The 55812-nt window shown below is 69.4% G+C and carries 62 protein-coding genes and 1 tRNA gene (2 of these 63 cut by a window edge); 41 read left to right on the top strand and 22 right to left on the bottom strand.

The genetic code is table 11. The features are described from left to right. On the bottom strand, positions 1 to 1020 hold the 5' portion of the coding sequence (locus tag BI335_RS15170; RefSeq protein WP_094431874.1) for an FUSC family protein. The gene continues 111 nt to the left of window position 1, outside the view; only the first 1020 of its 1131 coding nucleotides appear in the window; its start codon is at positions 1018 to 1020; the stop codon falls past the left edge of the window. 97 nt (positions 1021 to 1117) lie between these two features. Here BI335_RS15170 and BI335_RS15165 point away from each other — a divergent pair, with 97 nt between their 5' ends. Genes BI335_RS15165 through BI335_RS15145 form a run of 5 tightly spaced genes read left to right on the top strand, consistent with a single transcriptional unit; the run spans position 1118 to position 6050 of the window. Next, the gene (locus BI335_RS15165) at positions 1118 to 2650 is read left to right on the top strand and encodes an ABC transporter substrate-binding protein (RefSeq protein ID WP_094400867.1); all 1533 of its coding nucleotides are present in this window, start codon (positions 1118 to 1120) and stop codon (positions 2648 to 2650) included. 4 nt (positions 2651 to 2654) lie between these two features. Further along, complete coding sequence (locus tag BI335_RS15160; protein ID WP_094355428.1) at positions 2655 to 3611, top strand: ABC transporter permease; 957 nt, start codon at positions 2655 to 2657, stop codon at positions 3609 to 3611. Further along, on the top strand, positions 3608 to 4420 hold the full coding sequence (locus BI335_RS15155; protein WP_094400869.1) for an ABC transporter permease: 813 nt from the start codon (positions 3608 to 3610) through the stop codon (positions 4418 to 4420). Before BI335_RS15160 ends, BI335_RS15155 begins: the two co-directional genes overlap by 4 nt. Further along, positions 4420 to 5271: an ABC transporter ATP-binding protein gene (locus BI335_RS15150; RefSeq protein ID WP_094405236.1), complete on the top strand. Its 852-nt coding sequence runs from the start codon at positions 4420 to 4422 to the stop codon at positions 5269 to 5271. Before BI335_RS15155 ends, BI335_RS15150 begins: the two co-directional genes overlap by 1 nt. Next, positions 5268 to 6050 carry an ABC transporter ATP-binding protein gene (locus tag BI335_RS15145; RefSeq protein ID WP_094431872.1) on the top strand — a complete coding sequence of 261 codons (783 nt, stop codon included), beginning with the start codon at positions 5268 to 5270 and terminating at the stop codon, positions 6048 to 6050. The genes BI335_RS15150 and BI335_RS15145 overlap by 4 nt, the downstream gene beginning before the upstream one ends. A gap of 3 nt (positions 6051 to 6053) precedes the next feature. On the opposite strand, the gene BI335_RS15140 is transcribed toward BI335_RS15145, so the two are convergent. After that, positions 6054 to 6239, bottom strand: coding sequence for a hypothetical protein (locus BI335_RS15140; protein WP_094431871.1), 186 nt, complete (start codon positions 6237 to 6239; stop codon positions 6054 to 6056). A gap of 81 nt (positions 6240 to 6320) precedes the next feature. Here BI335_RS15140 and serA point away from each other — a divergent pair, with 81 nt between their 5' ends. Both serA and BI335_RS15130 read left to right on the top strand, forming a co-directional pair. Next, positions 6321 to 7523: a phosphoglycerate dehydrogenase gene (gene serA / locus BI335_RS15135; protein ID WP_094400877.1), complete on the top strand. Its 1203-nt coding sequence runs from the start codon at positions 6321 to 6323 to the stop codon at positions 7521 to 7523. Then, entirely contained in the window at positions 7520 to 8536 is a 1017-nt protein-coding gene (locus BI335_RS15130; RefSeq protein ID WP_094431869.1) for an aldo/keto reductase, read from the top strand. The genes serA and BI335_RS15130 overlap by 4 nt, the downstream gene beginning before the upstream one ends. Here the strand turns inward: BI335_RS15130 and BI335_RS15125 are convergent, their stop codons facing one another. The 4 genes from BI335_RS15125 to BI335_RS15110 are packed head-to-tail and all read right to left on the bottom strand — an operon-like array spanning position 8537 to position 12438. After that, the gene (locus tag BI335_RS15125) at positions 8537 to 9376 is read right to left on the bottom strand and encodes an inositol monophosphatase family protein (RefSeq protein ID WP_094355421.1); all 840 of its coding nucleotides are present in this window, start codon (positions 9374 to 9376) and stop codon (positions 8537 to 8539) included. Positions 9377 to 9392: 16 nt separating this feature from the next. Then, entirely contained in the window at positions 9393 to 10430 is a 1038-nt protein-coding gene (gene rsgA, locus BI335_RS15120; protein WP_407644066.1) for a ribosome small subunit-dependent GTPase A, read from the bottom strand. Then, complete coding sequence (gene aroA, locus BI335_RS15115) at positions 10427 to 11827, bottom strand: 3-phosphoshikimate 1-carboxyvinyltransferase (protein ID WP_094431867.1); 1401 nt, start codon at positions 11825 to 11827, stop codon at positions 10427 to 10429. The genes rsgA and aroA overlap by 4 nt, the downstream gene beginning before the upstream one ends. A gap of 17 nt (positions 11828 to 11844) precedes the next feature. Next, positions 11845 to 12438 carry a DoxX family protein gene (locus BI335_RS15110; protein WP_094355419.1) on the bottom strand — a complete coding sequence of 198 codons (594 nt, stop codon included), beginning with the start codon at positions 12436 to 12438 and terminating at the stop codon, positions 11845 to 11847. Positions 12439 to 12536: 98 nt separating this feature from the next. Between BI335_RS15110 and BI335_RS15105 the strand changes: the two genes are divergently transcribed. The 6 genes from BI335_RS15105 (at position 12537) to BI335_RS15085 (ending at position 16684) form a co-directional block, all read left to right on the top strand. After that, positions 12537 to 13268: an SOS response-associated peptidase gene (locus BI335_RS15105; RefSeq protein WP_094431865.1), complete on the top strand. Its 732-nt coding sequence runs from the start codon at positions 12537 to 12539 to the stop codon at positions 13266 to 13268. After that, positions 13265 to 13945 (top strand): alpha/beta hydrolase family protein, encoded by a 681-nt coding sequence (locus tag BI335_RS15100; RefSeq protein ID WP_208109126.1) that lies wholly within the window; start codon positions 13265 to 13267, stop codon positions 13943 to 13945. Before BI335_RS15105 ends, BI335_RS15100 begins: the two co-directional genes overlap by 4 nt. A 71-nt stretch (positions 13946 to 14016) precedes the next feature. Continuing rightward, positions 14017 to 14643: a sigma-70 family RNA polymerase sigma factor gene (locus tag BI335_RS15095; RefSeq protein ID WP_094355417.1), complete on the top strand. Its 627-nt coding sequence runs from the start codon at positions 14017 to 14019 to the stop codon at positions 14641 to 14643. After that, positions 14640 to 14966, top strand: coding sequence for a mycothiol system anti-sigma-R factor (gene rsrA, locus BI335_RS15090; protein WP_229117778.1), 327 nt, complete (start codon positions 14640 to 14642; stop codon positions 14964 to 14966). Before BI335_RS15095 ends, rsrA begins: the two co-directional genes overlap by 4 nt. A gap of 99 nt (positions 14967 to 15065) precedes the next feature. After that, complete coding sequence (locus BI335_RS22500; RefSeq protein WP_369797015.1) at positions 15066 to 15140, top strand: 50S ribosomal protein bL37; 75 nt, start codon at positions 15066 to 15068, stop codon at positions 15138 to 15140. A gap of 77 nt (positions 15141 to 15217) precedes the next feature. Further along, the gene (locus BI335_RS15085; protein ID WP_094355416.1) at positions 15218 to 16684 is read left to right on the top strand and encodes a sensor histidine kinase; all 1467 of its coding nucleotides are present in this window, start codon (positions 15218 to 15220) and stop codon (positions 16682 to 16684) included. Positions 16685 to 16805: 121 nt separating this feature from the next. Here the strand turns inward: BI335_RS15085 and BI335_RS15080 are convergent, their stop codons facing one another. Next, positions 16806 to 17057: a WhiB family transcriptional regulator gene (locus BI335_RS15080; RefSeq protein ID WP_094355415.1), complete on the bottom strand. Its 252-nt coding sequence runs from the start codon at positions 17055 to 17057 to the stop codon at positions 16806 to 16808. A gap of 221 nt (positions 17058 to 17278) precedes the next feature. On the opposite strand from BI335_RS15080, the gene BI335_RS15075 reads away from it, so the two are divergent. Continuing rightward, positions 17279 to 17689, top strand: a complete 411-nt coding sequence (locus tag BI335_RS15075) for a hypothetical protein (protein ID WP_094355414.1) — start codon at positions 17279 to 17281, stop codon at positions 17687 to 17689. Positions 17690 to 17712: 23 nt separating this feature from the next. On the opposite strand, the gene BI335_RS15070 is transcribed toward BI335_RS15075, so the two are convergent. The 4 genes from BI335_RS15070 to galK all read right to left on the bottom strand — a co-directional run bounded on the left by BI335_RS15070 (position 17713) and on the right by galK (position 21626). Further along, a complete protein-coding gene (locus BI335_RS15070) occupies positions 17713 to 18489 on the bottom strand; it encodes an amino acid ABC transporter ATP-binding protein (RefSeq protein WP_141212462.1) in 777 nt (258 codons plus the stop codon). 26 nt (positions 18490 to 18515) lie between these two features. Next, positions 18516 to 19487, bottom strand: coding sequence for an amino acid ABC transporter permease (locus BI335_RS15065; RefSeq protein WP_094355412.1), 972 nt, complete (start codon positions 19485 to 19487; stop codon positions 18516 to 18518). Positions 19488 to 19498: 11 nt separating this feature from the next. After that, complete coding sequence (locus tag BI335_RS15060) at positions 19499 to 20416, bottom strand: ABC transporter substrate-binding protein (protein WP_094355411.1); 918 nt, start codon at positions 20414 to 20416, stop codon at positions 19499 to 19501. A gap of 61 nt (positions 20417 to 20477) precedes the next feature. Then, positions 20478 to 21626, bottom strand: a complete 1149-nt coding sequence (gene galK, locus BI335_RS15055) for a galactokinase (RefSeq protein WP_229119617.1) — start codon at positions 21624 to 21626, stop codon at positions 20478 to 20480. A 31-nt stretch (positions 21627 to 21657) separates the two neighbouring features. Between galK and BI335_RS15050 the strand changes: the two genes are divergently transcribed. Beyond that, on the top strand, positions 21658 to 22200 hold the full coding sequence (locus BI335_RS15050) for a TetR family transcriptional regulator (RefSeq protein WP_094431861.1): 543 nt from the start codon (positions 21658 to 21660) through the stop codon (positions 22198 to 22200). Between the two features lie 93 nt (positions 22201 to 22293). Here BI335_RS15050 and BI335_RS15045 read toward each other — a convergent pair whose 3' ends face one another. The 5 genes from BI335_RS15045 to BI335_RS15025 form a co-directional block, all read right to left on the bottom strand. Continuing rightward, positions 22294 to 23922, bottom strand: a complete 1629-nt coding sequence (locus tag BI335_RS15045) for a hypothetical protein (protein WP_094431859.1) — start codon at positions 23920 to 23922, stop codon at positions 22294 to 22296. A gap of 334 nt (positions 23923 to 24256) precedes the next feature. Continuing rightward, positions 24257 to 24442, bottom strand: coding sequence for a DUF6104 family protein (locus BI335_RS15040; RefSeq protein ID WP_094355407.1), 186 nt, complete (start codon positions 24440 to 24442; stop codon positions 24257 to 24259). A 1-nt stretch (position 24443) separates the two neighbouring features. Continuing rightward, positions 24444 to 28364, bottom strand: a complete 3921-nt coding sequence (locus BI335_RS15035; protein ID WP_229119616.1) for a multifunctional oxoglutarate decarboxylase/oxoglutarate dehydrogenase thiamine pyrophosphate-binding subunit/dihydrolipoyllysine-residue succinyltransferase subunit — start codon at positions 28362 to 28364, stop codon at positions 24444 to 24446. A 115-nt stretch (positions 28365 to 28479) separates the two neighbouring features. Beyond that, complete coding sequence (locus tag BI335_RS15030; RefSeq protein ID WP_166646691.1) at positions 28480 to 29799, bottom strand: DUF2029 domain-containing protein; 1320 nt, start codon at positions 29797 to 29799, stop codon at positions 28480 to 28482. 90 nt (positions 29800 to 29889) lie between these two features. Next, positions 29890 to 29964 (bottom strand) — tRNA-Arg (locus BI335_RS15025). Positions 29965 to 30028: 64 nt separating this feature from the next. On the opposite strand from BI335_RS15025, the gene lysA reads away from it, so the two are divergent. From lysA to rho, 4 genes are all read left to right on the top strand, one after another. After that, on the top strand, positions 30029 to 31453 hold the full coding sequence (gene lysA / locus BI335_RS15020) for a diaminopimelate decarboxylase (protein WP_094431854.1): 1425 nt from the start codon (positions 30029 to 30031) through the stop codon (positions 31451 to 31453). Positions 31454 to 31517: 64 nt separating this feature from the next. Continuing rightward, positions 31518 to 32840: a homoserine dehydrogenase gene (locus tag BI335_RS15015; RefSeq protein WP_094355403.1), complete on the top strand. Its 1323-nt coding sequence runs from the start codon at positions 31518 to 31520 to the stop codon at positions 32838 to 32840. Next, complete coding sequence (gene thrB, locus BI335_RS15010) at positions 32840 to 33760, top strand: homoserine kinase (RefSeq protein WP_094431852.1); 921 nt, start codon at positions 32840 to 32842, stop codon at positions 33758 to 33760. The genes BI335_RS15015 and thrB overlap by 1 nt, the downstream gene beginning before the upstream one ends. 286 nt (positions 33761 to 34046) lie before the next feature. Then, positions 34047 to 36005: a transcription termination factor Rho gene (gene rho, locus BI335_RS15005; RefSeq protein ID WP_094431850.1), complete on the top strand. Its 1959-nt coding sequence runs from the start codon at positions 34047 to 34049 to the stop codon at positions 36003 to 36005. Positions 36006 to 36157: 152 nt separating this feature from the next. Here rho and BI335_RS15000 read toward each other — a convergent pair whose 3' ends face one another. After that, on the bottom strand, positions 36158 to 36604 hold the full coding sequence (locus BI335_RS15000; protein ID WP_094431848.1) for a DUF3806 domain-containing protein: 447 nt from the start codon (positions 36602 to 36604) through the stop codon (positions 36158 to 36160). A gap of 4 nt (positions 36605 to 36608) precedes the next feature. Then, positions 36609 to 37109, bottom strand: coding sequence for a hypothetical protein (locus tag BI335_RS14995; RefSeq protein WP_094431846.1), 501 nt, complete (start codon positions 37107 to 37109; stop codon positions 36609 to 36611). 61 nt (positions 37110 to 37170) lie between these two features. Between BI335_RS14995 and BI335_RS14990 the strand changes: the two genes are divergently transcribed. Next, the gene (locus BI335_RS14990; RefSeq protein ID WP_094428549.1) at positions 37171 to 37728 is read left to right on the top strand and encodes a TetR/AcrR family transcriptional regulator; all 558 of its coding nucleotides are present in this window, start codon (positions 37171 to 37173) and stop codon (positions 37726 to 37728) included. Here BI335_RS14990 and BI335_RS14985 read toward each other — a convergent pair. Next, positions 37676 to 38605 carry a DMT family transporter gene (locus BI335_RS14985; RefSeq protein WP_172421919.1) on the bottom strand — a complete coding sequence of 310 codons (930 nt, stop codon included), beginning with the start codon at positions 38603 to 38605 and terminating at the stop codon, positions 37676 to 37678. The two genes, BI335_RS14990 and BI335_RS14985, sit on opposite strands and share 53 nt — an antisense overlap. A gap of 64 nt (positions 38606 to 38669) precedes the next feature. Between BI335_RS14985 and BI335_RS14980 the strand changes: the two genes are divergently transcribed. Then, the gene (locus tag BI335_RS14980; protein ID WP_229119615.1) at positions 38670 to 39599 is read left to right on the top strand and encodes a LysR family transcriptional regulator; all 930 of its coding nucleotides are present in this window, start codon (positions 38670 to 38672) and stop codon (positions 39597 to 39599) included. On the opposite strand, the gene aqpZ is transcribed toward BI335_RS14980, so the two are convergent. Further along, a complete protein-coding gene (aqpZ, locus tag BI335_RS14975; protein WP_094431842.1) occupies positions 39587 to 40357 on the bottom strand; it encodes an aquaporin Z in 771 nt (256 codons plus the stop codon). The two genes, BI335_RS14980 and aqpZ, sit on opposite strands and share 13 nt — an antisense overlap. 197 nt (positions 40358 to 40554) lie before the next feature. Between aqpZ and rpmE the strand changes: the two genes are divergently transcribed. The 20 genes from rpmE (at position 40555) to BI335_RS14875 (ending at position 55125) form a co-directional block, all read left to right on the top strand. Next, positions 40555 to 40779, top strand: coding sequence for a 50S ribosomal protein L31 (gene rpmE, locus BI335_RS14970; RefSeq protein WP_094355393.1), 225 nt, complete (start codon positions 40555 to 40557; stop codon positions 40777 to 40779). Positions 40780 to 40868: 89 nt separating this feature from the next. Next, the gene (prfA, locus tag BI335_RS14965) at positions 40869 to 41948 is read left to right on the top strand and encodes a peptide chain release factor 1 (RefSeq protein ID WP_094428539.1); all 1080 of its coding nucleotides are present in this window, start codon (positions 40869 to 40871) and stop codon (positions 41946 to 41948) included. Between the two features lie 18 nt (positions 41949 to 41966). Then, positions 41967 to 42374: a hypothetical protein gene (locus BI335_RS14960; protein ID WP_094355391.1), complete on the top strand. Its 408-nt coding sequence runs from the start codon at positions 41967 to 41969 to the stop codon at positions 42372 to 42374. Next, positions 42367 to 42708, top strand: a complete 342-nt coding sequence (locus BI335_RS14955; protein ID WP_094400919.1) for a hypothetical protein — start codon at positions 42367 to 42369, stop codon at positions 42706 to 42708. Before BI335_RS14960 ends, BI335_RS14955 begins: the two co-directional genes overlap by 8 nt. After that, the gene (locus BI335_RS14950) at positions 42708 to 43202 is read left to right on the top strand and encodes a WXG100-like domain-containing protein (protein WP_094355389.1); all 495 of its coding nucleotides are present in this window, start codon (positions 42708 to 42710) and stop codon (positions 43200 to 43202) included. The genes BI335_RS14955 and BI335_RS14950 overlap by 1 nt, the downstream gene beginning before the upstream one ends. A gap of 1 nt (position 43203) precedes the next feature. Further along, entirely contained in the window at positions 43204 to 43614 is a 411-nt protein-coding gene (locus BI335_RS14945; RefSeq protein ID WP_094431840.1) for a DUF7674 family protein, read from the top strand. Beyond that, positions 43611 to 44453 (top strand): peptide chain release factor N(5)-glutamine methyltransferase, encoded by an 843-nt coding sequence (prmC, locus tag BI335_RS14940; RefSeq protein WP_208109124.1) that lies wholly within the window; start codon positions 43611 to 43613, stop codon positions 44451 to 44453. Before BI335_RS14945 ends, prmC begins: the two co-directional genes overlap by 4 nt. 34 nt (positions 44454 to 44487) lie before the next feature. Further along, on the top strand, positions 44488 to 45288 hold the full coding sequence (locus tag BI335_RS14935) for an L-threonylcarbamoyladenylate synthase (protein ID WP_229119614.1): 801 nt from the start codon (positions 44488 to 44490) through the stop codon (positions 45286 to 45288). Positions 45289 to 45291: 3 nt separating this feature from the next. Further along, on the top strand, positions 45292 to 46455 hold the full coding sequence (locus BI335_RS14930; protein ID WP_094355386.1) for a glycosyltransferase family 4 protein: 1164 nt from the start codon (positions 45292 to 45294) through the stop codon (positions 46453 to 46455). A gap of 208 nt (positions 46456 to 46663) precedes the next feature. Next, on the top strand, positions 46664 to 47146 hold the full coding sequence (locus BI335_RS14925) for a hypothetical protein (RefSeq protein WP_094355385.1): 483 nt from the start codon (positions 46664 to 46666) through the stop codon (positions 47144 to 47146). Positions 47147 to 47199: 53 nt separating this feature from the next. Further along, a complete protein-coding gene (locus BI335_RS14920) occupies positions 47200 to 47505 on the top strand; it encodes an AtpZ/AtpI family protein (RefSeq protein ID WP_229117773.1) in 306 nt (101 codons plus the stop codon). Then, on the top strand, positions 47502 to 48311 hold the full coding sequence (gene atpB / locus BI335_RS14915; protein ID WP_094405217.1) for a F0F1 ATP synthase subunit A: 810 nt from the start codon (positions 47502 to 47504) through the stop codon (positions 48309 to 48311). The genes BI335_RS14920 and atpB overlap by 4 nt, the downstream gene beginning before the upstream one ends. 60 nt (positions 48312 to 48371) lie before the next feature. Next, positions 48372 to 48593 (top strand): ATP synthase F0 subunit C, encoded by a 222-nt coding sequence (locus BI335_RS14910; RefSeq protein WP_094355383.1) that lies wholly within the window; start codon positions 48372 to 48374, stop codon positions 48591 to 48593. Between the two features lie 31 nt (positions 48594 to 48624). Next, positions 48625 to 49182 carry a F0F1 ATP synthase subunit B gene (locus BI335_RS14905; RefSeq protein ID WP_094428638.1) on the top strand — a complete coding sequence of 186 codons (558 nt, stop codon included), beginning with the start codon at positions 48625 to 48627 and terminating at the stop codon, positions 49180 to 49182. An 8-nt stretch (positions 49183 to 49190) separates the two neighbouring features. Next, positions 49191 to 49985, top strand: coding sequence for a F0F1 ATP synthase subunit delta (locus tag BI335_RS14900; RefSeq protein ID WP_166646689.1), 795 nt, complete (start codon positions 49191 to 49193; stop codon positions 49983 to 49985). Between the two features lie 65 nt (positions 49986 to 50050). Then, complete coding sequence (gene atpA, locus BI335_RS14895) at positions 50051 to 51691, top strand: F0F1 ATP synthase subunit alpha (protein WP_094355381.1); 1641 nt, start codon at positions 50051 to 50053, stop codon at positions 51689 to 51691. A 6-nt stretch (positions 51692 to 51697) separates the two neighbouring features. After that, entirely contained in the window at positions 51698 to 52609 is a 912-nt protein-coding gene (locus BI335_RS14890; RefSeq protein WP_094355380.1) for a F0F1 ATP synthase subunit gamma, read from the top strand. Positions 52610 to 52612: 3 nt separating this feature from the next. Further along, positions 52613 to 54070: a F0F1 ATP synthase subunit beta gene (atpD, locus tag BI335_RS14885; protein WP_094355379.1), complete on the top strand. Its 1458-nt coding sequence runs from the start codon at positions 52613 to 52615 to the stop codon at positions 54068 to 54070. Positions 54071 to 54075: 5 nt separating this feature from the next. Further along, positions 54076 to 54495: a F0F1 ATP synthase subunit epsilon gene (locus BI335_RS14880; RefSeq protein ID WP_094355378.1), complete on the top strand. Its 420-nt coding sequence runs from the start codon at positions 54076 to 54078 to the stop codon at positions 54493 to 54495. A gap of 177 nt (positions 54496 to 54672) precedes the next feature. Continuing rightward, positions 54673 to 55125, top strand: coding sequence for a DUF2550 domain-containing protein (locus BI335_RS14875; protein ID WP_094428531.1), 453 nt, complete (start codon positions 54673 to 54675; stop codon positions 55123 to 55125). 13 nt (positions 55126 to 55138) lie between these two features. Here BI335_RS14875 and BI335_RS21575 read toward each other — a convergent pair whose 3' ends face one another. Together BI335_RS21575 and BI335_RS14870 are read right to left on the bottom strand one after the other, a co-directional pair. Continuing rightward, on the bottom strand, positions 55139 to 55315 hold the full coding sequence (locus BI335_RS21575; protein ID WP_166646688.1) for a hypothetical protein: 177 nt from the start codon (positions 55313 to 55315) through the stop codon (positions 55139 to 55141). Beyond that, positions 55312 to 55812 carry the 3' portion of a cob(I)yrinic acid a,c-diamide adenosyltransferase gene (locus BI335_RS14870; protein ID WP_094428529.1) on the bottom strand. The gene runs 105 nt beyond the window's last position, so only the last 501 of its 606 coding nucleotides appear in the window; its start codon lies beyond the right edge, outside the window; the stop codon is at positions 55312 to 55314. Before BI335_RS14870 ends, BI335_RS21575 begins: the two co-directional genes overlap by 4 nt.

Genomic DNA, 55812 nt, shown 5'->3' with positions numbered 1-55812 from the left:
CGACTCCGACAGCATCAGGTGGGAGCTGCGTTCGCCGAGGGTCTCCATCCGCTGCCGGATGCCGGTCGGCAGCCGCCGGGCGTACAGCTCACCGGAGCACCACTTGATGTCCTCGGCCAGGGAACCCATCAACGACAGGTACGCCTGCGGGATGGTCTCGCTGCGATAGAGCGCCACCGCACTGCGCCGGGCCAGCACCCGCAGGTTGCGGGCCATCCGGTCCAGCGGGTCGACGATCTGGGACAGGTCCTGCATGTGCGGCAGATTGCGCCGCCGGAACGGCGAATAGCGCACCACCGCCATCCCTTCCTCGACCGCATCGTTCAACCGCTCCAGGGCGCCCTCGCTGCGCCGGGCCCGGTCCAGCACCCGGTCACCGGCCTCCGGGTCGCCGTCGGTCAGCGCCTCGCGGATCGCATTCAGGGTGTCGGCGGCCTCGCTGAGCACGCCCGCCGCCAGGATCCGCGGCCGGGTCAGCGGGCCCGCCGGGGCCACCGTGGTCACCAGCAGCGCGAGCGCACAGCCGATCAGCGCGGTCAGCCACCGCCCGAACCCGGCACCCGGGTTCGGCAGCAGGGTCATCACGATGATCGCCTGCACCCCGGCCTGGGTGATCATCAGATTCCGCGCACCCAGCCAGGTCGCCACCGACATGGCCAGGATCGTCACCACGATGATCTGCCACACCCCGGTGCCGAACAGATAGACGAACACGTCGCCGAAGAACACCCCGACCGCCACCCCGACGGCGATCTCCACCCCGCGGCTCAACCGCTGCCCGTAGCTGGAGCCCAGGGTGACCACCGCGGCCACCGGCGCGAACACCGGCAGCGGGTCGCCGAGCAGTTTCATCGACGCCCACCAGGCCACCCCGGCGGTGATCGCGCACTGGCAGATCAGGAAGAGCCGGTTCCGCCACCGTTCGACGCGGCGGCGCTGCGAATCGCGACCCCGGCGTACCGAACGCTCGCTGAGGTCGAAAGCTCGCAGCGCCATCCGTTGCCAGGAGAACCGAACCATAACGACATCATCCCGGGTTCGCGTCGACGGGGGCGAGCACCCCGGGGGTGTGGCTACAGTGACCCCATCCGTGGGCTGGTCGGAGAAGGAGCCGTCGATGTCGCAGCGTTCCCGCAGGACGGTTCGAGTCCGTCCGCGTACCGGCGTGCTCGCCCTGCTGCTGTCCCTGCTGATGCTGCTGGCGGCCGGTTGCTCACCGAGCGAGGGTGGCGGTGGGAACGCCGAGACCAAGACCCTGCTGGTCGGCGCCACCGCCCAGCCGCCGACGATGGATCCGACCGCCAACGATGCGGCCGCGATCTCCCAGGTGATGCTCTACAACGTCTACGAGACGCTGGTGAAGGTGGACAGCCAGGGCAAGCTGCAGCCGCTGCTCGCCCAGCGCTGGGACGTCTCGCCGGACAATCTCACCTACACCTTCATCATGGATCCGTCGGCGAAGTTCGCCTCCGGGCGCCCGGTGACGGCGAAGGACGTGGTCTGGTCGATGGATCGGATCCGCTCCGGCAACGCGACCGCGACCCTGAAGCGGCAGCTCTCGCTCGTCGAACAGGCCACCGCGACCGACACCAACACCCTCACGGTCAAGCTGACCCGGCCCTCCAACATGTGGCTGTGGGACATGTCGTCGACCGCCGGGATGGTGTTCGACTCCGAGGCCGGCACCGATCTGGCCGCGCAGACCGCCGGTTCGGGGCCGTTCCAGCTCACCGAGTGGCTGCCGGGAGTGTCGGTGACACTGGGCAAGAACACCAACTACTGGGCCACCCCGGCGCGCTTCGACGAGGTCACCTTCCGCTACTTCAGCGATCCGAACGCGATGAACGCCGCGATGCTGTCGGGGGAGCTGGACATCATCTCCAACCTGCAGGCGCCGGCGGCGCTGCCGCAGTTCGAGGACCCGTCCCGGTTCACGGTCGTGGAGGGCACCACCAACGGTGAGGTGGTGCTGTCGATGAACAACCGCTCGCCGGGTCTCAGCGATCCGCGGGTCCGGCAGGCGATCCGGTACGCGATCGACAAGAAGGGACTGCGGGACACCGTCTGGGCGGGCAAGGGTCTCCTGATCGGTGCGATGGTGCCGCCCACCGATCCCTGGTACGAGGACCGCACCGGCGACTTCCCCTACGACCCGGAGAAGGCGAAGCAGCTGCTCGCCGAGGCGGGTGTGCAGAACCTGCGGCTGCGGTTGCGCTTGCCGACCCTGCCGTACGCCACCTCCGCCGGCCAGTTCGTCGCCTCCCAGCTCAAGCAGGTCGGCATCGAGGCCACCATCGACCAGCTCGAGTTCCCGGCCCGCTGGGTGGACACCGTGCTGACCAGGGGCGACTACGACATGTCGATCGTCTCCCATGTCGAGGCCCGCGACATCGTCCGCTTCGCCAACCCCGACTACTACTTCCACTACGACAATCCCGAGTTCCAGCGGCTGGTCGCCGAGGCCGACCGCGGCCCGGCCGCCGAGCAGGCGCCCAAGCTCAAGGAGGCCGCGAAGCTGATGTCCAGCGATGCCGCCGCCGACTGGCTGTTCCTGCTGCCCAATCTGGTGATCACCCGCCCGGAGATCACCGGCGTACCGCAGAACGCCACCACGCTCAGCTTCGACCTGACCACGATCGCGTCCCGCTGACCAGATGCCACCGGTCCTGAGACGAGTCCTGCTGCGGTTGGCGATCTTCGCCGTCTCGTTGGTGATCGCCTCGATCCTGATCTTCGTGCTCTGCTGGATCCTGCCCGGGGACCTGGCCCAGGTGATCCTCGGTGCGAACGCCGACCCGATGGCGGTGGAGGCGATGCGGCGGCGGCTCGGGCTGGACCAGCCGCTGTCCGAGCGCTACTGGGAATGGGTGACCGGCATGCTGCGCGGCGACTTCGGCACCTCGCTGCTCAGCCGCCGCTCGGTGTCCAGCCAGATCATCAGCAAGCTCGGGGTGACGGCCTGGCTGGTCGGGCTGGGCATGCTGGTCGCGATCCTGATCGCGGTGCCGGTGGGGATGCTCGCCGCGCTCCGCCGGCGCCACCTGGACGGGGTGATCCTGTCCGCGCTTTCCCAGCTGGGGTTGGCGATCCCGGCGTTCTGGGCCGGCATCATGGCGGTCTACCTGTTCGCGGTGAAGCTGCGCTGGCTGCCGGCGAACGGCTACGTCCCGCTCACCCAGGATCCGGCCGGCTGGGCCGCCCGGCTGGTGCTGCCGGTGCTCTCGCTGGCACTGGTCCAGGCCGCGGTCCTGGCCCGCTACGTCCGCTCGGCGACCCTGGAGGTGCTCAGCGAGGACTACTACCGCACCGCGCGGGCGATCGGCTGGCGGCAGCTGCCGGCGCTGCTGCGGCACGGGTTGCGCAACGCATCGCTGTCGGTGGTCACCGTGCTCGGGCTGCAGCTGTCGACCCTGCTGGTGGGGGCGATCGTGATCGAGAACGTGTTCTCGATCCCCGGCCTGGGTTCGCAGCTGCTGACCGCCGCCTCCCAGCGCGACCTGGTGCTGGTGCAGGGCACGGTGATGCTGCTGGCCTTCGCGGTGCTGCTCATCAACACCCTGGTCGACCTGTCCTACCTGCTGCTCGATCCCCGGCTGAGGTCGAACCGATGAAGCGCGCCGGACTCTGGATCGGGACCGTACTGGTCGGGATGGTCGTGCTGACCGCGCTGGTCTCGCTGGTCTGGACCCCCTTCGACCCGACACTGGTCGACCCGTCGCTGTCGATGGCCGAACCGGGCTGGCCGCATCTGCTCGGCGCCAACTTCGTCGGCCTGGACAACCTGTCGATGCTGATGGTCGGTGCGCAGACCTGCCTGCTGGTCGGCATCATCGCGGTGGCGGTGGCCGCGCTGATCGGCGTACCGCTGGGCATCATCGCCGGGATGCTGCGCGGCTGGGGCGGTGAGGTGCTGCTGCGCGGGGTGGACATCCTGTACGCCTTCCCGGCCCTGCTGCTGGCGATCCTGCTGGCCGCCACCCTTGGTGGCTCGACCTGGACCGCGATGCTGGCGATCGGCATCGCCACCATCCCCGCCTTCACCCGGGTCACCCGGGCCGCGACGCTGTCGGTGATGAGCAGCGACTACGTGCTCGCCGCCCGGGCCGCCGGCACCACCCGGTTGGGCATCGCGCTGCGGCATGTGCTGCCCAATGTGGCCCCGGTGATCGGGGTGCAGGCCTCGGTGTCCTTCGGGATAGCGATCCTCGCCGAGGCGGCGCTCTCCTATCTGGGGTTGGGTACGCCGCCGCCCACGCCGACCTGGGGCCGGATGCTGCGGGAGGCGGTGACCTACCTGTTCACCGACCCGCTGCAGGCGCTCTGGCCGGGGCTGGCGATCGCCGGCGCGGTGCTCGGGTTCAACCTGCTCGGCGACGGCCTGCGGGATCTGCTCGACCCGCGGCTGAAGGAGGTCCGCTGATGGCGCCACTGGTGCAGGTGGCGGACCTGCGGGTCGCCTTCGCGGACAGCAGCGGCCCGGCCGGCCGGGAGGTGCTGCACGGCATCGACCTGACGATCGAGCGCGGCGCCCGGGTCGGACTGATCGGCGAATCCGGATCCGGCAAGTCGCTGACGGCGCTCGCGCTGATGGGACTGCTCCCGGAAACCGCACGGACACAGGGATCGGTGCGTTTCGACGGTCGGGAACTGCTCGGCCGCCCGGATCGGGAGGTGGCACCGCTGCGCGGGGACCGGATGTCGATGGTCTTCCAGGAACCGATGACCGCACTCGACCCGACGATGCGGATCGGTCGGCAGGTCGCCGAGGTCTGGCAGCTGCATCGCGCCGGGCGGGGGAGCAGTGGTCGGGATCAGGTGCTGCAGATCCTCCAGGAGGTCGGGCTCGATGACCCGGCCCGAATCGCGAAGTCCTTCCCGCACCAGCTCTCCGGCGGCCAGCGGCAACGGGTGGTGCTGGCGATGGCGCTGATCAACCGGCCCGAGCTGGTGATCTGCGACGAACCGACCACCGCCCTCGATGTCACCGTGCAGGCCCGGGTGCTGCGGTTGCTGGACCGATCGCTGACCGAGGTGCAGGCCGCCTGCCTGTTCATCAGCCACGACCTGGCGGTCGTCGCCCAGGTCTGCGACGAGCTGGTGGTGATGCTCGACGGGTCGATCGTCGAACGGGGGCCGACCGCCGAGCTGCTCCGCGACCCGCAGCACGGTTACACCCGCGGCCTGCTGGCGACCGCGCAGCTGGACCGGGTCGAACCCGGCGCCCGGTTGCCGGTGGTCGCGGACTTCTATGCCGGGGAGGCGATCGAATGAGCGACCCGGTCTTCGAGGTCGAGAACGTGAGCCGGGTGTTCACCGGCTCCGGCCGTCGCGTGACCGCGGTCGACGACGTCAGCCTGACCCTGGCCCGCGGTGAGCGGCTCGGCATCGTGGGGGAGTCCGGGTCGGGCAAATCGACGCTGATCCGGATGATGGCGGCCCTCGACCGGCCCACCTCCGGCAGCATCCGGCTGAACGGCACCGATATCGCGCTTCCCGAATCCCGGTTGGGATTCCTGCGATCGGCGGTGCAGCTGGTGTTCCAGGATCCACGCTCCTCGCTGAACCCGCGGATGCGGGTGAGCGACATCATCTCCGAACCGCTGCGCTCCCCGTTGCTGCGCGGCCGCGAGGATGTACCGACCGACCGGCCGGCCCGGGTCCGGGAGGTGCTCGATGCGGTCGGCCTGCCCGCCGATTCGGGGCGCCGTTATCCGCACGAGTTCTCCGGCGGGCAGCGGCAGCGGATCGCGATCGCCCGGGCACTGGCGCCCAACCCGCAGGTGCTGATCGCCGACGAGGCGGTCTCCGCCCTCGATGTCTCGGTACGGGCGCAGGTGCTGAACCTGCTCAACGACCTGGTGACCGGTTTCGGGCTGACCCTGGTCTTCGTCAGCCACGACCTGATGGTGGTCCGGCACACCTGCGATTCGGTCCTGGTGCTGCGCTCGGGTCGGGTCGTCGAACGCGGCCCGACCATGCAGGTGTACGCCGACCCGCAGGCCGAGTACACCCGCGAGCTGCTCGCCGCGGTACCCCGATTGCCCGAGTGAGCGTCAGATGCCGCCGAGGGAGGCGAAGGCGCCGATCCAGATGATCCCGAGCCCGAGCACCGCGATCAGCACACCGCGGCGCCGGCCCGCGGATTCGGGTGGGTTGACGTAGGCCAGGCGTACCCCGACGATCGCCGGGGCGAGTCCGAGGACCAGCGCGACGATCCCGATCAGCATCCCGGAGTTCACCCGGTCAGCGTAGCGGGGTGACACCGTTCGCCGGCTGGACCCGGGCCGCGAATTCGAGGATTGCGCCTAGACTCACCGCTCGTGAAAGCACTCCTGCTCGAGAACATCCACAGCGACGCCGTCGAGATCCTGCAGTCCCGCGGATTCGATGTCGAGGTGCGTTCCGGCGCCCTCGATGAGGACGAGCTGATCCGCTCGCTGCCCGGGGTGAACGTGCTCGGCATCCGCTCCAAGACCCAGGTCACCGAGCGGGTGCTCAAGGAGGCCGATCAGCTGGAGACCATCGGCGCGTTCTGCATCGGCACCAACCAGATCGATTTGAGCAGCGCCGCCGAGCGCGGTGTCGCGGTCTTCAACGCGCCGTTCTCCAACACCCGCAGCGTGGTCGAGCTGGCGATCGCCGAGATCATCGCGATGGCCCGGCACCTGACAGACAAGAACGCGGCCCTGCACAACGGTGTCTGGGACAAGTCCGCCAAGGGCGCCCACGAGGTCCGCGGCCGGACCCTGGGCATCGTCGGCTACGGCAACATCGGCTCCCAGCTCTCGGTGGTCGCCGAATCGCTGGGCCTGCAGGTCTATTTCTATGACATCGTGGACCGGCTCGCCCTCGGCAACGCCCGCCGCTGCGGCAGCCTGGAGGAACTGCTCAGCAAGGTCGAGACCGTGTCGCTGCACGTCGACGGCCGGGCCGGCAACGGCGGCTTCTTCGGTGCCGAACAGTTCGCGATGATGCGGCCGCGTTCGCTGTTCCTCAATCTGAGCCGCGGGTTCGTGGTGGACCACGAGTCGCTGCGCGACAACCTGCTGTCCGGGCACATCGCCGGTGCCGCGGTCGATGTGTTCCCCGCGGAGCCGAAGGCGGCCGGTGACGCGTTCACCTCGGTGCTGCAGGGCATCCCGAACGTCATCCTCACCCCGCATGTCGGCGGCTCCACCGAGGAGGCCCAGCAGGACATCGGCCACTTCGTCGCCGGCAAGCTCTCCGACTTCGCCGACCTGGGCGCGACCACGATGTCGGTCAACCTGCCCCAGGTCCAGCTCGACGAGACCGCTGGCGGCGTACGCCTGCTGCACCTGCACCACAACGTGCCCGGCGTGCTCGCCAAGCTGAACCAGGTGATCGCCGACCACGAGGTGAACATCGACCGGCAGACGCTGTCGACCCGCGGACCGCTGGGCTATGTGCTGACCGACGTCAGCGGTGCCCGGGTGGCCGAACTCGCCGACGCGCTGCGCAACCAGCCCGAAACCGTGCGACTGAAGGTGGTGGAACGCCGATGACCCGACTCGGTGAGCTGGAGGTCTCCGCGATCGGCTTCGGCGCCATGGCGGTCTCCAACATCTACGGCGACATCAGCGACGAGCAGGCGCGGGCCACCGTGAACGCCTGCATCGACGCCGGGATCACCTTCCTCGACACCGCCGACGTCTACGGCAGCCCGCGCGACGGCGCCGAGGGCCCGGCCGGTACGAACGAGGAGATGCTCGCACCGCTGCTGGCCGAACGCCGCGACGAGGTGCAACTCGCCACCAAGTTCGGGATCACCGCGATCCGCACCGGGGAGGCCGGCAAGGCCAAGCGCACCGACGGCCGGCCGGAATACGTCCGCAGCGCCTGCGAGGCCTCGCTGCGTCGGCTCGGGGTGGAGACCATCGACCTCTACTATCTGCATCGCCCCGACCACGACGTGCCGATCGCCGAGACCGTCGGCGCGATGGCCGACCTGGTCTCCCAGGGCAAGGTGCGCCAGCTCGGGCTCTCCGAGGTGACCGCCGAGGAGCTGCGCAGCGCCCACGCCACCCACCCGATCGCCGCGGTGCAGTCGGAGTGGAGCGTCTGGTCCCGCGACGTCGAGGCCCGGGTGCTGCCCACCTGCGCCGAACTCGGCATCGGCTTCGTGCCCTACAGCCCGCTGGGCCGCGGCTTCCTCACCGGTACGCTGACCCGCGACGACGTGGCCGGCGATTTTCGCGGCCAGACCGAGCGGATGGGTGAGGGCTGGGACGACAACCAGCGGGCGCTCGCGATCGTCACCGAGGTCGCCGAACAGGTCGATGCGACCAACGCCCAGGTGGTGCTCGCCTGGCTGCTCGCCAAGAGTGACCAGTTCGGCGTGGCGACGGTGCCGATCCCCGGATCCCGCCGCCCGGAGCGGATGATCGAGAACCTGGGCTGTGTCGATGTCCGGCTGTCGGCCGAGCAGCTCGACCGGCTCGATCAGATCGCCGGCGCCGTCCGCGGAGACCGCAACATCACCGGCGACCCGAAGTGGATCAGCTCCGGGCGGGAGTGATCAGTTCTCGGGGCGGTCGCGTTCGGCGTTCGGGTCGACCGCATCGCCGGCGAGCAGCTGGCGTACCACCACATCGTGCAGCAGGCCGTTGGTGGCGACCGCGCCGGGACCGTGCGGGCCGGGATCCCCACCCACGCTGGTGAACCGGCCACCGGCCTCGGTGACCACGATGTCGCAGGCGGCCATGTCGTGCAGCGCCAGCTCCGGTTCGCAGGCGACGTCGACGGCACCCTCGGCGACCAGCATGTAGGACCAGAAGTCGCCGTACGCCCGGGACCGCCAGACGGTCCGCATCAGGTCGACGAAGTGTTGCCCCCAGCCGGCGGAAACCCAACCGTGCAAGGAGGAATAGGACAGCGACGCGTCGGCGATCGCGGCCACCTGGGAGACCTGGAGCGGTTTCGCCTGGGCCAGTGACTTGCCGGCATAGGCACCGTTGCCCTTCGAGGCCCACCAGCGCCGGCCGAGTGCGGGGGCGGAGACCACCCCGGCGACCACCTCGTCACCGACCATCAGCCCGATCAGGGTGGCCCAGACCGGTACCCCGCGGACGAAGTTCGAGGTGCCGTCGATCGGGTCGATGACCCAGCGCCGCGGCCCGTGGCCGGTGTCGTCCAGCTCCTCACCGTGCACCGCATCCCTGGGCCGGGCCCGGGACAGCGTCTTGCGCAGGACCTCTTCCACCGCCACGTCGGCGTCGGTGACGTGCGACAGGTCCGGTTTGGCGGAGACCTTGAGATCCTGCGCCTTGAACCGGTCCATGGTGATCGAGTCGGCGTTGTCGGCCATCAGGTGGGCCAGGCGGACATCGTCGGTGTAGTCGGCGGTGTTGGCAGGCATGGGGGCGAATCTATCCTCACTCGTAGGGCAGGGCGCGCGCGGCGACCATCCGCCGGAACGAGTCGACCCGGGCCCGCGGGAGCTCACCGGCCTGCACGGCGGCATCCAGCCCGCAGTCGACGGCGTCGAAGCCATGCTCGCAACCCCGCGGACAGTCGGCGGTGAACTCGAGCAGATCCGGGAAAGCCTTGATCACATCGGCGGGGGTGACATGGCTGAGCCCGAAGGACCGCACCCCGGGCGTGTCGATCACCCAGCCGCCGGGCTCCCCGTCGGCGAGTTCGGGCAACCGCAGCGCGATCGCCGAGGTGGAGGTGTGCCGGCCCCGGCCGGTGACCTCGTTGACGACGCCGACGGCCCGATCCAGGCCGGGGATCAGTGCGTTCACCAGGGTCGACTTGCCGACCCCGGAGTGCCCGATGAAGACCGAGATCCGCCCGCTCAGCAGTTGCCTGAGTTCGGCCAGGTCGGCACCGGGTTCGCTGACCACGATCGGCACACCGAGGGGGGTGTACGCCGCCACCAGGTCGTCGGGGGAGGCCAGATCGGCCTTGGTCAGGCAGAGCAGCGGCTCCAGCCCGGCGTCGTAACCCGCGACCAGGATCCGGTCGATCATCCCGGTCCGCGGCGGTGGGTCGGCCAGCGCGGTGACGATCACCAGCTGGTCGGCATTGGCCACGATCGGGCGCTCATAGGGATCGTCGTCATCGGCGGTACGCCGCAGCACGGTGTCGCGTTCGGTGACCTCGACGATCCGGGCCAGGCTGCCGTCCGCCCCGGACAGATCGCCGACCAGGCGTACCCGGTCGCCGACGATCACCGAGCGACGGCCGAGGTTGCGGGCCTTCATCGCCGTCACCGGGACCGCATCGGGACCCGGTTGGTCCGCCTCGTCGAGCAGCAGGCAGCGGTAACGGCCGCGATCGATGGTCATCACCATGCCCAACGCGGCGGCGGAATAGTCGGGACGGTCCTTGGTCCGTGGCCGGCTCCGGCGGCGGGGGCGATCGAAACCGGCGTGGTCGTCGGAGTGGATCCCGCCCCGACGGATCACGCCTGGACCCCGCCGGTGGACCCGTTCCCGCGCTCGGACCACTCGTCGGAGTCGTCGAGCATCTTCGTCCACAGCATCGGGAACTCCGGCAGCGTCTTGGCGGTGCACCCGACATCGTCGAGGGTGATGTCGTCGACCAGCAGGCCGAGCAGCGCACCGGCGTGCGCCATCCGATGGTCGGCATAGGTCCGCCACTCCCCGCCGTGCAGCACCCGCGGGTGGATCACCAGCCCGTCGTGGGTCTGCCGGGTGTGCGAACCGAGCCGGTTCAGCTCGGTCTCCAGGGCGGCGAGCCGGTCGGTCTCGTGGCCGCGGATGTGCGCGACGCCCCGCAGATGCGAGGTGTCCCGGGCGACCGAGGCCAGGGCGGCGACGACCGGGGTCAGCTCGGAGGCGGCCGACAGGTCCAGATCGACACCCCGCAACCGGTCCTGGCCGCGTACCACCAGGGCCCCGTCGCGGCGCTCCACGCTGGCCCCGAAGGCCTCGAACACCTCACGGGCCAGATCCCCGGGCTGGTTGGTCCGCTCCGGCCAGTCGAGCACCCGCACCTCACCGGCGGTGATCACCGCGGCGGCCAGGAAGGCGGCGGCATTGGTCAGATCCGGCTCGATCGTGGTGTCCCGGGCCGCGATCGGCCCCGGCTGCACGATCCAGCGGTCGGTGCCCTGCTGCTCGATCCGGACGCCGCGCTCGCGCAGCATCAGCACCGTCATCTCGATGTGCGGTCGGCTGGGCAGGGTGGGGCCGATGTGACGCACGTCCAACCCGCGGGCGAAGCGGGCGCCGACCAGCAGCAGTGCGGACAGATACTGGCTGGAGCTGGAGGAGTCCACCAGCACCGGCCCGCCGGGCAGGTCGGGCCGACCGGTGACGGTGAACGGCAGGTGCTGGGTGTCGGCCGGGTCGATCTCGGCGCCGATGTCGGAGAGCGCGTCCAGCAGCGGGCCCATCGGCCGCTTGGTCGCCTCGGCGTCGCCACGGAAACCCACCGTTCCCGGTGCCAGGGCGGCGATCGGCGGCAGGAAGCGCATCACCGTGCCGGCCAGGCCGCAGTCGATGTCCCCGCCGGCGCTGAAGCCGTCGGCCGGGGGAGTGATCCGCCAGCTGGGCCCGCTGTCGTCGATGCCGACGCCGAGGGTGCGCAGGCCGTCGCGCATCAACCGGGTGTCCCGGGCGTCCAGGCCACCGGTGATGGCGCTCGGACCGTCGGCCAGCGCGGCCAGTACCAGGGCCCGATTGGTCTCGGACTTCGAACCCGGTACCCGGACGGTGGCGTGCACCGGTTCGGCGGCGATCGGGGCGGGCCAGGGACCGGTGTCCGCGGCGCGACGCGGCGGCGCCGACCGCGCGGGGCGGTCGGCGCCGGAGAGGTCGGAATGCGAGGGCGTGCTCATCGGAGGTCGTCCGGCAGTCAGGAGGAGATCTCCTTGACCCGCTTCTTGGCGTCCTTGCGGGCGCGCTTCAGCCGCTTGCGGGCCTCGCGCTTGGACACTTCGGCGTCCTTCTCCAACTGGGCCCGTGCCTTCTCCACCCGGCGGCCGATCCGGTTGGCCTGGTCCTGGGCGCGCCAGGCGATGCTCGGCTGCCCCTCGGTGTCACCGGCGGCGACCAGTGCGCCACCGACCAGCGCCAGGTTCTTCAGCAGTTCGTTGCGGGCGGCCGCCTTCTGCTCGAGGCTGGCACCCTGGCCCGCGCCACCGCTCATCAGCTGCGGCACCATCGAGGCGGCCAGCAGGCCGGCACCGAGGCGGCGGCCCTTGCCGAAGATCAGGCCGAGTCCACCGGCGACCTGGAGGCCACCGGAGATCCGGGCCAGGCTGGCGGTGTCGGTGGGGATGGCGGTGGCCACCTCGGCCGGCGCCACCTTCTTGGCCAGCGGCACCACCTTGCTGGCGAACTTCTCCTGCTCCGCCGCATAGGGCGTGGGGTCCTTGAGGGCCTTGGCTCCATTGACCACGAAGTAGCCGGCGAGCATGGTCCTGGCGAGCGCGCGCATCAGAGTCATAGGCCTATGTCTACCGTGTCGGGTTTGGCTTGGAAAGGCCGGGGGGTCCCCTCGGGTCCCGCGGGCATCGTTGGACCACTGGTCGTAGATTGGCTGGCATGTGTGGGCGCTACGCGGCCTCGGCCGATGAGGCCGAGCTGGTGGAGGAATTCGACATCGACGAGGTGGCCGGTGAGCTGCCCGCGGCCAGCTGGAACATCGCCCCGACCGACCCGGTCGCGGCCATCGTGCAGCGGGTCTCCAAGGATGACGGGGAGAGCCGGCGCAAGCTGGTGCCCCTGCGCTGGGGGCTGGTGCCGTCCTGGTCGAAGGACACGAAGGGCGGCGCCCGGATGATCAACGCCCGCGCCGAGACCGTGGCCGAGAAGCCGTCGTTCCGCAAGGCCTTCGCGGCCCGGCGCTGCCTGCTGCCGGCAGACGGCTACTACGAGTGGTACGCCACCGAGGCGCCGCCCGGTGGCAAACCTGGCAAGCAGCCGTATTTCATCCACCGCGGTGACGGCGGCCGGCTGGTGATGGCCGGGATCTATGAGTTCTGGCGCGACGACTCCCGGCCCTCCGGTGACCCGGACGCCTGGTTGAGCACCTGTTCGATCATCACCACCAGCGCCACCGACGCGTTGGGCCACCTGCACGACCGGATGCCGATGGTGATCGCCCGGGAGGCCTGGGACGACTGGCTCGATCCCGGGCTCACCGACCCGGCGGCGGCCCAGGAGCTGCTGCGGGTCACCGATGCCGAGCTGCTGGCGGCGTACCCGGTCGCGAAGGCGGTCGGCAACATCCGCAACAACTCACCCGAACTCGTCGAGCCGGTCGAGGCGCCGTGATCGTCGACCTGGAGACCCCGCTCGGCCCCTCCCGGATGTACGCCGCAGCGCCCACCGCGGGCGATCCGCGGGCGGTGCTGCTGCTCGGCCACGGCGCCGGCGGGGGAGTCGACGCCCCCGACCTGGTCGCGCTGACCGGACTGGGTGAGCAGGGCATCGTGGTGCTCCGCTTCGAGCAGCCGTGGCGGACCGCCGGCCGGAAGATCGCGCCCGCCCCGGCCCGGCTGGACGAGGGCTGGGCGCCCGCGGTGGCGTACGCCGAGGAGACCCATCCGGGGCTGCCGCTGTTCGTCGGCGGCCGCAGCGCCGGGGCGCGGGTCGCGGTCCGCTGGGCGGCAGCGCACCCGGTCGCCGGGGTGGTCGCGCTGTCGTTCCCACTGCACCCACCGGGGAAACCGGAGAAGTCCCGTGCTCCCGAACTGCTCGGCGCCACCGCCCCGGTGCTGGTGCTGCAGGGCGAGCGCGACCCCTTCGGCACCCCCGCGGAGGTCGCGGCCGTCGTCGACGAGGCGGGTGCCGACCAGATCCGCGTCGTGGTGGTCCCGAACTGCGCGCACGAACTGAAACCACCGGCCCGGGCGGCCAGCACGCCCGCGCAGATCGCGGCGGTGCTGACCTCCGATGTCACCGACTTCGTCGACCGGATCGTCGGCGGGCGGGGGAGAGCCGGGGAATAACCGGCGACCCGGTCCCGTTGTGCCGGGTGATGACGAGCACAACTTTCCCGGCACCGGTACTGTCATACGTGATGACACTGCCGAGCGATGAACTGCGCGACCCGGAACTCGATCTGTCGACCGAGACCGAGGCCGAGCGCTCCGCGCGCTTCGAGCGGGACGCTCTGGGGCATCTGGACCAGCTCTACGGCGCGGCCCTGCGGATGACCCGCAATCCCTCCGATGCGGAGGACCTGGTGCAGGAGACCTACGCCAAGGCGTACCAGTCCTTCCACCAGTACACCCCGGGCACCAACCTGAAGGCGTGGCTCTACCGGATCCTCACCAACACCTACATCAACAGCTACCGCAAGGCGCAGCGCTCGCCGAAGATCTCCGACGGGGAATCGGTCGAGGACTGGCAGCTGGCCCGCGCCGAGTCGCACAGCTCCACCGGGCTGCGCTCGGCCGAGATGGAGGCGCTGGACCGGATGCCGGATTCGGCCGTCACCGACGCGCTGAACAACCTCTCCGACGACTTCCGGACCGCGGTCTATCTGGCCGATGTGGACGGCTTCGCCTACAAGGAGATCGCCGAGATCATGGGTACGCCGATCGGGACCGTGATGTCCCGGCTGAACCGCGGCCGCGCCCAGCTGCGCAAGGCCCTGTCCGATTACGCCCGGGATCACGGGATGCTGCCCCAGGACGCATCGTGACGCCCCGCGAGCCGCAGGATCCCGGACCCGAGCTGGATGGCCCCGAGCTGGACGGTGCCGACGCCGAGGAATTGCGTCGGCTCGCCGAGCAGGACTGCTCGGTGGTGCTGCAGCGGGTCACCGCCTTCCTGGACCACGAGCTCGACGGTGCGTCCACCGAGGTGATCCGGTTGCATCTGGAGGCCTGTGAGCGCTGTGTCGAGGACTTCGACGCCGAGCACGCGATCAAGCAGCTGGTGAACCGCTGCTGCCCCGAGGAGAAGGCGCCCCAGCAGCTGCGGGTGAGCATCATGACCTCGATCACCACGTGGCGTCGCGGCTGAGGGCGTCGGGGCTGAGGGTTTCGGGGCTGGCGATTCCGCGATCCGGGTCCGGACGCGATAGGGTTACCTGTCGATCATCACAGACAGCAGGAGGCTGACATGGGCAAGACCGGCCGCAAGCGCCGCGCGCGTCGCAAGAAGGGCGCGAACCACGGCAAGCGCCCCAACGCCTGAGCACACGCTCAACCACCGAGCCCGGGTCATCGACCCGGGCTCGCGGCGTCTTGTGACCAGTGAGTAGGTTGGTGCCCATGCCGCTGCTGTCCACCCTGGTCCGCGATCACACCGACATCGGGCCGGAGGACGAGGAGTTCCTCACCCGGCTCGTCGCGGAGTGGCATCTGCTCGCCGATCTGTCCTTCTCCGATCTGGTGCTCTGGATCCCCGACACCGATCCCAACATCTTCTGGGCCGCCGCCCAGGTCCGCCCGGCGACCGGCCCCACCGCGCTGGAGTTCGACGTCGCCGGCGACGAGATCGCCTATCTGCCCGAACACGGGGTGCCGGAGGCGTACCTCACCGGAACCGAGGTGGAGACCTCGGAGAACAAGCTGCAGGCCGGGATACCGGTCGATGTGCACGCGGTGCCGATCCATCGCGACGGCAAGGTGCTGGCAGTGATCGAGCGGCACACCAACCAGATGGGGGTCCGCGCGCCCGGCGCGCTGGAGGACAACTATCTGGAGATGGCCGAGGTCCTCACCGAGATGGTCTCGCGCGGGGAATACCCGACCGGTACGCCGAGCGACATGGTCTTCAGCCCGCGGGTCGGCGACGGGGTGTACCGGCTGGACAAGAATCGCAACGTCGCCTACGCCACCCCGAACGCGATCACCGCGCTGCGTCGCCTGGGCCTGGATTCCTATCCCGAGGACGAGCACCTGCCCTCGCTGCTGCGCGGCCTGGCCGAGGCCGCCGGGGGCAGCGCACCGGCCGATGAGGCGTACTTCACCACCGAGATCTCCGAGGTGGAGGCGATCGCCGGCAATGTGACGATCCGGCTGCGGCTGGTGCCGCTGCGCGGCGAGGACGGTTCGGACGAGCTGATCGTGCTCTGTCGCGACATCACCGAGATCAGCCTGCGGGAGCGCCAGCTGGTCACCAAGGACGCCACCATCCGGGAGATCCACCACCGGGTGAAGAACAACCTGCAGACGGTGGCCGCGCTGCTGCGGATGCAGGCCCGTCGCTCGCCCGAGGCGCGGGTCGCGCTGACCGAGGCGATGTCGCGGGTGGCCGCGATCGCGGTGGTGCACGAGACGCTCTCCCAGACCTTCGACGAATCGGTGCCCTTCGACGACGTGGCCGACCGGGTGCTGCAGATGGTCGGCGCGGTGGCGACCCAGCACGATCACCCCGAGGGGGTGCGGGCGCGCCGCGAGGGCAGCTTCGGCATGGTCCCGGCCCCGGTCGCCACCGCGCTCTCGCTGGTGGTCACCGAACTCTGCCAGAACGCCATCGAGCACGGGTTGAGCGGCTCCAGCGGCGGGACGGTCACGGTCCGCCCGCGCACCGATGCGGGCTGGCTCGAGGTCGAGGTCGTCGACGACGGGACCGGGCTGCCGGAGGACTTCCAGTTGGCCACCTCGCGGAGCCTGGGGTTGAGCATCGTCTCGACCCTGGTCCGCGACCTGGGCGGCACCTTCGAACTGATGAACAATCCGGACGCGCCGGGATCGCTGGCCCGGGTCCGGCTGCCGATGGCGAACGACTCCTGATCGAGCCCCGGGCACGATGGGCCCCGGAACACGATGAGCCCCGGGGATCCATCCCCAGGGCTCCGTGCTTCTTCGTGCTGATCGATCGCCAGGCGATCTCAGGCGTGTCCGATTCGTGCGCTCACGCGCTGCGGATTCTGGACCGAGCGGCGCGGCGCTTCATCGCGCGACGCTCGTCCTCGGACAGGCCGCCCCACACACCGTGGTCCTGGCCCGCCTCCAGCGCCCACTGCAGGCACTGCTCTCGCACCGTGCACCGCTTGCACACCTGCTTGGCCTCTTCGATCTGCAGCAGCGCGGGTCCGGTGTTTCCGATCGGGAAGAAGAGTTCGGGATCCTCGTCCAGACAGGCTGCCTCATGGCGCCAATCCATGCCTTGGTCCCCTCCTCTCAGGTTTCGGGCCCACGTCTCCGGATCGCGGCGCTGCGGGGGAAGCTGGGGGCCCTGCTCATTGTGACCTGACAAGACTGGCAAGTAAGTCCGATGAAAACAAGATCTTGACAGGTCGGTTTGCTCACACTAATCGGCTCTGACTGCGTGGGTTACCCGGTTCGGCGGTCGATCAGACGGGGGTACGCCGGTAGTCTGGGCCGGTGCCCGAAACACCCGAGACGACCGCCCCCGCCGCGAGCCGGCCGCGCACCCTGATCGTGGCCGCGCTGATCCTGCTGCTGGAGGGGCTGGTCTGTGTGGTCCTCGGCGTGCTGGATGCGTTCAACGTCCGCGGGAACCGGCCCGTGGTCGGGGTCGGCGGGGCGATCATCCTGATCGGCTACGGCCTCGCCCTGGGTGGGTTGCTGGCCGGCGGGCTGCTGCGGATGCGGACCTGGAGCCGGGGGCCGGTGGTGGCCACCCAGCTGATCAACCTGCCGATCGCCTGGTCCTTCTTCGGTGGTGCGACCTGGCCGATCGCGGTGGCGCTGGGTGCCGCCTCGATCGTGGTGATCGGCTGCGTGCTGCATCCGGCCAGTACCCGGGTGCTGGTCCGCGACGCCGCGGACTGAGGCGGACCGGGCCGGCCGCCGGGTCAGGCGTCGTCGGCGTCCACGCCCTGGCGCACCCGGGTCAGAAAATCCCTGGTGCGCTGCTGCTGCGGATCGCCGAGCACCTGCTGCGGCGTACCCGACTCGACCACCTGACCGTCGGCCATGAACACCACCCGGTCGGCGACCTCGCGGGCGAACTCCATCTCGTGGGTGACCACGATCATCGTCATGCCCTGGGCGGCCAGCTGCTTCATCACCGACAGCACCTCGCCCACCAGTTCGGGGTCGAGCGCACTGGTCGGCTCGTCGAAGAGCATCAGCCGCGGTTCCATCGCCAGCGCCCGGGCGATCGCGACCCGCTGCTGCTGGCCGCCGGAGAGCTGGGAGGGATAGTAGTCGGCCCGGTCGGCCAGCCCGACCCGATCGAGCAACTCCGTCGCCCGGGTCCGCGCCTGCTGCCTGCCGATGCCCTTGACGTGGATCGGGGCCTCCATCACGTTGCCGATCGCGGTGAGGTGCGGGAACAGGTTGAACCGCTGGAAGACCATCCCGATCTCGGCGCGCTGCCGGGCGATGTCGCGGACGTGGCGGCGATGCAGCCTGCCGTTCTTCTCGGTGATGCCGATCAGCTCCCCGTCGACCCAGATCCGGCCACCGGTGAGGATCTCCATCTGGTTGATCAACCGCAGGAAGGTGGTCTTGCCCGAACCGCTGGGGCCGAGCAGGCAGACCACCTCACCGGAGTGCACCTCCAGGTCGATGCCCTTGAGCACCTCGTTGTCGCCGAAGAACTTGGTGGCGTTCAGCGCCCGGACCAGCGGCTGCGCGGTGGCGGCGGTGTCGCTCAATGGTCGGCTCCCATCATCAACCGGCGCTGGGTGTCGGCCTCGCCGCCGAAGCCGCGGCCGAAGTGGCGTTCCAGCCAGGCCTGTCCGACCATCAGCACGCTGGTCGCGATCAGATAGTAGAGGGTGGCCGAGATCAGCACGGGGAAGGTCTGATAGGTCCGCGACCCGATCGCTCTGAGCTGGAAGAACAGCTCGGTGGACAACGGGATCGCGAGCAGCAGCGAGGTGTCCTTGAGCATCGCGATGGTCTCGTTGCCGGTGGGCGGCACGATCACCCGCATCGCCTGCGGCAGGATGATCCGCCACATCGCTTTGCCGGGGCTCATCCCGAGGGCCTCGGCGGCCTCGGACTGGCCCTTGTCGACCGAGAGGATGCCGGCGCGCGCGATCTCGGCCATGTACGCCGCCTCGGAGGCCGCCATCCCGATCACCGCACCGGCGAAGCCGGCGAAGATCGCGTTCGCATCGAGGGTGAGGAAGCGCCAGCTGGTGCCCTCGGGCAACCCCAGCCACGAGATGATCTTCCAGTCGAAGGGGACACCGAAGGCGAGGCCCTGCTGGAAGACGATGCCGAGGGCGCCCATGATGGTCAGCAGCACATAGCGGGGGACGGCCCGGAAGAACCAGGTGTAGGCCCAGGAGACCGCTTTGAGGATGGGATTGTCGCTGAGCCGCATCACCGCCAGCACGACCCCGCCGAGCACCCCGAAGAACATGCTGAACACGGTGACCAGCAGGGTGCCCTTGATGAACCCCTCGATGACCGGTTTCTGGTTCATCGCCTCGGCGATGAAGGGCCAGTCGAAGGCCGGGTTGAACAGCACCATGTTGAGGAACATCAGCGCCAGCACCGCGATCACCGCGACCGCCACCCAGCGCCACGGGTGGCGTACCGGGACGGCGTCGATGCGACCGGGGCGCTCGGCGGTGTCGGCTGCCTCGCGGGTATCGGGGACCTGGCTGCTCATCGCGCCCTGCCTCAGGAGGCGGCCGGGTTCACCTGGAAGGAGCTGATCGCGCCGTTCTCGGTGCCCCACTTCTGCAGCGCGCGCTCGTAGCTGCCGTCGGCCTTGGCCTTGGTGAGCGCCTCGGCGATCGCATTGGCGAAGTCGGTCTGGTCCTTCGGCACCACGATGCCGTAGGGGGCGGCGTCGTAGATCTCACCGAGCGGGGCGAGCTTGCCCTGGGACTGCTTGGCGGCGTACGCCACCACCGGCGAGTCGGCGAGCATCGCGTCGGCGCGGCCGGAGACGACGGCGGCGGTGGCCTGGTCCTGGCCGTCGAACTGCAGCACGTTGATCTTGTTCGCGCCGCACTTCTCCTGCCGCACGGGCAGATCGTCCTGGTCCTGGGTGGTACCGGTCTGGACCGCGACGGTCTTGCCGCAGGCGTTCTCCGGGTCGACCTGCTTGGGGTTGCCCTGGGCGGTGGCCCACTGGGTGCCGGCGTTGAAGTAGCTCACCATGTTGACCTGCTCGAGCCGCTTGTCGGTGATGGTGAACGAGGAGATGCCCAGGTCGTACTTCTTGCCCTGGACACCGGTGATGATGGTGTCGAAGCCGGCCGGCTGGTATTCGACGGTGACGCCGAAGCGGGCGGCGACGGTGTTCAGCACGTCGATGTCGGCGCCGATCACGGTCTTGCCGTCGGCGTCCAGGAATTCGTTGGGCGCGTAGGTGGCGTCGGTACCGACGACGATCTTCTTGTCGGCCTTGATCTTCTCCGGGAGTTTGGCGGCCAGCGCCTGGTCGACCTGGACGGGTTCCTGGGTGCCGCCGGCCGGGGTGGCGGCGCCGCCGGCGCCGCTGCCACCGCTGAGCGAGGTGGATCCGCAGGCGGCCATGGTCAGGGTGAGCGTGGCGAGTGCGGCCGTGGTGGCCAGGGAACGAGTGCGCATGGTCAACTCCAGGGGTTGGAACAGGTGGGCAATATTTCCACTACGGCGGGGTCTGGGGAAATCACGATGCCGAATCGTTGTCCAATCGGTGTGCACCGGCGGCCGGTTCGGCGGTGAACCACTCGGGTGCGCCGAAGCCGTTGGTGGCGAATGCGGCGGCGATCTGGCGGGCGATCGGCTCGGCGCTGCCGGTGGGGCAGAGCGCGATGATGCAGCCACCGAATCCGCCGCCGGTCATCCGCGCGCCGAGCGCGCCGGCGCTGCGGGCGGTCTCGACGGCCAGGTCGACGGTGGGCACGGTGATCTCGAAGTCGTCACGCATCGAGGCGTGCGAGGCGTCCAGTGCGGGTGCGATCTCGGCGACCCGGCCGGCGCGCAGCAGATCGGCGACCTCGAGCACCCGGGCGTTCTCGGTGACCACGTGCCGGGCGCGGCGCAGCAGCAGGTCACCGTCGGGCTGGTCGGTGAGGGCGGCGAGGGCGGTGACATCGGTGATGTCGCGCAGGGCGGGTACGCAGAGGGCGGCGGCGGCCTGTTCGCAGGAGCGGCGGCGTTCGGCGTACGCCGAGTCGACCAGGGAGTGTGGGGTGCGGGTGTCCAGGACCAGCAGTTCCAGGTCGGCGGCCGGGAGATCGAGGGGGACCTGTTCGGTGCCCAGGTCGCGGCAGTCCAGCAGCAGGGCGTGGCCGGCGGTGCAGAGCGTGGAGGCGGCCTGGTCCATGAAGCCGGTGGGCGCGCCGACGTAGTCGTTCTCGGCCTGCCGGGCGGTCTGGGCGCGCCGCATCGGGGTCAGGTCCAGTTCGCAGAGGTCGGCGACCGCGGCGACGGTGGCGCAGCAGATGGCGGCGGAGGAGGAGAGGCCGGCGCCGACCGGCAGGTTGGAGTCGAAGGCCAGGTCGAGACCGCGGAGTCGGTGACCCTGCTGCTGGAGGGCCCAGAGCACACCGGCGGGATAGGCGTACCAGCCCGGGAAGGTGTCGGGGACCGGGCCGTCGAGGTCGGCCAGGGTGAGGTGCGCGCCGTCGGCCTCGCTGGTGGAGGCGAAGGTGACCCGGTCGTCGTCGCGGAGCCGGGCGGCGACCCGGATGCCGAGGGGGAGGGCGAAGGGGAGCACGAAGCCGTCGTTGTAGTCGGTGTGCTCACCGATCAGGTTGACCCGCCCGGGGGCGAACCAGTGGCCGTCGGCGGCGGGCAGGTCGAACGTGGGCACAGGCGAAGGTCCTTTCGGTAGGGTCCCCATCATGCCGTTGCGCCGCCGTGATGTCGTCGTCACCGCGCTCGGGATCCTTGATCAGTACGGGTTGGCCGATCTGACGATGCGCCGGATCGCGGGGGCGTTGGACGTGCAGGCGGGCGCGCTCTATCACCATGTGGCGAACAAGCAGTCGCTGCTGGCTGCCCTGGCCGATGAGATCCTCGCCGGGTTGCCGGAGCCGATCGGTACGCCGGGGGAGATCGTCACGGTCTGGGCGGATGCCTTCCGGGCGGCGCTGCTGGCACACCGCGATGGGGCGGAGCTGGTGGCGTCGGTGCTGAGCATGCGGTTGGCGCAGACCTCGCCGGTGGATCATCTGGCGGGATTGCTGGCGGGATCACCGGCCGCTGTGGAGGTGGATGCTCGCGTGGTGGCGGCGACGGTGGTGCACCTGGTCCTCGGCCATGTGATCGACGAGCAGGGTCATGCGCAACTGGTCGAGCTCGGGGTGGTGGCGCCGGATGGCGCGGCTCCGGATCCTGATGCGACGTTCGCGGGCGGGGTACGCCTGTTGGTCACCGGCCTCTGACGTCCCGTCGGCTGAGCGCGCGAGGATCCTTCCATGGTCATCGAGCAGGTCGCGCAGCGACCGTGTCGAGATGCCCCCCGTTCCTGAGCCGGGTCAGAATGGTAGGGGCTCGGCCGATTCGCTGCCACGGTGGGGAATCAGGGCAGGCTGGTGCTCCGGGTGAACCGGCTTCTTCGCCTTCTTCTGTTTCGCCGCCTCGGCTTGTTCGCGGGCAGCTTGGCGTAGGTCGCGGAGGCGTTGGGCTTTGCGGGCGCGGCGGAGTCGCTCGCGTTCGCGAGCTTCGTCGGCTGCTTGTTCGGCTTCGGCCTGTTCCTTCTCCAACTGGGTCTGCCCGTTGCCGAGGGTGTCCCGAAGTAGCTTTTCGGTCCGGGACAGCGAAGCCGCGGGGTCGTTGATCAGATGATCGGGTGGTGGATGGTCCCAGGTCCCGTGGTGGCTGACCCAGGCCTCCTGCCCTGCGGGAGTTCGCCAGTGGAACACACCGGGTGAGGGTTGCTCGAGAATGAACCCGGCATGGGTTCTGGCGCGGTGGGCTGGCCGGTTCAACGGCCCCAGATTGCTGGAGCTGGTCGGTCCCTCCGGTGCGGGGATGGTGTGGTCCAGGTCGATCCCGCGGCCGAAGGCGGAGCGGTTGGAGCGGGGGAACATCACATATCGGTCCCGCAGCTTCACCCGCTGCGCCAACTCGTCGCTCGGTCGGTAGGTGTTCACCATCACCGGCGCGGCCAGGTCGATCACCGGCCGCACCCGAACGGTGCCAGCGCACTGGGCGAGCAGCTCCTTCAAGTGCTGCAGGGTGACCGGCCCGAGCGCGTCGCCTTCACCACCGCGGCGGTTGGCGAGGTCCTTCTGGTGGACGTGCAGGATCAGCTCCGCACCGTGCCGACACCGCTCCGAGGTGGGCGTGACGATCTCACCATGCTTGTTGACCACATCACCGGTAGGGGTGACGGTGGCGCCGTCGAACAGTGAGGGTTGCAAGAGTTGCCGGGCCCGCTCGGGATGCGCCAGATGGCCCAACGCTTCGGCACGCAACTCATCACGACTGGCCGTGGAGCCACCGGCCTTCAACACATCCGCGAGGCGGTCGAGGGTGCCGTTCAACTGGGCGGCGTCACCGGCGTCCAGGTTGGCGTAGAGGTCGGTGATCCCCGGGGTGTTCCGGCTGGGGGTGAACTCGACGCGGCGCTGCTTCTTGGCGGCCTGGCGTTCGGCTTCTTTGTCGTCGTTGAGCATCAGTGCGACCTGGGCTTCGGTCGTCGCGACCGCTCGCTTGGGCGTGAGGTTGATCAGCCGGAGTGACCAGAGGGAGTCGAACTCGCGGGCCTGGGTGAAGTTCAGCTGCAAGGCGGCGCGGGAGACATCGCGGGCGACCCAGACGGGGATGTCGCAGTCCAGGGTGGCCTGCCACAGGATCGGATGCCGATGGCGCAGATTCAATACGTCCGCGGTCCAGACCTGCGCGGTCTCCGGTGAGCAGCCCAGCGACATCGCGAGTTCGAGGTGGAAGAACTCGGTGATCCCGGGCGTACCGTCCGCGCCGGGGAAGACGAGTTGTTCACCGTGGAGCACGCGGGCGGTCAACTCGTCGGTGTGGGTGTTGAGGCCGGAGTAGGTGTCGCAGGCGGCGGCGATCGCGACCAGGCGGCGGGCTTCGGCCTGGGCGATCTGGTCGCTTTCGGCGCGGATCGCGGCGAAGACCTGGGCTCGTTCGGTGGTCATCTTTGGTCACCTCCTCTCATCTGCTGCATCCAACAATAGTCACTGTGTTCGATTCAGTCAAGAGGGTTTGGAGAAGTTCTTGGGCGAATCTGTGGGCTTGGCTTCGACTCCCTCGTTCCTCGGTCGCTCAACCGGCGCACGGGTTCATCTCGACACGGTCGCTGCGCGACCTACTCGATGAACGGGGGAGGGCTCGCTGCGCGACCTACTCGATGAACGGGGGAGGGCTCGCTGCGCGACCTGCTCGATGAACGGGGGGAAGTGGTGCGGAAGCCAGCGATCCCGCGCACCGAGGGGTGCGCGGGATCGCTGTGTCGGCAGGAAATGCGACCGATCAGTCCAGGTCGTCGTCCTCGTCGTCGAGGCGGGCCAGCCAGGTGGCCAGCCGCTCGATCGGCGTCTCGAACTCCGGGTTCAGGTCGACGAAGGCACGCAACTGCTCGGCCACCCAGTCGAGGCTGACCTCCTCCTCACCGCGGCGTCGCTGCAGCTCCTCGATGCCGCGATCGGTGAAGTACAACCTACTTCTCCGTGGCCGGGGCCAGTGCCCGCTTGACCAGCTCCGCCTGCTCGGCCTGGTGCACCTTGGCCGAGCCGACGGACGGGGCCGAGGACGCGGGTCGGGTGATCGGGGTCATCTTCAACTCATACCCCGACGGCATGTTCTCATCGAGCGCGGCCGGCAGGTTGTAGGCCATGAACGGCCAGGCGCCCTGGTTCTCCGGCTCGTCCTGCACCCAGCGGATGTCGGTGACGTGCTCGTAACCCTTGATCGCCTCGGCCAACTCGGCACCCGGCAGGGGGTAGAGCCGCTCGAACGCGATGATCGCGACCTCGCCCTCCTGCTTGTTCTTCTCCCGGGCGGTGACCAGATCCCAGCGAACCTTGCCGGAGCAGAAGATCAGCGTCTTCACCTTCGACTTGTCGGTGATCGTCGGGTCGTCCAGGATCGGCTTCCAGGACCCGTCGGTGAAGTCCTCCGGCTGCGACACCGCGCGCTTGTTGCGCAGCATCGACTTCGGCGTGGCGACCACCAGCGGCCGGTGCCAGTGCACCTGCGCGTGGGTACGCAGCAGGTGGAAGTAGCTGGCCGGCGTGGACGGCTGGGCCACCGCCATCGCGTCCTCGGCGCACAGCTGCAGCCAGCGTTCGAGCCGGGCCGAGGAGTGGTCCGGGCCCTGGCCCTCGTAACCGTGCGGCAGCAGCATCACGATGCCGGACTTCTGGGTCCACTTCGCCTGACCGGCGGAGATGAACTCATCGGTGATGATCTGCGCACCGTTGGCGAAGTCACCGAACTGGGCCTCCCAGGCGACCAGCGCCTCGGGGCGGGCCACCGAGTAGCCGTATTCGAAGCCGAGCACCGCGTACTCGCTGAGCAGGCTGTCGAAGACCTGGAACTTCTCCTGGCCCTTCTGCATGTTCCGCAGCGGCACCCACGGCTCGCCGGTGACCCGGTCGATGATGGCCGCGAACCGCTGGGAGAACGTGCCACGGCGGGAATCCTGGCCGGTGAGGCGTACCGGATGCCCCTCCAGCAGCAGCGAACCGAAGGCCAGGATCTCGGCGGTCGCCCAGTCGATCGGACCGTTCACGATCGCCTTGGCCCGACGCTCCAACTGCGGCAGTACCTTCGGGTGGCCGACGAAGCCGTCCGGGGTGTTCACGTGCGCGTCGGAGATCACCGCCAGCATGTCGGCGTCGATCGAGCTGTGCGGCTCGGACCGACCCGGCTTGGCCGGGTACCGCGGCACCCGCGCGTAGTCGTCGCCGTCGGTGTCGCCGTCCTCGCGAACCTCGTTGAAGACCTCTTCCAGTCGGTGCTGGAAGCGGCTCATCGCCGCCTCGGCGTCCTCGGTGGAGATGTCGCCACGACCGATCAGGGCCTCGGTGTAGAGCTTGCGGGTGGACCGCTTGCGCTCGATCAGGTCATACATCAACGGGTTGGTGAAGCTCGGGTCGTCACCCTCGTTGTGACCGCGACGACGGTAGGAGACGACGTCGATCACCACGTCCTTGTTGAACGCCTGCCGGAAGTCGAATGCCAACCGACCCACCCAGGCGACCGCCTCGGGATCATCGCCGTTGACGTGGAAGACCGGGGCGCCGACCGCCTTGGCCACGTCGGTCGAGTAGACCGAGGACCGCGACTGGTCGGGGGCGGTGGTGAAGCCGATCTGGTTGTTCACCACGACATGAATGGTGCCACCGGTCCGGTAGCCGCGCAGCTGCGACATCTGCATGGTCTCGAAGACCACGCCCTGACCGGCGAAGGCCGCATCGCCGTGCATCAGCAGCGGCAGCACCGGGAATTCCGTGCCCTTGTTGAGAATGTCCTGCTTGGCGCGGACGACACCCTCGAGCACCGGATTGACCGCCTCCAGGTGCGACGGGTTCGCCGCGACCGAGGTGAGCACGGTGTTGCCCGACATCGACTTGAACTCGCCCTCGGCGCCCAGGTGGTACTTCACATCACCCGAGCCCTCCGAGGAACGCGGGTCGAGGTTGCCCTCGAACTCGCGGAAGATCTGCGCATAGGACTTGCCGACCACGTTCGCCAGCACGTTCAGCCGGCCGCGGTGCGGCATGCCGATGCAGACCTCGTCGAGCCCGGCATCGGCCGCCGCCTCGCAGATCTCGTCCAGCAGCACGATCGCGGATTCCGCACCCTCCAAGGAGAAACGCTTCTGTCCGACGAACTTGGTCTGCAGGAAGGTCTCGAAGATCTCGGCCTCGTTGAGCTTGTCGAGGATCCGCAGCTGCTCCTCACGCGGCGGCTTCTCCGAACGGTGCTCCACCCGGTCCTGGATCCAGCGGCGCTGCTTCGGATCGGGGATGTACATGTATTCGATGCCGACCTGGCGGCAGTAGGAGTCCCGCAGCACACCGAGGATGTCGCGCAGCTGCATGAACTGCTTGCTCTCGTCGCCGAAGGAACCGGTCGCGAACGGCCGGTCCAGATCCCACAGGGTCAGCCCGTGGGTCTCGATCTCCAGATCCGGGTGCGAGCGCTGGACGTATTCCAGCGGATCCACATCCGCCATGAAGTGACCGGAGGTGCGGTAGGCGTTGATCAGCTCGAAGACCCGGGCCTGCTTGCCGACCTGGGCCTCGTGGCTGACCGAGGCGTCGACGGCCCAGCGGATCGGGGAGTAGGGGATCCGCAGCGCCCGGAAGATGTCGTCGTAGAAGCCGTCCGCGCCGAGCAGCAGCTCGTTCAGCTTCTTCAGGTATTCACCCGACTGCGCCCCCTGGATCACCCGGTGGTCGTAGGTCGAGGTGAAGGTCATCATCTTGGAGATGCCGAGCTCGTTCAGCCGCTCCCGATCGGTGCCCGCGAACTCCGGCGGGTAGTCGATCGCACCGATGCCGATGATGCAGCCCTGGCCGATCATCAACCGCGGGATCGAGTGCTGGGTGCCGATGCCACCGGGGTTGGTCAGGGTGATCGTGGTGCCCTGGAAGTCGGTCACGGCGAGCTTGTTGTCGCGGGCCTTGCGGACCACGTCCTCGTACGCCGCCCAGAACTGGGCGAAGTCCAGATCGTCGGCGCCCTTGATGTTGGGGACCAGCAGCTGCCGGGTGCCGTCGGACTTCGGCACGTCGATCGCCAGGCCGAAGTTGACCTCCTGCGGCTCGACCAGGGTCGGCTTGCCGTCGGTCAGGTCGAAAGAGTTGTTCATCGCCGGCACGGCCTTGAGGGCCTGCACCATCGCGTACCCGATGATGTGGGTGAACGACACCTTGCCACCGCGGGCGCGGCGGAGATGGTTGTTGATCACGGTGCGCTGGTCGATGATCAGCTTCATCGGGACCGCGCGGACGCTGGTGGCGACCGGGATGCTCAGCGAGGCATCCATGTTCTTGGCGGTACGCCCGGGGGCGCCCTTCATCACGGTGCGCTTCGGCTCCGCCTTCGTCTCCGCGGTGCGGACCGTCGGGTTCGGCGGATCGGCCGGCAGGCCGCCGGGGTTGCCGGGCTTGGCCGGGCGCATCTCGCGGACGATGTTCGGGGCCTCGACCGAGGCACGCGGCGCGCTGGTCGCCTTCTCGCCGGTCTTCTTGTCGCCGGCCTTCTTGTCATCGACGTTCTTGGTGACCGGCTTCTTGTCGGTCTTCTTCGCGTCGGTCTTCTTCGGATCGGCCTTCGCCGGCTCCGACTTCCCGGAGTCGGACTTCTTCGTCTCCGACTTCTTGGCATCCGAGCTCCTGGCCTCGGACTTCTTCGTCTCGGGGGCACTGGTCGGCGGTGCGGAAGAGGCGGTGGTCTGCTGCTTGGTGGCCGTGGCGGTCTGAGCACCCCCTTCACCCTGCTTGGCGAAATAGTCCCGCCAGCTGGGATCCACGGATCCCGGATCCTGACGGTACTGGTCGTACATCTCTTCGAGGAGCCAGTCGTTGGCGCCGAAGTCGGACTGCTCTTGGTCGGGCGCGGGGGCCACAATCGCCTTCTTCCGGTGGTGTCGCTATGTGACGTGTTCGGGCTCAGTGCCTTCTCACGATGCTACCCAAATATTGATACCAGCCCGCAACTGGTCCGTCGGCGTGCCATCGGGCTCATTCCGCGGCGGTACGCCGTTCGCGGGCCAGGGCCTGCGGCGTACGCCAGACCGACCAGATCAGGTCGAGGGTGAACAGCACCAGCAATCCGTTCCGAACGACCAGCGCGGTGGTGGCCAGCGGGGTCCAGGGATCGTCGACGTGGAGGTCGTTGATCGCGTCGTAGAGGGTCGGGAAGACCAGCTGGGAGGCGAAGGCGATCACCAGCAGTGCGACCACCCAGCGGGTGGCCATGCTCCGGAACGGGTCCGGTTCGGCGCGGCGGCCGCGGCCGAGCCCGGTCCAGCTGACCAGCGCGGCCAGCGGGCCACCGAGCCAGGGGATGTACTGCGGGCTGAGGGTCTTGTTGGTGATGATGATGATCGCGATCACCGCCAGCATCGCGATCGCCAGGCCCCGGGAGTCGACGTGCTGCCCCGAGGTGCCCGCGGCGAAGAAGCTGCGGATCAGGATCGCCAGCACCACCAGGCCGCCGAGCACGGTGGCCACATTGCTCAGCAGCAGCAGCTTGCCGACACCCTGACCGAAGATCTCGAAGGCCTGGTAGGAGGAGATCCGGATCTCCCAGCGGTCGGGTTCGAAGGCGTGGAACAACATCAGCGGGGTCGCCCACACCGACTCGATCTGCAGACCCCGGTCGCCCTGCCAGACCAGCGGCGAGATCAGCCGCGGCCAACCGCCGGCGGCCAGGCTGATCAGCGCCAGCCCGCCGCCGGTGATCAGGAAGCCGACCAGTGCCTTGCCGCGGTTGCGGCCGTTCACCAGCAGCGGGATCAGGGCCGCCGGCCAGAGTTTGATCGCCGCACCGATGCCGAGCAGGGCCCCGCTGGTGCGGGGATGCCGGACCGCCAGCACCGCGGCCGCACCGACCAGCACCGCGGGCACCAGGTCGAATCGGTTCCAGACCAGCGGCCCGACCAGCAGCAGGAAGACCGACCAGAAGGCGATCGCCCAGCCGCGGAACCGGCCGCCGAAGCGCCACAGCACCCAGCAGAAGGCGAGATCTAGGATCAGGATGCCGATCACGAACCAGGCGGCGTACGCCGGCCGCGAACCACCACCGAGGAGCTGCGGCAGATCCAGCAGCCAGACGACCGGGGTGGGGTACTCCCGCAGGGTGGTCGCCAACCCGGTCTCGCCGAGGTGGAAGGTCTTCTCCCAGTAGTAGTTGAGATCGCCGTACTCCAGCGCGCGGACGAAGTACCAGACCGCGAAGAGAGCGAGCCGGGAGAGGACCAGCACGGTGAGGACGACGGCGCCGGGAAGGTCACCTGACGATCTGGTGGCGGACGAGGTCCGCTCCGAGGTCTGGGTCACCTGTATTTCCTCCGGGTGATCGAGCCGAGCGTGCCTGCAGCCTACTGGCTGATCACCCGGGCCGGCCCGCTCACGGGCCGGGAGAGAAACTGGCGCCCCCGCTAGGATTCGAACCTAGGCTCCCGCCTCCGGAGGGCGGTGCTCTATCCCCTGAGCTACGGGGGCGTGACCCGTTTCAGGGCCGACGAAGACTATAGCGGATTCGTCCGGATCTGGCACAGTTTCGTCCATGACCCACATGCATGTCGCCGGATCGATCCATGCCGACACCCTGACTCCGGCGCCGAAGTGGTTGCAGGTACCCGCCGATGTGAATGCCCTGGAGGCCAAGCTCTGGTCCCGCACGGTGACCCGCGGTGCGGACGGCGTGCTGCAGGTCGGGGGAGTGCCGGTGACCGAGATCGCCGAGCGCTACGGCACCCCGGCGTACGTGATCGACGAACTCGACTTCCGCGAACGCGCCCGGGCGTACGCCGAGGCCTTCGCCGGCTGGGACGTCTACTACGCCGGCAAATCCCTGCTGGCCGCCGGTCTGGTCCGCTGGGTCGCCGAGGAGGGGCTGTGCCTGGACGTCTGCTCCGGCAACGAGCTCGTCGTCGCGCTGGCCGGTGGGATGGACCCGGCGAAGATCGGCCTGCACGGCAACAACAAATCACGCGCCGAACTGGAGCTGGCCGTCGAGCACGGGGTGGGCCGGATCATCGTCGACTCGCTCAGCGAGATCGACCGGCTGGCCGAGATCTGCGCCGAGCACCAGACCCGCGCCAAGGTGCTGGTCCGGGTCACCGCCGGGGTCGAGGCGCACACCCACGAATACATCGCCACCGCCCACGAGGACCAGAAATTCGGTCTCTCGATCGTCGGCGGGCAGGCGCTGGAGGCGTTGCGGCGCTGCGCGGACAATCCGCATCTCGACCTGCGCGGCATCCACTCCCACATCGGATCGCAGATCTTCGAGACCGCCGGCTTCGAGGTGGCGATCCGGCGCACCCTCGAGCTGCAGAAGCAGCTCGCCGACGAGACCGGGGTGGTGCTGCCCGAGCTCGATCTGGGTGGTGGCTTCGGCATCGCCTACATCTCCGCGGACACCCCGCGCTCCCCGGACTATCTGGCCGGTGCGCTGCAATCCTTGGTGGCAAGGGAATGCCGCGGTCTGGAGATCGAGGTGCCGCACCTGTCGATCGAGCCCGGCCGGGCGATCAGCGGCCCGCCCGGGATGGCGCTCTACACCGTCGGCACGGTGAAGATGGTCGAGGTCTCCGAGGGTGCCTGGCGCTGCTACGTCTCGGTCGACGGCGGGATGAGCGACAACATCCGGCCCGCGCTCTACGGTTCGGAATACTCCGCCACGGTGGCCGATCGGCGATCCGAGGCCGGCCCGGTGCTCTGCCGGGTGGTCGGCAAGCACTGCGAGTCCGGCGACATCCTGGTACGCGATGAGTTCCTGCCCGCCGACATCGCCCCCGGCGACCTGATCGCGGTCCCCGCCGCCGGGGCGTACAGCCGCTCGATGGCCAGCAACTACAACCATGCCCTGCGCCCGCCGGTGCTCTCGGTGCGCGAGGGCGAGGTGGGCACGCTGATCCGGCGCGAGTCGCTCGCTGATCTGCTCTCCCTCGACCCCGGCGTCGACGCCGCCGAGTGGACGCGATGAGCGCCGACCCGCCAACCCTGCAACAATCACGCGCCGGGACGCATCGCAAACGAAAGGCACACCGATGACCAACGCCGCCCCCCAGACCCCGCTGCGGGTCGCGCTGCTCGGTTGCGGCGTGGTCGGTTCCGAGGTGGCCCGGGTGATCACCCAGCAGTCGGAGGACCTCACCGCCCGGATCGGGCGACCGCTGGAACTCACCGGGATCGCGGTCCGGCGGACCGGGATCGAGCGGCCCGGCCTGGACCCGGCGCTGTTCACCACCGACGCCGAGTCGCTGGTGGCCCGCGACGACGTGGACCTGGTGGTCGAGCTGATCGGCGGCATCGAGCCCGCCCGCTCGCTGATCCTGACCGCGCTGCGCGGCGGTGCCTCGGTGGTCACCGCGAACAAGGCGCTGCTGGCCGAGGACGGGGCGACACTGTTCGCCGCGGCCGAGCAGGCGGGTGTCGACCTCTATTTCGAGGCCTCGGTGGCCGGTGCGATCCCGATCATCCGGCCGTTGCGCGAGTCGCTGGTGGGCGATGAGATCACCGCGGTGATGGGCATCGTCAACGGCACCACCAACTTCATCCTGGACAAGATGCACACCGAGAGCGCGGGTTTCGACGACGTGCTCGCCGAGGCCCAGTCCCTCGGCTATGCCGAGGCCGACCCGACCGCGGACGTGGAGGGTTTCGACGCCGCGGCCAAGGCGGCGATCCTGGCCAGCCTGGCCTTCCACAGCCGGGTCACCGCGGCCGACGTCCATCGGGAGGGGATCACCGAGATCAGCCAGTCCGATGTCGCCGCCGCCGAGGCGATGGACTGCACGGTGAAGGCGCTGGCGATCTGTCGGCTGGAACCGGGTGAGGACGGCGAGCAGACCATCTCGGTCCGCACGCATCCGGCGATGATCCCCAACTCCCATCCGCTGGCCTCGGTCGGCGGGGCCTACAACGCGGTCTTCGTCGAATCCCGCAATGCCGGCCGGCTGATGTTCTACGGTCCCGGCGCCGGCGGTGCGCCGACCGCCAGCGCGGTGCTCGGCGACCTGGTCACGGTGGCCCGCAACCGGGTCCGCGGCGCGGCCGGGCCGGGGGAGTCCAACTACGCCCAGCGTCCGGTGGTGCCGATCGGTCAGGTCGCCACCCGCTACTTCCTCTCCCTCGAGGTCAACGACCAGGCCGGTGTGCTGGCCGAGATCGCCAACTGCTTCGCCACCCACCAGGTGTCGGTGCAGACGCTGCGCCAGGAGAGCTCGCCGCGGCCGGGCCGGGAGGGCGCCCGGTTGGTCGTGGTCACCCATACCGCCGACGATGCCGCCCTGAGCGCGACCGTCGCCGCCCTGCGCGAGCTGCCGGTGGTGCACGAGGTGCTCTCGGTGATGCGCGTCGAGGGCGAGTGATGGCACCGGCGGCCGAGCCGCTGCCGGCGGGGCGCACCGCCCGGATCCGGGTCCCGGCGAACAGTGCGAATCTCGGGCCCGGGTTCGACAGCCTCGGGATGGCCTTCGACTGGTACGACGACTGCGAGCTCGAGGTGCTCACCGAGGGGGTCGAGGTGCGGGTCACCGGTGAGGGTGCCGAGACCGTGCCGAGCGACCGGACGCATCTGGTGATCGCCTGTCTGGATCGCGGCCTGGCGGCCCTGGGGGCGTACGCCCCGGGGGTGCGGTTGGTGGCCCACAACACGATCCCGCACACCCGCGGCCTGGGGTCCTCGGCCGCTGCGGCGGTGGCCGGCCTGCGGGCCGCCTGGACACTGGCCCGGCCGGAGGCGCCCGTCGATGAGAGCTGGCTGCTCGAGCAGGCGTACGCCGTCGAGGGCCATGCCGACAACGTCGCCGCCGCGATCCTGGGCGGTTTCGTGCTCACCTGGGTCGATGACGAGACCGGTGCCGGGGTGCATGCGGTGCCCGCACCGGTGCATCCCGACGTCCGGATCCTGGCCTATGTGCATGCCGAGCCGGTGGCGACCCGGACCGCCCGCGGCGTCCTGCCCGAATCGGTGCCACACGCCGAGGCCGCCGCCAATGCCGCCCGCGCCGCACTGCTCACCCATGCCCTCGGCCGCGCCCCGGAACTGCTGCTCCCGGCGACCCGCGAATGGCTGCACCAGGACCAGCGCACCGAGCTGATGCCGGAGTCGCTGGATCTGCTGAAATCCCTGCGAGCAAAGGGATTCGGGGCGGTGATCAGTGGTGCCGGGCCGACCGTGCTGGTGCTCACCGACGCGGACCGGGCCGCGCAGCTGGACGGCTCGGAGGCGCCGGGGTTCACCCTGCACCGGTTGGGCCTCGGCCGCGGTGCGACCAGCGAGTCGTGAGGACTGAGTGGCCCATCTCTTGCCGGGAGTGCTAGCCTCGTTGGTGACGAGGGACCCTTCGGTCCTCTCGATGCGCCTCACAGGTCAGGCGCGACGATCCTCCGCATTCGATCACGATGAGCGTGTCCGGATCGTCTGAGGACCGTGTCCCGCCGGTGGGCGGGGCATAGGACCGGGGCCTGATCCGAAAGACCACCACAGGTGGTGTGACCCCACACAGCCGAGCGGGTTCAAAGGGAACGACGCGGCTGGCCGGGAAAGGAAACCAGTGACAGAAACCACCGAGATGCCGACCACCGGGACCGAGCAGGCCCCCACGGGACGGCGTCGCAAGGGTTCGGGCCTGGACGCGATGGTGCTGCCCGAGCTGAAGCAGCTCGCCTCCTCGCTCGGTCTGAAGGGCACCGGCGCGATGCGCAAGGGCCAACTCATCGAAGCCATCAAGGCCGCCCAGGGCGGCCAGGGCGGCCAGGGCGGCCAGGGCGGTCAGAATCGGCAGTCGGACGGTGGCGGTGCGCCGAAGCGCGACCAGCAGCCGCGCGCCGAGCGCACCGAGCAGCCCCGCGAGGAGCGCGCGCCCGAGCAGCCGCAGCGCACCGAGCGCACCGAGCAGCCGCGCGGCGAGCAGCAGGAACTGCCCGCGGAGGACACCCGGCGGGATCTGGCGCGCCGGCTGGAGGCCGAGCGGCGCAACGCCGAGAACCGCCAGGGCGACCAGCCAGACCAGGGCGGCCGCGAGGACCAGCCCCGGCGCGAGCAGGGCGACGACCGCGACCAGCGCCGCAACCGCGACCAGAACCGTGACCAGAACCGCGACGGCAATCGGGACCGCGACACCAACCGCGAGGGTGGGCGCGACCGCGACGGCAATCGCGAGAACAGCAACCGCGAGAACCGCGAGAACAACCGGGACCGGAACGACAACCGGGATCGCAACGACAACCGGGATCGCAACGACAACCGGGACCGCAACGACAACCGGGACCGCGACAACGACGACGAGGGCGGTTCCCGCCGCAGCCGTCGGCGCCGCAACCGGGACCGGAACAACCGCCGCAACCGCGGATCGGGCATGGACCGGATGGACGCCGAGCCGCAGATCAGCCCCGACGATGTGCTGATCAACGTCTCCGGCATCCTCGACGTGCTCGACTCCTACGCCTTCGTGCGCACCACCGGCTACCTGCCGGGTCCCGAGGACGCGTACGTCTCGCTCTCCATGGTCCGCAAATACGGGCTGCGCAAGGGTGACGTCGTCGCCGGTGCGTTGCGCCAGCCGCGCGAGGGGGAGCGCAAGGAGAAGTTCAACCCGCTGGTGCGGATCGATTCCATCAACGGCGCCGATCCCGAGCAGGCCAAGCAGCGGCCGGACTTCAACAAGCTGACCCCGCTCTATCCGCAGGAGCGCCTGCGGCTGGAGACCACGCCGACCAACATGACCGGCCGGATCATCGACATGGTCTCGCCGATCGGCAAGGGCCAGCGTGGTCTGGTCGTCTCGCCGCCGAAGGCCGGCAAGACGATGATCATGCAGAACATCGCCAACGCGATCACGCTGAACAACCCCGAGGTGCACCTGATGGTGGTCCTCGTGGACGAGCGGCCCGAGGAGGTCACCGACTTCGAGCGGACCGTCTCCGGTGAGGTCATCGCCTCCACCTTCGACCGGCCCGCCAGCGACCACACCACGGTCGCCGAGCTGGCGATCGAGCGGGCCAAGCGGCTCGTCGAGCTCGGTCATGACGTGGTCGTGCTGCTGGACGGCATCACCCGGCTCGGCCGGGCGTACAACATCGCCGCCCCGGCATCGGGCCGGATCCTCTCCGGTGGTGTCGACTCGGCCGCGCTCTATCCGCCGAAGAAGTTCTTCGGTGCCGCGCGCAACATCGAGAACGGCGGTTCGCTGACGATCCTGGCCACCGCGCTGATCGAGACCGGCTCGAAGATGGACGAGGTGATCTTCGAGGAGTTCAAGGGCACCGGCAACATGGAGCTCCGGCTGCGCCGCGAGTTCGCCGACAAGCGGATCTTCCCGGCCATCGACACGGTCGGCTCCAGCACCAGGCGTGAGGAGCTGCTGCTCAGCCGCGAGGAGCTGGCGATCATCTGGAAGCTGCGCCGGGTGCTGTCCAGCCAGGACGGCCAGCAGTCGCTGGAGATGCTGCTCAACCGGATGAAGAAGACCCGCTCGAACGCGGAGTTCCTGATGGCGATCTCCAAGACCACCCCGGGTCGCGACGACTGACGCTGCTCGCGTCTGGGTTCATCTCGACACGCAGTTCATCTCGACACGCGCCCCCGGCACCGCTTCGCGGCGCCGGGGGCGCTACTCGATGAACGTGGGGGGGGGTGTCGCCCGCGGCCGGATGCGGCGCCGGGGGCGCTACTCGATGAACGTCAGCGTGGGTTGGCGCGCATCTCGCGGACCTGACCGACCAGGGTGTGGAAGACCGGGGCCAGGTCGTCGGGTTCGTCGTCGGTCCAGCGGCGGCCGACCAGTTCGAGTGGGAAGAAGGTGGCCTGCATCGGCTGCGGGTCGATGTCGACCAGGGCCAGGTCGGTACCGAGGTCGTCGTGCAGCACCACCCAACGCAGCCGCAGTTCGTCGGCGAGCAGCTGGCCCATCGCCGCACCGCAGACCGTGATCAGCGGGTTCGGATCGGGGCGCTCGGCCTCCGGCATCGCGAACCACTCGCTGCGATATTCCTCGAAGAAGGCGGCCAACCGGTCGACATCGGTGTCGATGCCCTGCTCGGCCGCGGTCGCGAGCAACTGATCCAGCCAATCCCGTTGGCCGTCATCGAGTTCGCTGATCTGCTGGTTGGACGTCCCCGGTTCCACCATGTGGTCATCCTCGCACGAGCGCCAGCCGCAGGCGTACGCCGACGCCGAAGTCCGGGCGGGTCAGCGGGCGGTCGCTCAGCTCCGCCTCGACCTGGTCGAGCAGATCCTCCAGGCAGGCATCGTGCAGTGGCACGATGCCGTGGCGCAGCAGCAGGTTCGGACGGATCAGGTTGATCGTGTGCGTCCAGCGAACCCGGCCGTCGGGCTCCTCGGTCAGTTCCAGGCGGTGATCACCGGTCAGATCCTTCGTGAACTGGAATCCCATCCGATCCGGGGTCACCTCGACGACCCGGTACCGGATCGGGCCGTGGCCGCCGTCGGCGCCCGGGATCGGGCCCTGGTCGCCGAACCAGATCCGCGGCCAGCGATCCTTCGGCCAGACGCGATCACCGGGCGTGGCCAGGGTGGCGAGCAGGGCGCGGGAGCGGGCCAGGTCACCCGGCACCGTGCGCTGGTGGACGTTGCTGATCCCGGTGTCGGTCCGGGTGGTGTGACGAGTGCCCATGATGGCCTCCATACGATTGCGTATGGAATGACCATACGGCGGCGTACGGTAACCTGACAACGTGACCTCGCGCACTCGTCTCTCCCGCACCGACTGGATCGCCGGTGCACTCGCGCTCTGCGCCGAGGAGGGGTTCAACCGGGTCGCGGTGGAGCCGCTCGCCGCCCGGCTCGGCACCACCAAGGGCAGCTTCTACTGGCACTTCGGCTCCCGCGACGAGTTGCTGCAGGCGATGCTCGAGGCCTGGGAGCGGGAGCACACGGCCGGGGTGATCACCGAGGTCGAGGCCCGCGAACCCGCCGACCGGCTGCGGAAGCTGGTGCGCAACGCCTTCGGACTCAGTTCGGCCGATGCGGACGGGCGCACCGAACGAGCCGTCCTGGCCGCCGCCGATCATCGGCTGGTCGCCCCGGTGGTGGAGCGGGTCCGGCGGGCGCGGGTGGGTTATCTGGAGGAACTGTTCGCCGCGACCGGGTTGCCGGCGGCGCGGGCCCGGGCGCGGGCACGGGTGGCGTACGCCACCTATCTGGGCAGCCTGCAGCTCGGCTATCCCGAGCCGGGTGCGGTCACCGCCGAGGAGCTGATCGATGAGGTCGTCGCCGTGCTCGGGGCGCCCTGAGGGTGACGATCCCGATGCTGATCACCGTCACCAGGCAGCCGAGCAGCTGCACCGGGCCGACCCGCTCACCGAGCACCAGCACCCCGAGGAGCACCGCCAGCACCGGCTGGGCGAGCATCAGCGAGCCGGTGACGGCCGGTTCCAGGCGCCGCGCGGCACGGCCGATCAGCAGCCATGGTGCGGTCTGGCCGAGCAGCGCCAGCGCGACCATCAGTCCCCAGCCGGCCGGTTCCAGGCGGAAGCTCGCCCCACTCAACACCGCGTACGCCCCGGCGGTCCCGGCGGCGCCCGCGGTCGCCCAGGCCACCGGCGTCACGGTGTGCGGTGCGTACGCCCCCGCCCGCCGCAGTGCGTACATGTAGACGCCGTAGGTGATCCCGGAGAACAGCCCGAGCAGCACCCCGCGCACGCTCACCGAACCTGAGCCGCCGCCCAGGCCGACCAGCCCGACGCCGGCCAGCATCAGCGGCAGCGCCACCCAGAAGCGGTGTCGCACCGGCTCCTTGTCCAGCAGCAGCGCCAGCAGCGGCAGCACCACCACCTGGACGTTGATCAGCACCGTGGTCACCCCGGCGCCGGAATCGTGCACGGCCTGCGCCCAGGCGACGTAGTCCGCGCCCAGGAAGACCCCGCCGATGATCGCGATCCAGCGCGCCCGGTGGTCGAACGCCCCGCGCCGGCGTACCTCCAGCCAGGCCAGCGGTACCAGCGGGATGAGCGCCAGCGCGCAGCGCAGGGTGGCGACGGTGGCCGCCGGGATGCCGGGCGCCAGGCCGACCAGGATCGGCGAGACCGAGAGGCAGAGCACGCCGAGCAGGACCGCCAGGGTGGGGGCGGTCGTGCTCCCGGTCCGGGTCTGCTCGCTGGTCGTGGTCACCGGTCCAGTCTGAGTCCGGGAAACCCATAGCACCAGTTCGTATTGCTGACCTAGAGTGCTAAGCGTGAGTGAAGAGTTGCTGGCCGCCCGAGAAAGGCTCACCTGGGACCGGCTGCGGGTGCTGGACGCGCTGGCCGAGCACGGGTCGGTGGCGGCCGCGGCCGCGGCGCTGCACGTCACCGCGCCCGCGGTCTCCCAGCAGCTCCGCAAACTGGAACGCGAATGCCGGACCCGGCTGGTCGAGCCCGACGGCCGCGGCATCCGGCTGACCGCTGCCGGCCGGATGCTCGCCGGCCATGCGCGCACCGCCGCGGAGGCGGTGCAGGCGGCGGTCCGCGCGCTCGCCGAGCTGGACGGTGAGGCGATCGGGCCGGTACGCCTCGGCGCGGTCGGCAGCGTCATCCGCGGGATCGTCCCCGAGGCGCTGACCCGGCTCGCCGAGCGGCACCCCGGGCTGCAACCCCAGCTCTTCGACGGCGAGGGCGTACACATGATCCCGAGGCTGCGCACCGGTGAACTGGACCTGCTGATCATCGAGTCCTGGAGTTCGCGGCCGCTGAACCTGCCGGCCCGGATCGGCGGGGAGGTGATCAGCGACGAGGAGGTCTTCGTCGCGCTCCCCGAGGCCCACCCGCTGGCCGGCCGGGACGAGGTCCCGCTCGCCGAGCTGGCCGAGGATCCGTGGACCGCCTGCCCGGCCGGTACCGACGCCTACGAGGCTCTGGTGCAGGCCGTCCGGGACGCCGGCGCGGAGCCGGGCGTACGCCATCAGCTCACCGACTACACCAGTCAGCTCGCCCTGGTGGCCGCCGGGCACGCGGTCTCCCTGGTACCCGAGCTGGCCCGCCGGACCGCCCCGGTGGGGATCGCCTTCCGGCCCTGCCGGACCCGGGTCACCCGGCGGCTGGTGGTCGCCCACGTCACCGACCGGGCCACCCCGGCGATCCGCGCCTGCATCGAGGCCTGCCGCGAGAGCGTGACTCAGGCGGCCTGACCCTCCTCGACCCGGTCGGAGGTATCGGCACCGGAGCCGAGCAGCGCCTTGTAGAGCACGCCGGCGAGGGCGGCGCCGACGATCGGCGCGACCCAGAACAGCCAGAGCTGACCGGGGGCGCCCGCGCCGTTGAAGAACGCGACCGCGGTGGAGCGGGCCGGGTTCACCGAGGTGTTGGTGACCGGGATCGAGATCAGGTGGATCAGCGTCAGCGCCAGACCGATGGCGATCGGCCCGAAGCCCTTCGGGGCCCGCGCGTCGGTCGCGCCGAGGATCACGAACAGGAAGAACATCGTCAGCACGATCTCGATCACCAGCGCGGCGACCAGGCTGTAACCATCGGGGGAGTTCGCGCCGTAACCGTTGGCGGCCATGTTGCCGGTGGCGCTGAAGCCCGGCTTGCCGGAGGCGATCAGCAGCAGCACCGCACCGGCGACCAGGCCGGCGATGACCTGGGTGACGATGTAGGGCAGCACGTCCTTCCACGGGGTGCGCCCGGCGATCGCGGTACCGATGCTGACCGCGGGGTTGAAGTGACCGCCGGAGATGTGGCCGACGGCGTAGGCCATGGTGAGCACGGTGAGGCCGAACGCCAGCGCGACGCCGACGTAGCCGATGCCGACCTGGAAGGGCTGACCGTCACCGGTCTTGCCCATCGCCACGGCGGCGAAGATCGCCGAGCCGCAGCCGCCGAAGACGAGCCAGAACGTGCCGAGGAATTCGGCTGCCAGGCGTTTGCCGAGAGTTGGGTTCTTCATGGAGACCTCCGAGGTCGGGAGTGGGAAGGGAAAGTCCGTCGGGGTGGTCGTCGTTGACCCGTGGAGCGCTGCACAGCCTACGGCCTGTGGCCGGGAACATTTGGACCTGCGTCGGCGTTGGGGCACAATAGCGAGTCGGTCCGGTTCACCCCACATCTCCGATCGGGGACCCGGACACACAAGACCAAGGAGAGAACATGAAGAGTGGGATCCATCCCAACTACGGTGAGACCCGGGTGACCTGCACCTGTGGCAACACCTTCGTCACCAACAGCACCGCCGAGGGCGGCGTGATCCGCGCCGAGGTGTGCTCCAATTGCCACCCGTTCTACACCGGCAAGCAGAAGATCCTCGACACCGGCGGCCGCGTCGCCCGGTTCGAGAAGCGCTACGCCAAGGCCGGTGCGAACAAGAAGAAGTAACTTCTTCATCGCGGGCGCCGGGGTCGGACACTGGTCCGGACCCGGCGCCTCGTCGTTGGTCAGCAGGTCGGAGCAGGAACGGAGATCGGGTGTTCGAGTCGGCGGAGCCGTTGCGGGCCGAGTACGCCGAATTGGAGCGTGCCCTGGCCGACCCCGAGGTGCACGCCGACCCGGTGCGCGCCCGGCGTACCGGCCGCCGTTACGCCGAACTGATGCCGGTGGTGAAGGCCCTCGACGAACACGCCCGGATCACCGACGACCTGGCCGCCGCCCAGGAGCTCGCCGCCGAGGACCCCGGTTTCGCCGCGGAGGCGGACACCCTCGGTCTACGCCTGAGCGAGGTGACCGAACGGCTCACCCGGCTGCTCGCCCCCCGCGACCCCAACGACTCCGCCGACGCGCTGCTGGAGATCAAATCCGGTGAGGGCGGGGAGGAATCGGCACTGTTCGCCGGCGACCTGCTGCGGATGTACACCCGCTACGCCGAGACCCGCGGCTGGAACCTCGAGGTGCTCGACTCCCAGGAGACCGACCTGGGCGGGTTCAAATCGGTCACCGTCGCGGTGAAGGCCCGCGGTGACGCCGATCCGGACAACCTGCCCTATGGGGTCTTGAAGTTCGAGGGCGGGGTGCACCGGGTGCAGCGGGTCCCGGTGACCGAGACCCAGGGCCGCATCCACACCTCCGCGGCCGGTGTCCTGGTGATGCCCGAGGTCGAGGAGACCGACGTCGAGATCGACGAGAAGGACCTGCGCATCGACGTCTTCCGCTCCTCAGGCAAGGGCGGCCAGGGGGTCAACACCACCGACTCCGCGGTCCGGATCACCCACCTGCCCACCGGCACCGTCGTCTCCTGCCAGAACGAACGCTCCCAGCTGCAGAACAAGCAGCAGGCGATGCGGGTGCTGCGCGCCCGGCTCGCCGCCGTCGCCGAGGAACAGGCCGCCGCCGAGGCGTCCACCGCCCGCGCCTCGCAGGTGCGTACCGTCGACCGCTCGGAGCGGATCCGCACCTACAACTTCCCCGAGAACCGGATCGCCGACCACCGGATCGGCTACAAGGCCTACAACCTCGACCAGGTGCTCGCCGGTGACCTGTCCGGGGTCGTCGAAGCCCTGCAGGAAGCGGATCTTTCCGCCCGGTTGCAGGCCGCCGGGCAGAACCCCTGAGCCGATACCCTCGCTGCCATGACCGCTGACTTCGAGGACGTGTTGTCCCGGCTCAACGACACCGTCGATCAGGCCGCCACCTCGCCCGAGCTGGGCGAGCTGCCCGAGGTCGAGGGCGAGGCCGCCGCCTACGACGACCGGATCAGCGTCAAGGTACGCGCCGGCAAGGTGACCGACCTGGAGATCCAGCCCCTCGCCATGCGGCTCAGCAACGCCGACCTGGCCGAACACGTGACCACCGCGGTGAACGCGGCGCTCGCCGACTACGCGGAGAAGATCACCGCCGCGCTGACCGAGACCGAGACCACCGACTTCGGGTCGCTGATGACCTCCACCCGGCAGCTGCAGAACGACAGCCTGCGCGCGATGAAGGCCTACACCGAATCCCTGTTCGACGCCCTGAACCAGGTGAAGCGCAATGGCTGACCAGCTCAACTACAACACCGCGCAGCTGCGTACCGGCGGCAAGGGCGTCAGCGACGCCGGTGCCGACCTGGAGCAGAAGTTCCAGAACCTGCTCAACGAGTGCAGCGACATGTCGGTCTTCGGCCCGGGCAACGACACCGTCGGCCCGATCGCCCAGATGATCTACCAGGCCGTGCTGGAACGGGTCACCGAGACCGTGCAGAGCTCGGCCGGTTCCTACAAGGACTTCGGTGAGAAGATGAACCTGGCCGCCGACATCTACGATCAGGGCGAGCAGGACAACAGCCAGATCGCCAACTCCACCTCGAGCGGTGGCGGGACGAGGGCCGTCTGATGGCGGTGATGCTCCCGGGTGAGGTCTCGCACCTGCTGAACCTGCTCGGCTTCGAATGGCCCGAGGTCAACGAGGACAAGATGTTCGACTGGGGTGGGCGCTGGGTCTCGTTCTGCAACGAGGTGCAGGGCCCGCGCGGCGGCGCCGACGAGGGCGCCCGGACCGCGCTGCTGGAGAACCGCGACGCCGGCATGGAGGCGTTCAAGAAGCAGTTCTACGAGAGCCAGGACAACGTGATGCAGGTCGTCACCGATCTCGGCTCCGCGGCCGGGATCATCGGCGGCTGCCTGTTCGTGATCGGCGCCCTGGTGATCGCGCTGAAGATCGTCGTGGTGGTGCAGCTGGTCGCCCTCGCCATCCAGATCGCCTCCGCCATCGCCGCCGCCGTACCGACCGCCGGCGCCTCCCTGGCCTGGATCCCGGTCGCCAAGATCATCGCCGGCCGGGCCATCCAGTTCGCGATCAACTTCACCATCGAGAAGTTGCTCGCTTGAGATGAAGCTCGGGAAGGCGGGGATGGGCTTCATCGGCCCCCGATCGTGGCTCAACGAGCCCGTACCGGATGAAGTCGATCCACAGGACGTGAGGGTGATCGACCGGTTGGCCAGCGCCGAGCCGATTCGTCGCCTGCTGGGTCGACACGTCGATTACTACGGCGAGATCCTTCCGACGGTCGTCCTTGCCGAGGTGGCCGATTGGGTGGGTGAGCAGGTTTCGGAGGGGCATCCCGGCCGAGCCAGGCCGGTACTCGACGCGTTGGAGCAGGAACTGCGGGACCATCCCGCCGAATCGGACAACCTGATCTCGGTCGGGTTCGTGGAGAGCCTCGGCGGCGAAACGTACGCGGCAGAGGTGCGGCGGATCGCTCCGCCACTGTTGGCCGCGCTCTGCGACGAACTGCTGTGAGGATCCCGGAGCTGATCCGGGCGGCGGCCGGTCGGCTGCCCGGGCCGTCGGCCGACGCCGAGGCGCGGACCCTGCTGGCGCACGTGCTCGGCGTACCCACGACGCGGCTGGTGCTCGCCGACGATCCGACCCCCGACCAGCAGGCACTGTTCGACGAGTTGATTCACGAGCGGGCGGCCGGTACGCCGCTGCAGCACCTCACCGGCGAGGCGCATTTCCGGACGGTACGCCTGGCGGTCGGCCCGGGCGTGTTCGTACCCCGCCCGGAGACCGAGGTGATGACCGGCTGGGCGCTCGACCGGCTCGCCGAACTGCGCGCCGCCGGCGCCGAGCGGCCGCGGGTCGTCGAACCCTGCACCGGGTCCGGGGCGATCTCCCTGGCCCTGCACGCCGAGGCGCCGGAGACCGAGCTGCACGCGGTCGAACTCTCCGAGGAGGCGTACGCCTGGGCGGCGCGCAACCTCACCGGCACCGGGGTCGACCTGCGCCAGGGTGACATGGCCGACGCCTTCGGCGATCTGGACGGCACCGTCGACCTGGTGATCTGCAACCCGCCCTACATCCCGCTCACCGCCTGGGAGGGCGTACCGGCCGAGGTCCGTGACCACGATCCCGAACTCGCCCTCTTCTCCGGCACCGACGGGCTGGACGCGATCCGGGTGCTCACCGACGTCGCCGCCCGACTGTTGCGGCCCGGCGGGCTGGTCTGCGCCGAGCACGCCGAGGTGCAGCAGCGCAGCGCCGCGGAGGTGTTCCTCGCCCATGGCGGGTTCGATCAGGTCCGCGATCACCGCGACCTGACCGACCGGCCGCGCTTCGTCACCGCGCGTCGCCGGTGAGTGGCGGGGCCGCCGAGGTGGCAGGATTGACGCCGTGACCGAGGAGGAACCCGAGAACGAGCCCATCGGCGCCGCCGCGCCCGATGACGCACCGAGCTACCAGCGCTTCGACTGCCGCGAGCCCGACCAGCGCGCCGCCGGCATCGACGCGGCCCGGCGAGCCGTGGAGGCGGGGGAGTGCGTGGTGCTGCCGACCGACACCGTCTATGGCATCGGCGCCAACTCCTTCTCCGCCAGCGCGGTGCAGCGGCTGTTGGACGCCAAGGGCCGGGGCCGCGACATGCCGCCACCGGTGCTGATCGCCGAGCCGTCGGTGATGATGGCGCTCGGCCGGGACATCCCCGAGCCGGCCAAGCGGCTCGCCGAGCAGCACTGGCCGGGTCCGTTGACGATCATCCTGCAGGCCCAGCCGTCGCTGCAGATGGACCTGGGGGAGACCCGTGGCACCATCGCGGTCCGGGTACCCGACCACGAGCTGGCCCGGGAGCTGCTCCGGGCCACCGGCCCGCTGGCGGTCTCCAGTGCCAACCGCACCGGCCGGCCCGCCGCCACCGATGCCGAGGTCGCCGCCGACCAGCTCGGCGACCGGGTCGCGGTCTACCTCGACGACGGGCCGACCCGCGGTGCCGAGTCGTCCACCATCGTCGACTTCACCCGCTCCGACTACGGGGCGGTGGTCCGCCACGGCGCGCTGAGCATCGACGAGCTGCGGCGTACCGTGCCCTATCTCGACGACCGGGCACCGGCACCGGCCTCCGCCGGTCCCGAGGTCGAGCCCGAGCCCGCCCCCGGGCCGATCGCCGAGAACGAGAACGAGAGCAACGGGGCCGGCTGAGCGATGCGCGAATATCTCCTGGTGCTGCTGGTGACGGCGGCGACGACCTACCTGCTCAGCGGGTTGGCGCGTCGCGTCGCGCTGCGCACCGGGGCGGTCGCCAAGGTCCGGGACCGCGATGTGCACGCGATCCCGATCCCGTATTTCGGCGGGGTCGCGATGCTGCTCGGCGTGGGTGCGGCCTACGTGCTGTCCACCCATCTGCCGTTCCTCGGCCGCAATGTCTTGATCCAGCACGATTTCCGGGCGATCCTGCTGGCCGCGGTGGTGATCTCGATCGTCGGTGTCCTCGACGACCTGTTCGAGCTGAATGCGATCGCCAAGCTCGCCGGGCAGGTGCTCGCCGCCGGCCTGGTCGTCGCCCAGGGCGTGAAGATGCTCTGGATCCCGCTGCCGAACACGATCATCTCGCTGGGCGATTCGGAATCCATCGCGATCACGGTGTTCTTCATCGTGCTCTGCACCAATGCGGTCAACTACGTCGACGGGCTCGACGGGCTGGCCGCCGGAGTCGTCGCGATCGGGGCGATGGCCTTCTTCACCTACTCCTATCAGCTGGTCTACACCCAGGCACTGCCGCGGGCGCAGACCGCCAGCCTGTTGAGCATCGCGATCGCCGGCATCTGCATCGGCTTCCTGCCGCACAATTACTTCCCGGCGCGGATGTTCATGGGTGACTCCGGGGCGATGCTGCTCGGGTTGATGCTGGCCACCACCACGATCTCGCTGACCGGCCAGATCGACTCCGCCAAGCTGCAGGCCGAGGGGTCGGGGTTGATGGCGGCCTACCTGCCGCTGATCCTGCCGCTGGCGATCCTGGCGCTGCCGTTCCTGGATTTCCTGCTGGCCTTCATCAGGCGGACGTACGCCGGCAGGTGGTTCTGGGTGGCGGACAAGCAACACCTGCACCACCGGTTGCTGGAGCGCGGGCACTCACACCGGCGCGCGGTGCTGCTGATGTATGTCTGGACCGCGCTGATCTCCTTCGGCGTGATCGCGATCGGCATCACCCCGCGCTGGGAGATCGTCGCCATCGTCGTCGGGCTGATCGGTGTGGTGACTTATTTCACGCTCGGCGCCCCCGGCGGCACCCCCGGTTCCTCGGTGGCGACCCGGCAGGCCGAACGCGAGGCCGAGGCCCGCGTCCAGGAGACCCCGCCCGTCTGAGGCACCCCGCCGCGCCTGACCACCTGGTAGAACCCCGACCTCCGGGGTCGGGACGGTGGAGGAGTGTGCCGTGTCGCAGCACCCCGACCGTTTGTGCTAAGTTTCACAAGCAATCCTCCGGCGGGCCCCGCCGGGGTGGAATGACCTCGAGATGTGCGGGACGATGACGACTGTGACCGGTGCCGTGCCCCCTGGGCCAGCCTCCTCCGTGGGTGCCTCCCACGGCGGTGGTGTCATCGCGATCCAGCGTGCCCGTACCCTGCTCTTCGCCGGTCTGCTCGGCGCCCACGCCGCCGCCCTGCTCGCGATCGGCGTCTCGGCCGTCGCGATGGGGAAGCGGGGCCTGTTCGCCGCCCTCTTCGGCGCCGCACTGGTGATCGTCTTCCAGGTGATCGGGCAGGCCGTCCAGGTCCGCTTCGCCGCCGCCGACACCCGTACCGTGCTGGCCGCCACGCTGGCCTCCTTCGGCTTCCGCGTCGGGTTGATGCTCTTCGTGCTGTACGCCTGGTTCAACCTGGCCAGCGACCCGGCCAGCCTGGCCCGGGTGCCGCTGGTGGTCAGCGCCGCGCTGACCGTCACCGGGTGGCTGGCGGCCGAGGCGTACGCCCTGCACCGGCTCCGCGTGCCCTACTTCGATGAGCCGACCCAGGCGCCCGACTCATCAGACCCCAGTGGGGGTGAGGCGAAGTGACCATCGGCGTACGGACTGATAATGTTCCGCTGCGGAACCAGCAGGAGGGATCGGTGACCTTGGCCACCGCACGCGACGATCGCGAGCCGCAGGCGCGCTCCTCGGCCGATCGGGCCGCCGATGCCCGGGGTCAGAACGAGGCCATGCGGGTGCTGTCCTACCTGATCGCCGGACTGCTCTGCTACGGCGGGCTCGGGTGGTTGTTGGACCGCTGGTTGCAGACAAGCTTCTTGATGCCGATCGGTCTGGTGCTCGGCGCCGGACTGGGTGTCTACATCGTGATTCGCCGGATGTCGCACGAGCAGTCCGAGACTGCGACGGACGGAAAGTCCACTACCACTGGGAAGGAACGCCGGTGAACCCGTCCACGCCGCTGCTCCCGCTCGAAGGCGGCGGGGGCTACAAGCCGCCGAGCCTCGAGGACTTCAGATTCAACGGTCTGCCCGGCTGGTGGGACTCCGCCCCGGCGTGGCTGAACAAGCCCTTCGTGATGGCCGTGATCGCTGCGGTGCTGGTGATCGTGGTCTGGCTGCTCGCCTCCCGCAAGCTCACCGTGCTGCCCAGCAAGCGCCAGTTCTTCTGGGAGTACATCTACGACTTCATCCGCAACGGGGTCGCCCGCGATGCGCTGGGTCACGATTTCCGGCGCTACCTGCCCTACCTGCTCGGGCTGTTCTCCTTCATCTGGGTGAACAACGTCTTCGGGGTCTTCCCGCTGTTCATGTTCCCGACCTTCTCCAATGTCGGGTACGCCTGGGGTCTGGCCATCCTCAGCTGGATCATCTACAACGCCGCCGGCATCGCCCGGCACGGCGGGAAGTACTTCAAGAACAGCCTCTTCCCGGCCGGCGTCCCGGCCCCGCTCTACATCCTGATCACCCCGATCGAGCTGCTGTCGAACTTCATCGTCCGCCCGGTCACCCTCGGTCTGCGACTCTTCGGCAACATGTTCGCCGGCCACCTGGTGGTGCTGGTGTTCGTCGTCGGCGGCACCTACCTGCTGACCGAGTCCCAGGGCCTGTTCTACAAGTTCGCCGGCGGGGTGTCGCTGGTGTTCAGCTTCGCGATCTTCGCCCTCGAGCTGCTGGTCGCGACCCTGCAGGCCTACATCTTCACCGTGCTGACCGCTCAGTACGTCGCCTCCTCGCTCGCCGAGGAACACTGACCGCCCACCTGACCACCACAAAGACCGTCCAATAAAACGGAAATCCGAAAGGAAACCCACATGACCCCCATGGAAATCGCCGGCTCGGTGAACATGATCGGCGCCGGCCTGGCGGCCATCGGCTCCGGTATCGGCGTAGGCCTGATCTTCGCCTCCGTCATCCAGGGCACCGCCCGTCAGCCCGAGGCCCGTGGCGCCATGATGGGCACCGCCTGGATCGGCATGGCCATCGTCGAGGCCCTGTTCATCCTGGCGCTCGCCTTCGCCTTCGTCATCAACTGATCCCACCGAGGCTGTCGAAAGGACGACGATGATGGTGCCGATGGCAATCAACCTCGGCCCGCTCGCGCCGGCCCACCTCTCCGAGGTGATCATGGGTATCATTCTCATGATCCTCATCTACCTGGTGCTGCGGGCGAAGGTGGTGCCCGCCTTCGAGAAGATGTACGCCGAGCGTGCAACGGCCATCCAGGGCGGGATGGAGAAGGCCGAGAAGGCGCAGGAGGAGGCCGAGGCCGCGCTGCGCCAGTACCAGGAGCAGCTCGCCGAGGCGCGCCAGGAGGCCGCCCGGATCCGGGAGGACGCCAAGAACGAGGGCGCCCGGATCAAGGCCGAGATGCGTGAACAGGCCGAGTCCGAGTCCGCTCGGATCGTGGCCAACGCCACCGCCCAGATCGAGGCGGAGCGTACCCAGGTGGTGAACCAGCTGCGTACCGAGGTGGGCGGCCTGGCCACCACCCTGGCCGGTCGGATCGTCGGGGAGTCCCTCGATGACGATGAGCGGGCCCGGCGCACGATCGACCGCTTCATCGCCGACCTCGAGTCGCAGCCGAACCGGGATTCCGCGGGCCAGGGGACGGGGTCGCTGTGAGCGCCCCCGTGAGCTCTGCCGAGGAGGCCCGGCTGGGTTCCCTGGATCGCGTCCTGGACGCCCAGGAGCCCAACTCGACGCTGGCCGGTGAGCTGTTCGCGGTGGTCGATGCGGTGGAGGCGCAGCCCGGTCTGCGTCGCGGCCTCACCGACCCCGGACTGTCGGTCGACCAGCGCAAGGGGCTGGCCCGGCAGCTGCTCACGGGCAAGGTCTCCGACCAGGCGGTGCGTCTGGTCGAGGAGACCGCGGCCCTGCGCTGGGGCGGCGGGCGATCCTTCGCCGCGGCGCTCGAGCGACTGGGCGTACGCGCCGAACTGCGGGCGGCCCAGGCCGCCGGGCAGCTCGACGACACCGAGGACGAGCTGTTCCGCTTCGCCCGCACCGTGTCCGGTGACCCGGGACTGGTGGAGACGCTCGGCAATCGCAGCGTGCCGGCGGCGCGGCGCGAGACGCTGGTCACCCGGCTGCTGGACGGCCGCGTCAACGAGGCCACCCTGGTGCTGGCCCGGCGTGCGGTCGGTTCCCGCAGCGGCAACTACGGCAACACGATCGAGGACTACCTGGGCCAGGCGGCGGCGCTGCGCAACCGCGGCATCGCCACCGTGCACGTGGCCCAGCCGCTGAGCAGCGAGCAGCACGAACGGCTGCGCGCGGCGCTCAGCCGGCAGGTGGGCCGCGAGGTCGATCTGCAGGTCATCGTGGACCCCCAGGTCCTCGGCGGCGTGCGGGTCCAGCTCGGTGACGAGGTCATCGAGGGCACCGTGGCCGGCAAGCTCGATCAGGCGCGGCGCAGGCTCGGCTGAGCCGGCGTACGCCCCCAACAACAACTAGACCAACGCAACTGGGAAACGAGAGCAGGGACGCAACGATGGCGGAACTCACAATTCGTCCGGAGGAGATCCGGAACGCGCTGGACTCCTTCGTCCAGGACTACACGCCGGAGACCTCCTCGCGCGAAGAGGTCGGCACCGTGGTCACCTCCGGTGACGGCATCGCCCGGGTCGAGGGCCTGCCGTCCTGCATGGCCAACGAGCTGCTGGAGTTCGAGAACGGCGTGATGGGTATCGCGCTGAACCTCGACGTCCGCGAGATCGGCGTCGTGGTGCTCGGCAACTCCGAGGGCATCGAGGAGGGCTCCAAGGTCAAGGGCACCGGCGAGGTGCTCTCGGTGCCCGTCGGCGACGGCTTCCTCGGCCGCGTCGTGGATGCGATCGGCAACCCGATCGACGGTCTCGGCGAGATCACCCCGATCGACGGCCGCCGGCAGCTGGAGCTGCAGGCCGCCGGCGTGATGGATCGCCAGGAGGTCCGCCAGCCGCTGCAGACCGGTATCAAGGCGATCGACGCGATGATCCCGATCGGCCGCGGCCAGCGGCAGCTGATCATCGGTGACCGCAAGACCGGCAAGACCGCGATCGCGCTGGACACCATCATCAACCAGAAGGCGAACTGGGAGTCCGGTGACCCGACCAAGCAGGTGCGCTGCATCTACGTCGCGGTCGGCCAGAAGGGCTCCACCGTCGCCGAGGTGAAGGGTGTCCTCGAAGAGGCCGGTGCGATGGACTACACCACCATCGTGCACGCCCCGGCGTCCGCGCCGGCCGGCTTCAAGTACCTCGCGCCCTACTCGGGTTCCTCGATCGGCCAGCACTGGATGTACCAGGGCAAGCACGTGCTGATCGTCTTCGACGACCTGACCAAGCAGGCCGAGGCGTACCGGGCGATGTCGCTGCTGCTGCGCCGCCCGCCGGGCCGTGAGGCGTACCCCGGTGACGTGTTCTACCTCCACTCCCGTCTGCTGGAGCGTTGCGCCAAACTCTCCGACGAGCTGGGCGCCGGCTCGATGACCGGTCTGCCGATCATCGAGACCAAGGCCAACGACGTGTCGGCGTTCATCCCGACCAACGTCATCTCGATCACCGACGGCCAGATCTTCCTGCAGTCCGACCTGTTCAACGCCAACCAGCGGCCCGCCGTGGACGTGGGCATCTCGGTGTCCCGCGTCGGTGGCGCCGCCCAGGTGAAGGCGATGAAGACCGTGGCCGGCACCCTGAAGATCAACCTGGCGCAGTACCGCGACATGCAGGCGTTCGCGATGTTCGCCTCCGACCTGGACGCCGCCTCCCGGCGCCAGCTCGATCGCGGTGCCCGGCTCACCGAGCTGCTGCGTCAGGGCCAGTACCACCCGTACCCGGTGGCCGACCAGGTCGTCAGCGTGTGGGCCGGTACCAACGGCTACTTCGACGACGTGCCGGTGGACGACGTGCTGCGCTTCGAGCAGGAGCTGCTCGATCACCTGCGGCACAACACCAACATCCTGACCACCCTCGGTGAGACCAACAAGTTCGACGACGACACCGCGAACGCGCTCGGCACCGAGATCGACAAGTTCAAGCAGGGCTTCCAGACCTCGGACGGCAAGATGCTGAAGGCCGGTCGCGAGGAGCACGAGGCGCTGGAGTCGGATGAGGTCGATCAGGAGCAGATCGTCAAGCAGAAGCGGGGCTGATACCAGATGCCAGCCAGTCTTCGTGAGCTGCGGTCGCGGAGGAACTCGGTCTCCACGACCAAGAAGATCACCCGCGCGATGGAGCTCATCGCGGCGTCCCGGATCGTCAAGGCCCAGCAGCGGGCCAATGCGGCGGCCCCGTACGCCCGCGAGCTGACCCGGGCGGTGTCGGCGGTGGCCACGTTCTCGAACGTGGACCATCCGCTGACCACCGAGAAGGAGAACCCCTCCCGGGCCGCGGTGCTGCTGATCACCTCCGACCGCGGTCTCGCGGGGGCGTACAGCTCCTCGGTGATCAAGCAGGGCGAGCAGCTGACCGAGCTGCTGCACGGTGAGGGCAAGGAGGTCGTGCCCTACCTCTGCGGACGCAAGGGCATCGGCTTCTACCAGTTCCGCAACCGCTACGTGGAGCAGACCTGGGACGGGTTCTCCGATTCCCCGACCTATGCCAATGCCCGGGAGATCGCCGACGCGCTGATCGGGAAGTTCCTGACCCCGACCAGCGAGGGCGGGGTGGATGAGATCCACATCGTCTTCACGCGGTTCGTCTCGATGATCACCCAGCAGCCGACCGTGATCCGGTTGCTGCCGCTGGAGGTCGTCGAGGCCGCGGAGCCGGTGGAGGATGAGGACACCTTCCCGCTCTACGACTTCGAACCGGACGCCGAGACGGTGCTGGACGAGCTGCTGCCGCTCTATGTGGCCAGCCGGATCCAGTTCTGCCTGTTGCAGGCCGCGGCCTCCGAGCTGGCGAGCAAGCAGCGTGCGATGAAGTCGGCGACCGACAACGCCGAGCAACTGATCGAACGTCTGACCCGTGAGGCGAACCAGGCCCGCCAGGCGCAGATCACCCAGGAAATCAGTGAGATCGTGGGTGGCGTGAACGCGCTGGCCGACGCGACAGCAGAGAGTGAGTGAGAGATGACCGCCACCGTCAACGATGCCAACAGCACCGAGGGCAAGGACATCCAGATCGGTCGGATCGCGCGAGTGATCGGCCCGGTCGTCGATGTCGAGTTCCCGCCGGACCAGATGCCCGACATCATGAACGCGCTGCACGTCGATGTGGAGACCGACGGCGAGAAGCGCACCATGGTGCTCGAGGTCGAGCTGCACGTGGGCGACAACATCGTCCGCGCCATCTCGCTGAAGCCGACCGACGGCCTGCGCCGCGGCCAGGAGGTGCGCGACTCCGGCGCCCCGATCACCGTGCCCGTCGGTGATGTCACCAAGGGCCACGTCTGGAACGCCACCGGCGATGTGCTGAATGCCGACCCGGCCACCCTGCAGATCGACGAGCGCTGGCCGATCCACCGCGAGCCGCCGAAGTTCGACGCGCTCGAGTCGAAGACCGAGATGTTGAACACCGGCATCAAGGTGCTCGACCTGCTGACCCCGTACGTGCAGGGCGGCAAGATCGGCCTGTTCGGCGGCGCCGGCGTGGGCAAGACCGTGCTCATCCAGGAGATGATCTACCGCATCGCGCACAACTTCGGTGGCACCTCGGTGTTCGCCGGTGTGGGGGAGCGGACCCGTGAGGGCAACGACCTGATCAACGAGATGGAAGAGGCCGGGGTGTTCAAGGACACCGCCCTGGTCTTCGGCCAGATGGACGAGCCGCCGGGCACCCGGCTGCGGGTGGCGCTGTCCGCGCTGACCATGGCGGAGTACTTCCGCGATGTGCAGAACCAGGACGTGCTGCTGTTCATCGACAACATCTTCCGGTTCACCCAGGCCGGTTCGGAGGTGTCCACCCTGCTGGGCCGGATGCCGTCCGCGGTGGGTTACCAGCCCAACCTGGCCGACGAGATGGGCCAGCTGCAGGAGCGGATCACCTCGGTCCGGGGTCACTCGATCACCTCGATGCAGGCCATCTACGTGCCCGCCGACGACTACACCGACCCGGCCCCGGCGACCACCTTCGCCCACCTGGACGCGACCACCGAGCTCTCCCGAGAGATCGCCTCGCGTGGTCTCTACCCGGCGGTGGACCCGCTGACCTCGTCCTCGCGGATCCTGGACCCGCAGTACATCGGTCAGACCCACTACGACACCGCGGTGCAGGTCAAGCAGATCCTGCAGCGCAACAAGGAACTCCAGGACATCATCGCGATCCTGGGTGTCGACGAGCTCTCCGAAGAGGACAAGATCGTCGTCAACCGGGCCCGCCGGATCCAGCAGTTCCTGTCGCAGAACACCTACATGGCCGAGAAGTTCACCAACGTGCCCGGTTCCACCGTGCCGCTGGAGGACACCATCGAGGGCTTCCAGATGATCTGCAACGGCGACGTGGACCACATCGCCGAGCAGGCCTTCTTCAACGTCGGTGGCATGGACATGGTGATGGAGAACTGGGACAAGATGCAGAAGGAGGGCTGATCCGGATGGCCGACACCCTGCAGGTCAAGGTCGTCGCCGCGGACCGCGAGGTCTGGTCCGGTGAGGCCGACCAGGTGATCGCCCGGACCAGCGAGGGCGACACCGGCATCCTGCCCAACCACTCGCCGATGCTGGGCGTGCTGGTGCCCAGCGCGGTGGTGATCTTCGCCACCCACGGGGAGCGGGAGATCGTGGCCGTCGACGGCGGCTTCATCTCGGTCGACCACAACCGGGTCTCGATCCTCAGCGAGTACGCCAAGCTGGGCGAGGAGATCTCCCTCGACCAGGCCGAGAAGGAACTCGCCGACGCCAATCGCAAGATGGACGAGGGTGACGACTCCGAGGAGACCCGCCGCCACTACCTGCGCGCGGCCGGCCAGCTGAAGGCCGCCCAGAAGCGACAGGGCAGCAACACCCTCGGCTGAGCATCGAACCAGCCGGCCGACAGGGCCGCCGTACCCACCCGGGTGCGGCGGCCCTGTCGCGTGTGTGGGGTCGGACCGGATCGATCGGTGGCTGGCCGGATCGTTCGGCGACCGGTGAGACGGTTGCTTGTCGCCCTCATTTTTGTCTTTGGCCAATGGGGTGGCTAATGTGCCGCTATGGGGTGGGAGATCATTGCCGAGCTGGTGATTGGTGCCCTCCTGCTCGCCTGCCTGATCCCGCTCGTCTGGCTCTTCCTCCGCCGCCGCTGGCTCTCCCGCCAGGGCGGCATTTTTGATTGTGCGTTGAAATCCCCGCAGGGTGGCAGCCGCTGGGCGCTGGGAGTGGCCCGGTACCAGGGCGAGGACCTGGAGTGGTTCCGGGCGCTCTCGCTCTCGCTCCGCCCCAAGGTGCGCTTCCGGCGTACCAGCACCACCGTGGACACCCAGCGCCACGCCCAGCCCGGTGAGATCGAGGTGCTCTACGGTACGCCGCGGGTCGTGCGCCTGGAGTCCACCGTGCTCGTCGGCGGCCAGCACAGCTGGGAGCTGGCGATGGCCCCGGAATCGACCACCGGCCTGCTCTCCTGGCTGGAGGCCGCACCGCCCGGGATCGGCCGCTTCCAGCAGTGACGCCGAGCGCGCCCTACTTGCCGTTTTCCCTTTCGGGGAAGAGTTCCCGGCCGAGCGCCCAGTAGAGGGCGACCATCACCCCGGCCATCGCCGGGCCGCCCCACCAGTCCTGCCGGCCGGAGGCCTGGACCAGGGCGCAGAGCAGGCCGAAGAGCAGGGTGAGCCCGACGCCGACCCGGAAATAGGTCACCGGTCGCCGCCGGGGACCCAGAGCACCTCGTCGTCGGTGCCGTTGACCGCACGGCTGGCGATGAACAGCAGATCCGAGAGCCGGTTCAGATAGGTGACCGCGATCGGGTTGACCCCGCCGGGGCGGTCGTCGTCGGCGGGCACCTCGTCGGTGCCGTACGCCTCCAGCGCCAGCCACGCGGAGCGTTCCGCGCGCCGGCAGATGGTCCGGGCCAGATGCAGCTGGGCGCCGGCGGGGTTGCCACCGGGGAGGATGAACGAGCGCAGCTTGGGCAGTGGGTCGCCGAACTCGTCGCACCAGCCCTCGAGCCGGTCCACCGAGGCCTGCTCGATCCGCAGCGGCGGATATTTCGGATCGGCGCGCAACGGGTTGGACAGATCGGCGCCGAGATCGAACAGCTCGTTCTGCACCACCGCGAGCGCCCGGGCGATCGGCTCGGCGATGCCGCCGGTGGCCAGGGCCACCCCGATCACCGAGTTGGTCTCATCGACATCGCC

Source organism: Enemella evansiae (genome assembly GCF_002250705.1).
GTDB lineage: Bacteria > Actinomycetota > Actinomycetes > Propionibacteriales > Propionibacteriaceae > Enemella > Enemella evansiae.
This window is presented reverse-complemented; position numbering and strand designations above follow the sequence as displayed.

Bases quoted from the DNA above. Each gene is read 5' to 3' on its own strand.
- BI335_RS15045 (WP_094431859.1), bottom strand. From the start codon at position 23,922: ATGACCACCGAACGAGCCCAGGTCTTCGCCGCGATCCGCGCCGAAAGC.
- aroA (WP_094431867.1), bottom strand. From the start codon at position 11,827: ATGAGCACGCCCTCGCATTCCGACCTCTCCGGCGCCGACCGCCCCGCG.
- BI335_RS14880 (WP_094355378.1), top strand. From the start codon at position 54,076: ATGGCCGACACCCTGCAGGTCAAGGTCGTCGCCGCGGACCGCGAGGTC.
- aqpZ (WP_094431842.1), bottom strand. From the start codon at position 40,357: ATGAAGAACCCAACTCTCGGCAAACGCCTGGCAGCCGAATTCCTCGGC.
- BI335_RS14905 (WP_094428638.1), top strand. From the start codon at position 48,625: ATGGTGCCGATGGCAATCAACCTCGGCCCGCTCGCGCCGGCCCACCTC.
- BI335_RS15110 (WP_094355419.1), bottom strand. From the start codon at position 12,438: ATGACTCTGATGCGCGCGCTCGCCAGGACCATGCTCGCCGGCTACTTC.
- BI335_RS15130 (WP_094431869.1), top strand. From the start codon at position 7,520: ATGACCCGACTCGGTGAGCTGGAGGTCTCCGCGATCGGCTTCGGCGCC.
- BI335_RS15015 (WP_094355403.1), top strand. From the start codon at position 31,518: ATGACCAACGCCGCCCCCCAGACCCCGCTGCGGGTCGCGCTGCTCGGT.
- BI335_RS15125 (WP_094355421.1), bottom strand. From the start codon at position 9,376: ATGCCTGCCAACACCGCCGACTACACCGACGATGTCCGCCTGGCCCAC.
- BI335_RS14930 (WP_094355386.1), top strand. From the start codon at position 45,292: ATGCGCGAATATCTCCTGGTGCTGCTGGTGACGGCGGCGACGACCTAC.
- BI335_RS15000 (WP_094431848.1), bottom strand. From the start codon at position 36,604: ATGGTGGAACCGGGGACGTCCAACCAGCAGATCAGCGAACTCGATGAC.
- thrB (WP_094431852.1), top strand. From the start codon at position 32,840: ATGGCACCGGCGGCCGAGCCGCTGCCGGCGGGGCGCACCGCCCGGATC.
- BI335_RS15160 (WP_094355428.1), top strand. From the start codon at position 2,655: ATGCCACCGGTCCTGAGACGAGTCCTGCTGCGGTTGGCGATCTTCGCC.
- BI335_RS14955 (WP_094400919.1), top strand. From the start codon at position 42,367: ATGGCTGACCAGCTCAACTACAACACCGCGCAGCTGCGTACCGGCGGC.
- BI335_RS15065 (WP_094355412.1), bottom strand. From the start codon at position 19,487: ATGAGCAGCCAGGTCCCCGATACCCGCGAGGCAGCCGACACCGCCGAG.
- BI335_RS14945 (WP_094431840.1), top strand. From the start codon at position 43,204: ATGAAGCTCGGGAAGGCGGGGATGGGCTTCATCGGCCCCCGATCGTGG.
- BI335_RS15155 (WP_094400869.1), top strand. From the start codon at position 3,608: ATGAAGCGCGCCGGACTCTGGATCGGGACCGTACTGGTCGGGATGGTC.
- BI335_RS15105 (WP_094431865.1), top strand. From the start codon at position 12,537: ATGTGTGGGCGCTACGCGGCCTCGGCCGATGAGGCCGAGCTGGTGGAG.
- BI335_RS14910 (WP_094355383.1), top strand. From the start codon at position 48,372: ATGACCCCCATGGAAATCGCCGGCTCGGTGAACATGATCGGCGCCGGC.
- BI335_RS15145 (WP_094431872.1), top strand. From the start codon at position 5,268: ATGAGCGACCCGGTCTTCGAGGTCGAGAACGTGAGCCGGGTGTTCACC.
- BI335_RS15050 (WP_094431861.1), top strand. From the start codon at position 21,658: ATGCCGTTGCGCCGCCGTGATGTCGTCGTCACCGCGCTCGGGATCCTT.
- BI335_RS14890 (WP_094355380.1), top strand. From the start codon at position 51,698: ATGCCAGCCAGTCTTCGTGAGCTGCGGTCGCGGAGGAACTCGGTCTCC.
- BI335_RS15080 (WP_094355415.1), bottom strand. From the start codon at position 17,057: ATGGATTGGCGCCATGAGGCAGCCTGTCTGGACGAGGATCCCGAACTC.
- BI335_RS15150 (WP_094405236.1), top strand. From the start codon at position 4,420: ATGGCGCCACTGGTGCAGGTGGCGGACCTGCGGGTCGCCTTCGCGGAC.
- BI335_RS15165 (WP_094400867.1), top strand. From the start codon at position 1,118: ATGTCGCAGCGTTCCCGCAGGACGGTTCGAGTCCGTCCGCGTACCGGC.
- rpmE (WP_094355393.1), top strand. From the start codon at position 40,555: ATGAAGAGTGGGATCCATCCCAACTACGGTGAGACCCGGGTGACCTGC.
- rho (WP_094431850.1), top strand. From the start codon at position 34,047: ATGCCGACCACCGGGACCGAGCAGGCCCCCACGGGACGGCGTCGCAAG.
- BI335_RS14875 (WP_094428531.1), top strand. From the start codon at position 54,673: ATGGGGTGGGAGATCATTGCCGAGCTGGTGATTGGTGCCCTCCTGCTC.
- BI335_RS14960 (WP_094355391.1), top strand. From the start codon at position 41,967: ATGACCGCTGACTTCGAGGACGTGTTGTCCCGGCTCAACGACACCGTC.
- BI335_RS15060 (WP_094355411.1), bottom strand. From the start codon at position 20,416: ATGCGCACTCGTTCCCTGGCCACCACGGCCGCACTCGCCACGCTCACC.
- BI335_RS15095 (WP_094355417.1), top strand. From the start codon at position 14,017: ATGACACTGCCGAGCGATGAACTGCGCGACCCGGAACTCGATCTGTCG.
- BI335_RS14995 (WP_094431846.1), bottom strand. From the start codon at position 37,109: ATGGGCACTCGTCACACCACCCGGACCGACACCGGGATCAGCAACGTC.
- lysA (WP_094431854.1), top strand. From the start codon at position 30,029: ATGACCCACATGCATGTCGCCGGATCGATCCATGCCGACACCCTGACT.
- atpD (WP_094355379.1), top strand. From the start codon at position 52,613: ATGACCGCCACCGTCAACGATGCCAACAGCACCGAGGGCAAGGACATC.
- BI335_RS14950 (WP_094355389.1), top strand. From the start codon at position 42,708: ATGGCGGTGATGCTCCCGGGTGAGGTCTCGCACCTGCTGAACCTGCTC.
- BI335_RS15085 (WP_094355416.1), top strand. From the start codon at position 15,218: ATGCCGCTGCTGTCCACCCTGGTCCGCGATCACACCGACATCGGGCCG.
- atpA (WP_094355381.1), top strand. From the start codon at position 50,051: ATGGCGGAACTCACAATTCGTCCGGAGGAGATCCGGAACGCGCTGGAC.